Origin of the sequence: Streptomyces sp. AJS327, from assembly GCF_013450295.1 — a bacterium.
Lineage (GTDB): Bacteria > Actinomycetota > Actinomycetes > Streptomycetales > Streptomycetaceae > Streptomyces.
The window spans coordinates 459,716-517,386 of sequence record NZ_SKBR01000002.1 but is presented as its reverse complement, the minus strand read 5'-3'; the positions used below and the strand labels follow the sequence as shown (position 1 = coordinate 517,386).

General features: G+C 72.8%; 48 protein-coding genes, 1 tRNA gene and 1 pseudogene (1 of these 50 cut by a window edge). 20 read left to right on the top strand and 30 right to left on the bottom strand.

The window, feature by feature from the left end; all coding sequences use genetic code 11:
* Positions 1–505 precede the first annotated feature (505 nt).
* From E0L36_RS12040 to E0L36_RS12025, 4 genes are all read left to right on the top strand, one after another.
* Positions 506–751, top strand: coding sequence for a DUF5708 family protein (locus E0L36_RS12040; RefSeq protein WP_180929012.1), 246 nt, complete (start codon positions 506–508; stop codon positions 749–751).
* Between the two features lie 4 nt (positions 752–755).
* Complete coding sequence (locus E0L36_RS12035; protein ID WP_308416737.1) at positions 756–2,477, top strand: histidine kinase; 1,722 nt, start codon at positions 756–758, stop codon at positions 2,475–2,477.
* A gap of 158 nt (positions 2,478–2,635) precedes the next feature.
* Positions 2,636–3,325, top strand: a complete 690-nt coding sequence (locus E0L36_RS12030; RefSeq protein ID WP_308416736.1) for a response regulator transcription factor — start codon at positions 2,636–2,638, stop codon at positions 3,323–3,325.
* 521 nt (positions 3,326–3,846) lie between these two features.
* Positions 3,847–4,767: an AEC family transporter gene (locus E0L36_RS12025; RefSeq protein ID WP_180929955.1), complete on the top strand. Its 921-nt coding sequence runs from the start codon at positions 3,847–3,849 to the stop codon at positions 4,765–4,767.
* A 90-nt stretch (positions 4,768–4,857) separates the two neighbouring features.
* Here E0L36_RS12025 and E0L36_RS12020 read toward each other — a convergent pair whose 3' ends face one another.
* The 24 genes from E0L36_RS12020 to E0L36_RS11905 all read right to left on the bottom strand — a co-directional run bounded on the left by E0L36_RS12020 (position 4,858) and on the right by E0L36_RS11905 (position 30,920).
* Positions 4,858–5,310, bottom strand: a complete 453-nt coding sequence (locus tag E0L36_RS12020) for a DUF2550 domain-containing protein (RefSeq protein WP_180929011.1) — start codon at positions 5,308–5,310, stop codon at positions 4,858–4,860.
* Positions 5,311–5,462: 152 nt separating this feature from the next.
* Complete coding sequence (locus tag E0L36_RS12015; RefSeq protein WP_180929010.1) at positions 5,463–5,846, bottom strand: F0F1 ATP synthase subunit epsilon; 384 nt, start codon at positions 5,844–5,846, stop codon at positions 5,463–5,465.
* Between the two features lie 136 nt (positions 5,847–5,982).
* A complete protein-coding gene (gene atpD, locus E0L36_RS12010) occupies positions 5,983–7,437 on the bottom strand; it encodes a F0F1 ATP synthase subunit beta (RefSeq protein WP_180929009.1) in 1,455 nt (484 codons plus the stop codon).
* 2 nt (positions 7,438–7,439) lie between these two features.
* The gene (locus E0L36_RS12005) at positions 7,440–8,372 is read right to left on the bottom strand and encodes a F0F1 ATP synthase subunit gamma (RefSeq protein ID WP_180929008.1); all 933 of its coding nucleotides are present in this window, start codon (positions 8,370–8,372) and stop codon (positions 7,440–7,442) included.
* A gap of 2 nt (positions 8,373–8,374) precedes the next feature.
* Positions 8,375–9,946, bottom strand: a complete 1,572-nt coding sequence (gene atpA / locus E0L36_RS12000; protein WP_180929007.1) for a F0F1 ATP synthase subunit alpha — start codon at positions 9,944–9,946, stop codon at positions 8,375–8,377.
* A 153-nt stretch (positions 9,947–10,099) separates the two neighbouring features.
* Positions 10,100–10,915 carry a F0F1 ATP synthase subunit delta gene (locus tag E0L36_RS11995; RefSeq protein WP_180929006.1) on the bottom strand — a complete coding sequence of 272 codons (816 nt, stop codon included), beginning with the start codon at positions 10,913–10,915 and terminating at the stop codon, positions 10,100–10,102.
* Positions 10,912–11,484: a F0F1 ATP synthase subunit B gene (locus E0L36_RS11990; RefSeq protein ID WP_180929005.1), complete on the bottom strand. Its 573-nt coding sequence runs from the start codon at positions 11,482–11,484 to the stop codon at positions 10,912–10,914. Before E0L36_RS11990 ends, E0L36_RS11995 begins: the two co-directional genes overlap by 4 nt.
* A 43-nt stretch (positions 11,485–11,527) precedes the next feature.
* A complete protein-coding gene (gene atpE / locus E0L36_RS11985) occupies positions 11,528–11,770 on the bottom strand; it encodes an ATP synthase F0 subunit C (protein WP_180929004.1) in 243 nt (80 codons plus the stop codon).
* A gap of 74 nt (positions 11,771–11,844) precedes the next feature.
* Complete coding sequence (gene atpB, locus E0L36_RS11980; RefSeq protein WP_180929954.1) at positions 11,845–12,639, bottom strand: F0F1 ATP synthase subunit A; 795 nt, start codon at positions 12,637–12,639, stop codon at positions 11,845–11,847.
* A gap of 261 nt (positions 12,640–12,900) precedes the next feature.
* Positions 12,901–13,344: a hypothetical protein gene (locus E0L36_RS11975; protein ID WP_180929003.1), complete on the bottom strand. Its 444-nt coding sequence runs from the start codon at positions 13,342–13,344 to the stop codon at positions 12,901–12,903.
* 963 nt (positions 13,345–14,307) lie between these two features.
* Entirely contained in the window at positions 14,308–15,705 is a 1,398-nt protein-coding gene (locus E0L36_RS11970) for an MraY family glycosyltransferase (RefSeq protein WP_180929002.1), read from the bottom strand.
* An 80-nt stretch (positions 15,706–15,785) separates the two neighbouring features.
* Positions 15,786–16,460 (bottom strand): protein-tyrosine-phosphatase, encoded by a 675-nt coding sequence (locus tag E0L36_RS11965; protein WP_219636539.1) that lies wholly within the window; start codon positions 16,458–16,460, stop codon positions 15,786–15,788.
* Positions 16,457–17,104 carry an L-threonylcarbamoyladenylate synthase gene (locus tag E0L36_RS11960; protein WP_180929001.1) on the bottom strand — a complete coding sequence of 216 codons (648 nt, stop codon included), beginning with the start codon at positions 17,102–17,104 and terminating at the stop codon, positions 16,457–16,459. The genes E0L36_RS11965 and E0L36_RS11960 overlap by 4 nt, the downstream gene beginning before the upstream one ends.
* Positions 17,104–17,961, bottom strand: a complete 858-nt coding sequence (gene prmC, locus E0L36_RS11955) for a peptide chain release factor N(5)-glutamine methyltransferase (protein ID WP_180929000.1) — start codon at positions 17,959–17,961, stop codon at positions 17,104–17,106. Before prmC ends, E0L36_RS11960 begins: the two co-directional genes overlap by 1 nt.
* 142 nt (positions 17,962–18,103) lie before the next feature.
* Positions 18,104–19,174, bottom strand: coding sequence for a peptide chain release factor 1 (prfA, locus tag E0L36_RS11950; RefSeq protein ID WP_180928999.1), 1,071 nt, complete (start codon positions 19,172–19,174; stop codon positions 18,104–18,106).
* Positions 19,175–19,318: 144 nt separating this feature from the next.
* Positions 19,319–19,543 (bottom strand): 50S ribosomal protein L31, encoded by a 225-nt coding sequence (rpmE, locus tag E0L36_RS11945; RefSeq protein ID WP_180928998.1) that lies wholly within the window; start codon positions 19,541–19,543, stop codon positions 19,319–19,321.
* Positions 19,544–19,732: 189 nt separating this feature from the next.
* Positions 19,733–20,890: an LCP family protein gene (locus E0L36_RS11940; RefSeq protein WP_180928997.1), complete on the bottom strand. Its 1,158-nt coding sequence runs from the start codon at positions 20,888–20,890 to the stop codon at positions 19,733–19,735.
* A 375-nt stretch (positions 20,891–21,265) separates the two neighbouring features.
* Positions 21,266–23,260, bottom strand: coding sequence for a transcription termination factor Rho (rho, locus tag E0L36_RS11935; RefSeq protein ID WP_180928996.1), 1,995 nt, complete (start codon positions 23,258–23,260; stop codon positions 21,266–21,268).
* A 407-nt stretch (positions 23,261–23,667) separates the two neighbouring features.
* Positions 23,668–24,594 (bottom strand): homoserine kinase, encoded by a 927-nt coding sequence (gene thrB / locus E0L36_RS11930; RefSeq protein WP_180928995.1) that lies wholly within the window; start codon positions 24,592–24,594, stop codon positions 23,668–23,670.
* A 229-nt stretch (positions 24,595–24,823) separates the two neighbouring features.
* On the bottom strand, positions 24,824–25,954 hold the full coding sequence (thrC, locus tag E0L36_RS11925) for a threonine synthase (protein ID WP_180928994.1): 1,131 nt from the start codon (positions 25,952–25,954) through the stop codon (positions 24,824–24,826).
* A 13-nt stretch (positions 25,955–25,967) separates the two neighbouring features.
* Positions 25,968–27,266, bottom strand: a complete 1,299-nt coding sequence (locus tag E0L36_RS11920) for a homoserine dehydrogenase (protein ID WP_180929952.1) — start codon at positions 27,264–27,266, stop codon at positions 25,968–25,970.
* Between the two features lie 131 nt (positions 27,267–27,397).
* A complete protein-coding gene (lysA, locus tag E0L36_RS11915) occupies positions 27,398–28,795 on the bottom strand; it encodes a diaminopimelate decarboxylase (RefSeq protein WP_180928993.1) in 1,398 nt (465 codons plus the stop codon).
* Between the two features lie 523 nt (positions 28,796–29,318).
* Entirely contained in the window at positions 29,319–30,332 is a 1,014-nt protein-coding gene (locus tag E0L36_RS11910; protein WP_180928992.1) for a DALR anticodon-binding domain-containing protein, read from the bottom strand.
* Positions 30,333–30,473: 141 nt separating this feature from the next.
* Complete coding sequence (locus tag E0L36_RS11905) at positions 30,474–30,920, bottom strand: response regulator (protein ID WP_180929951.1); 447 nt, start codon at positions 30,918–30,920, stop codon at positions 30,474–30,476.
* Positions 30,921–31,249: 329 nt separating this feature from the next.
* Between E0L36_RS11905 and E0L36_RS11900 the strand changes: the two genes are divergently transcribed.
* The 5 genes from E0L36_RS11900 (at position 31,250) to E0L36_RS11880 (ending at position 39,010) form a co-directional block, all read left to right on the top strand.
* Positions 31,250–31,321, top strand: a tRNA-Arg gene (locus E0L36_RS11900).
* A 2,708-nt stretch (positions 31,322–34,029) separates the two neighbouring features.
* The gene (locus E0L36_RS11895; protein WP_308416735.1) at positions 34,030–34,938 is read left to right on the top strand and encodes a hypothetical protein; all 909 of its coding nucleotides are present in this window, start codon (positions 34,030–34,032) and stop codon (positions 34,936–34,938) included.
* On the top strand, positions 34,935–36,047 hold the full coding sequence (locus E0L36_RS11890) for an FAD-binding oxidoreductase (RefSeq protein WP_180928990.1): 1,113 nt from the start codon (positions 34,935–34,937) through the stop codon (positions 36,045–36,047). The genes E0L36_RS11895 and E0L36_RS11890 overlap by 4 nt, the downstream gene beginning before the upstream one ends.
* Positions 36,048–36,590: 543 nt before the next feature.
* A complete protein-coding gene (locus tag E0L36_RS11885; protein ID WP_180928989.1) occupies positions 36,591–37,649 on the top strand; it encodes an AMP-binding protein in 1,059 nt (352 codons plus the stop codon).
* Positions 37,649–39,010, top strand: a complete 1,362-nt coding sequence (locus E0L36_RS11880; protein WP_180928988.1) for an aldehyde dehydrogenase family protein — start codon at positions 37,649–37,651, stop codon at positions 39,008–39,010. Before E0L36_RS11885 ends, E0L36_RS11880 begins: the two co-directional genes overlap by 1 nt.
* A gap of 54 nt (positions 39,011–39,064) precedes the next feature.
* On the opposite strand, the pseudogene E0L36_RS11875 reads toward E0L36_RS11880, so the two are convergent.
* Positions 39,065–39,685, bottom strand: a pseudogene (locus E0L36_RS11875) (histidine phosphatase family protein); the annotation flags it as partial.
* A gap of 137 nt (positions 39,686–39,822) precedes the next feature.
* Positions 39,823–40,707 carry an LLM class F420-dependent oxidoreductase gene (locus tag E0L36_RS11870; RefSeq protein ID WP_180928986.1) on the bottom strand — a complete coding sequence of 295 codons (885 nt, stop codon included), beginning with the start codon at positions 40,705–40,707 and terminating at the stop codon, positions 39,823–39,825.
* A 1,036-nt stretch (positions 40,708–41,743) separates the two neighbouring features.
* Between E0L36_RS11870 and E0L36_RS27625 the strand changes: the two genes are divergently transcribed.
* The 4 genes from E0L36_RS27625 to E0L36_RS11860 all read left to right on the top strand — a co-directional run bounded on the left by E0L36_RS27625 (position 41,744) and on the right by E0L36_RS11860 (position 44,333).
* Entirely contained in the window at positions 41,744–41,875 is a 132-nt protein-coding gene (locus E0L36_RS27625; protein ID WP_258016147.1) for a hypothetical protein, read from the top strand.
* A 97-nt stretch (positions 41,876–41,972) separates the two neighbouring features.
* On the top strand, positions 41,973–42,158 hold the full coding sequence (locus E0L36_RS28505; protein ID WP_374705527.1) for a LuxR C-terminal-related transcriptional regulator: 186 nt from the start codon (positions 41,973–41,975) through the stop codon (positions 42,156–42,158).
* A complete protein-coding gene (locus E0L36_RS27620; protein ID WP_258016146.1) occupies positions 42,155–42,298 on the top strand; it encodes a hypothetical protein in 144 nt (47 codons plus the stop codon). The genes E0L36_RS28505 and E0L36_RS27620 overlap by 4 nt, the downstream gene beginning before the upstream one ends.
* A gap of 238 nt (positions 42,299–42,536) precedes the next feature.
* Positions 42,537–44,333, top strand: coding sequence for a sugar-binding protein (locus E0L36_RS11860; protein WP_180928985.1), 1,797 nt, complete (start codon positions 42,537–42,539; stop codon positions 44,331–44,333).
* 115 nt (positions 44,334–44,448) lie between these two features.
* Here the strand turns inward: E0L36_RS11860 and E0L36_RS11855 are convergent, their stop codons facing one another.
* Together E0L36_RS11855 and E0L36_RS11850 are read right to left on the bottom strand one after the other, a co-directional pair.
* Positions 44,449–45,543, bottom strand: a complete 1,095-nt coding sequence (locus tag E0L36_RS11855) for an N-acetylmuramoyl-L-alanine amidase (protein ID WP_180928984.1) — start codon at positions 45,541–45,543, stop codon at positions 44,449–44,451.
* A 103-nt stretch (positions 45,544–45,646) separates the two neighbouring features.
* Positions 45,647–46,189 carry a M23 family metallopeptidase gene (locus E0L36_RS11850; protein WP_180928983.1) on the bottom strand — a complete coding sequence of 181 codons (543 nt, stop codon included), beginning with the start codon at positions 46,187–46,189 and terminating at the stop codon, positions 45,647–45,649.
* A gap of 429 nt (positions 46,190–46,618) precedes the next feature.
* Here E0L36_RS11850 and E0L36_RS11845 point away from each other — a divergent pair, with 429 nt between their 5' ends.
* The 4 genes from E0L36_RS11845 to E0L36_RS11830 all read left to right on the top strand — a co-directional run bounded on the left by E0L36_RS11845 (position 46,619) and on the right by E0L36_RS11830 (position 49,544).
* Positions 46,619–47,575, top strand: a complete 957-nt coding sequence (locus tag E0L36_RS11845; protein ID WP_180928982.1) for a diiron oxygenase — start codon at positions 46,619–46,621, stop codon at positions 47,573–47,575.
* Positions 47,576–47,852: 277 nt separating this feature from the next.
* Positions 47,853–48,635, top strand: coding sequence for a TetR/AcrR family transcriptional regulator (locus E0L36_RS11840; protein ID WP_180928981.1), 783 nt, complete (start codon positions 47,853–47,855; stop codon positions 48,633–48,635).
* Between the two features lie 146 nt (positions 48,636–48,781).
* Complete coding sequence (soxR, locus tag E0L36_RS11835; protein ID WP_180928980.1) at positions 48,782–49,258, top strand: redox-sensitive transcriptional activator SoxR; 477 nt, start codon at positions 48,782–48,784, stop codon at positions 49,256–49,258.
* A 4-nt stretch (positions 49,259–49,262) separates the two neighbouring features.
* Positions 49,263–49,544 carry a hypothetical protein gene (locus E0L36_RS11830; protein ID WP_180928979.1) on the top strand — a complete coding sequence of 94 codons (282 nt, stop codon included), beginning with the start codon at positions 49,263–49,265 and terminating at the stop codon, positions 49,542–49,544.
* On the opposite strand, the gene E0L36_RS11825 is transcribed toward E0L36_RS11830, so the two are convergent.
* Positions 49,498–50,226 carry a 2'-5' RNA ligase family protein gene (locus tag E0L36_RS11825; RefSeq protein ID WP_180928978.1) on the bottom strand — a complete coding sequence of 243 codons (729 nt, stop codon included), beginning with the start codon at positions 50,224–50,226 and terminating at the stop codon, positions 49,498–49,500. The two genes, E0L36_RS11830 and E0L36_RS11825, sit on opposite strands and share 47 nt — an antisense overlap.
* Before the next feature lie 867 nt (positions 50,227–51,093).
* On the opposite strand from E0L36_RS11825, the gene E0L36_RS11820 reads away from it, so the two are divergent.
* Together E0L36_RS11820 and E0L36_RS11815 are read left to right on the top strand one after the other, a co-directional pair.
* Positions 51,094–52,560, top strand: a complete 1,467-nt coding sequence (locus E0L36_RS11820; RefSeq protein ID WP_180928977.1) for a hypothetical protein — start codon at positions 51,094–51,096, stop codon at positions 52,558–52,560.
* Positions 52,561–52,981: 421 nt separating this feature from the next.
* A complete protein-coding gene (locus tag E0L36_RS11815; RefSeq protein WP_180928976.1) occupies positions 52,982–54,421 on the top strand; it encodes a hypothetical protein in 1,440 nt (479 codons plus the stop codon).
* A gap of 100 nt (positions 54,422–54,521) precedes the next feature.
* Here the strand turns inward: E0L36_RS11815 and E0L36_RS11810 are convergent, their stop codons facing one another.
* The gene (locus E0L36_RS11810) at positions 54,522–55,358 is read right to left on the bottom strand and encodes a protein phosphatase 2C domain-containing protein (protein WP_180928975.1); all 837 of its coding nucleotides are present in this window, start codon (positions 55,356–55,358) and stop codon (positions 54,522–54,524) included.
* A gap of 884 nt (positions 55,359–56,242) precedes the next feature.
* Here E0L36_RS11810 and E0L36_RS11805 point away from each other — a divergent pair.
* On the top strand, positions 56,243–57,671 hold the start of the coding sequence (locus E0L36_RS11805; protein WP_180928974.1) for a nitrate- and nitrite sensing domain-containing protein. The gene runs 1,733 nt beyond the window's last position; the window shows 1,429 of its 3,162 coding nt (coding positions 1–1,429); its start codon is at positions 56,243–56,245; its stop codon lies off the right edge, out of view.

Here is a 57,671-nt window from a genome sequence, read left to right as displayed (position 1 = left end):
CAAACGCGGAGCAGGAGGGGAACCAGGCGGGTGGGGCTGGCACGGGCACGGGCCCGACCAGCGCGGGCACCGGCACGGGCACGGGCCCGCCAGCGCGGGCACCGGCACGGGTACACGCACCGGCCGCAACGTCCGCGTGGGCCGCGGCAGCCGCACGGACCCGCAGCGTCCGCGTGGACCGACGGGCGGGATCGAACCCACGGGAGGACGTCGCACCGCCGGTCCGGGGTGTCGCGTGCGCCCCTCACGGCTGTGCGCCCACGTCCCTGCGTCTCGGTGCTTCCGGGTGCTTCCGGGCCCGGTGCCCGGGTCGGCGCCTCTCGCTGCTGCCGGTGTCCCCGGAGTCGCGGGGGTGCGGGCGGCCGCGTGGGCGTCGGAAGGGGACCGGTCGGTAACCGGTTGAGGTGAGATCGGTGACCGCTGTCGCCTGAGGTACTTTCGGAACGGATCGAGCCGGGCTGGAGGAGCACGGCCGAGCATCCACGAGCAGGACGAGGAGAACGCAGTGGCACGGAACGGCGGAAGCGGCCCGGTGGGCGTGATGGGGCTCCCGAAGTCGACCAGGAACATCGCCGAGGGCGTGCTGCTCCTCGTCGTCGGGCTCGTGCTGCGGCAGTTCCTGGCGGGCGCGGAGGTGCCCGTCATCGAACCGCGCGTGGTGGGGACGGTGCTGATCGTCATGGGCGTACTGGAAGTGGGCTGGGGCCTGTTCCAGAAGTTCGGCCCCCGGCGGCCGGTCGGGGAACGGTGAGCGGGTGTCGGGGCACACGCCCCCCGGCCCACACCGCGATGGACGGTCCGGTGAGCCGGGGCTGATCGCTCGCGGGGTGTGGGCGCTGGGGGACCTGCCGATCCGGCTGGACCGGTCCGGCCAGTCGGGGGCCGCCGCCGCGCGGCTGCCCGGCGGGACGGTGCTGCCCCTTCCGCACCGGCACGACGTGGTACTCGCGGTGGGCGTGCTGGCGGCGGGGGTGCTGCTGTGGCGGCTGGGGCTGGTCAGCAGACCGCCGGTGGGCGAGTCGTACGGGGCGCTGGTGCTGCTGCCGCTCGGGATGATGTGCCTGGCGGCGCTGGGGCGGCGGGTGGCGCAGCCGTGGGCGCTGTTCCTGGCGGTCGTCGCGCTGGTGGGGGACGCGTTCGCCGGTTCGCTGCTGTCGACGGTGGTGCTGTTCACGGACATCGTCTACGCGGCCGTGCTGTACGGGCCGGCGCGGGTGTCGCGCGCGGTGATCCCGGCGAGTATGGGGCTGTCGGTGGCGGTCACGGTGGGTCTGCTGGCGGGGCTGCGGACGCCGGAGGCGGTGATGTTGAGCGCCGTGTGCTGGGGGGTCACGCTGGCGCCCGCGTCGACCGGGGCGGTCGTCCGGAACTACCGGAACACGGCGGCGGCGGAACGGCTGCGGGCCGAACAGACCGCGCTGCTCGCGGAGATGGACCGGACGCAGGCGGTGCACAGCGAACGGGCGCGGATGGCCCGCGAACTGCACGACGTGGTCGCGAACCACCTCTCGGCGATCGCCATCCACTCGACGGCGGTGCTCTCCGCGGCGCCGGGTGCCCGGTCCGCCCCCGGACCGTACGCGGGGCACGGGACCCCCGGAGCGCACGGTGGGCCCGGCGAGCGGGAGAGCCACGGCTCGTACGGGGGGCGCGGGACGGTGGACGGGACGCCGGGGGGCGCGGCCGACGCGACGGCGGCGATGACCTGGGAGGCGCTCGGCGTGATCAGGGAGAACAGCGTGCGGGGACTGGCGGAGATGCGGCGGCTGATCGGTCTGCTGCGCGCTCCGGGGGACGAGGAGGAGCTGACGGCGACGCCGACGCTGGACGCGGTGGACCTGCTGCTGGACCGGGCGGCCGCGGCCAGTGCCTGCGGGGCGTGGACGGTGGGCGGCACGGGGGCCGGGGACACCGCCGCCGCGCTGGACGACGCCGTCGCGGACCGGGCGGAGGCCACGTCATCCGGCGGGGGGCGGGGCTCCGAACCCCAGGAGCGCGGGACCGGGCTCCAGGAGCACGGCACCGGGCTCCGTTTCCGGCTGTGCGACGAGCGGACTCCGGGGGCGCAGCTCCCGGCCCCGGTGGATCTGGCGGCCTACCGGATCGTGCAGGAGGCGGTGACCAACGCACTGAAGCACGCCGCCCCCGGGCCGGTCACCATACGGCTGGTGGACGATCCGGCGGGCCGGGAACCGCTCTCCGTCCGGGTCACCAGCCCGTTGCCGCCCGGGTGGGCGGACGGTGGGGGCTCGGCGGCGAACGACGCGGGCGAGGACGCGGCGTACGGCTCGGCTCCGGGGTGGACGTCGCGGGCGCCGGGGGCGGGCGCCGGTCTGATCGGGATGCGGGAGCGCGTCGAACTGCTCGGTGGCCAGCTGTGGACGGGGCCGTCCACGGGTGCCGACGGCGCCCCGGTGTGGCGGGTGGAGGCCGCGCTGCCGGTGCGGGAGCCCGCGGCGGAACGGAGGATCGCGTGAGCGCCACGGCCCGGCCCGAACCGGATCCGGCCCCGGGGCCACTTCCCGGTCCGGAGCCCGCCGCGAAGCCGGAGCCGAAGCCGGATCGGCCGTCCGGTGCTCCCGGTGGTCTCGGTAGTCCCGGGGTTCCCGGTGGTCCCAGCGATTCCGGTGGTGGTGTGCCGGGGCCGTGCGGGCCGGAGGCGCGGGGGCGGGTGCGGGTGCTGATCGCGGAGGATCAGCGGGCGGTGCGCGCGGGTCTGGTGCTGATCCTGCGGGGGGCGCCGGGGGTCGAGGTCGTCGGGGAGGCGGGCGACGGTGCCGAAGCCGTACGGCTGGCCCGGGAGTTGCGGCCCGACGTGGTGCTGATGGACGTACGGATGCCACGGCTGGACGGGATCTCCGCGACGCGGCTGATCACGGGCGAGCGGGTGGCTGACGTGCTGGTGCTGACCACCTTCGACCTCGACGAGTACGTCTTCGGGGCGCTGCGTGCCGGTGCGGCTGGCTTCCTGCTGAAGGACAGCGAGGCGCCGCAGGTGGTGGAGGCGGTGCGGACGGTGGCCCGGGGCGAGGGCATGGTGGCGCCGTCGGTGACGAGGCGGCTGATCGCCGAGTTCGCCGAGCGCGGCCCCCAGTCCCCCGGTGCGGCCCATCTCCCCCCGGGACTGGCGGAGTTGACGCCCCGCGAACGACAGGTGCTGCGCTGCCTCGGTCAGGGGCTGTCGAACGCGGAGGTGGCCGCGCGGCTGTCCATGGCGGAGGGCACGGTGAAGACCCACGTCAGCCGGCTACTGGGCAAGCTGGACCTGCGGAGCCGCACCCAGGCCGCCGTGCTGGCGCGCGAGGTGGACGCCTCCGGCTGGTAGCCCCAACCCACGGCCAGGCGACCGGGGTTCCGACCTCCAGCCCGCCACCCACCGCCAGGCGAGCGGGTGTTCCGGTCAGGGGGCCGCCAGGGGTTCCACGCGGGCGGTGCCGAGCAGGAGTTCCCGTGGGTGCTGCCGGGGCTCGGCCGGTCCACGGTGCCGCACCGCGCCCGTACGGGACGCTCCTTCACGCCGATCGGGCCACCAGCGGCGCGACGCTCCCCGCGACGCCCTTGCCCGTACGGGACGCCCCTCCCCCACTCCCGGCTCCACCACACTCCCCGCCCCCGCCCCGCCTTCGGTACGCCTCGCGCAGGCACGCCCCGTGCCGCGTGTGCCGCACGGGCCCCGCGTGTGCCGCCGGTGACGCCGCCGCCGCTCGCCCTGTCTCACCGTCCCGGGCGTCGGTGGTTCCCATTCCGGGCGTCGGTGGTTACCGCCCCCGCCGCCCCGTGCCGGACGGGCGTTCGGAGAATGGTCCGGTGTGCGGAAGGGTGGCGGTGCAGCCGGAGGGAGCGGCTTTGGGCGGGGTGGTCAGCGGGTTCGTGGCCATAGCGAGCGTCATCGGCGCGGGGTACGTCCTCGGGCGGCGCCGGCTGCTGGGGGGCGGCGGACGGGAGGTACTGACCCGGCTGGCGTTCCATGTGGCCAGTCCGGCGCTGCTGTTCGAGACCCTGGCGGGTACCGATCTGTCCGCCCTGTTGTCCGGGCATCTGCTGGTCACGGCGGCGAGCACGCTCGCCGTGGCGGGGGTGTTCGCCGGGGTGGCGGCGGTGCGGCGCTGGTCCACCGGATACTCCACGGTCGGGACGCTGTGCGCGGGTTACGTCAACGCGGGCAACCTCGGCATCCCCGTCGCGGCGTACGTGCTGGGCGACGCCTCGCTCATGGCACCGGTGCTGCTGCTCCAGCTCCTGGTGTTCACGCCGGTGTTCCTGGCGGTGCTCGACTCGACGACGAGCCGGGTGGGGGCGGCGCCACTGCGTCGTCTGACCAGCCCGTTCCGCAATCCGATCGTGGTGGGTTCGCTGGCGGGCGCGGCGGTCTCGGCCTCCGGGTGGACGCCGCCGGAGGCGGTGCTGGAGCCGTTCCGGCTGCTGGGCGCGATGGCGATACCGGCGGTGCTGCTGGCGTTCGGGATCTCGCTGCGGGGGTCGGCGGTGCTGTCGGCCGGTGCCGACCGGGGGCCGGTGCTGCTGGCGGTGGCGTTGAAGGGGGTGGCGCATCCGCTGGTGGCGTGGGCGCTGGGCGCGGGGGTGTTCGGGCTGTCCGGGGCGGTGCTGTGCACGGTGGTGGTGACGGCGGCGCTGCCGTCGGCGCAGAACGTCTTCACCTACGCCACGCACTACGACGTGGGGGTGGGTCTGGCGCGGGAGGCGGTGTTGCTGTCGACCGTGGTGTCGGTGCCGGTGCTGCTGACGGTGGCGGCACTGCTCGGCTGATCCGCCGGCGCCCCGCGGGCCGGGCGGAGGCGGGTCCGGGGGCGGAGTGCGGGGCAGGGTGGGCGGCGCTGGGGCGAGGGCGCGGGAGGGTCAGGCGACGTTGACGCGCTGTCCGGGTGGGGCGGCCTCCAGCCAGGCGAGGAAGCCGGTGAGCGCGTCCTCGCTCATGGCGAGTTCCACGCGGGTGCCGTGCAGGGAGCAGGCGAGGACCACGGCGTCGGACAGGAGCGCCAGTTCCTCCTCGCCCTCCGGGAGCCGCCGGTGCAGCACCTCGATGCCGTCTCGCGCCAGCGTCCGCCGGGGGCGCGGGGCGTAGGAGAAGACCCGGAACCACTCGATCTGGTCACCGTTGTAGCGCGCTATGCCGTATGCCCAGCCCTTGCCCTTGGCCGCGGCGGCGTCCGTCTCGGGCAGCGCCCAGCGCAGGTTGCAGTCGAAGGTGCCGCCGGAGCGCTGGATGAGCCGGCGGCGTACGGCGAAGGCGAACAGACCCGCCGTCACCAGCAGCAGGGCCGCGCCGCACAGCAGCAGAGCGAGGACCATCCGTACCGACCTCCTCGCTCTCGCAGAACCTGGACTGGCGGGACCGGCTGGCTGTCCGGACCCGCTTCAGTATGTTGACAGCCGCGGACGGGTCTGGAGAAATTCCAGTCCGTCCGCGGCTGAGTGTTGTACCCGGCCGTGACCCGAGGCGCTCAGCGCGCGGCGGTCACCGCGCGCAGCCGCACGTCCGCGCGGCGCTCGGCCGCCGCGTCCGCGTCGGACTTGGCGCGTTCCAGCGCGCGCTCGGCGCGCTGGACATCGATCTCGTCGACGAGTTCCGCGACCTCGGCGAGCAGGGAGAGCTGGTTGTCCGCGAAGGAGATGAAGCCGCCGTGTACGGCGGCGACAACGGTGCCCTCCCGGCCCTCCTCGGTGCTGCGGATGGTGACGGGGCCGGACTCCAGCACACCGAGCAGCGGCTGGTGGCCGGGCATGACGCCGATATCACCGGACGAGGTGCGCGCGACGACCAGGCTGGCCTCGCCCGACCAGACCTTGCGGTCCGCGGCGACCAGCTCGACGTGCAGCTCAGCCACAGTGGCTCCTTCGTTGGGGTGCCCAGGTGCCCCGGGAGGGGCGCCTCCCGGAACACCGTGCTGGGGTTGGGGATCGGGGGTGGCGGCGGGAGGGGGTGGGCGGTGCCCTTCCCCACCCCGCCGCCGGAGCGGGGCGTCAGGAGACGCCGAGCTCCTTGGCCTTGGCCTTGAGGTCGTCCAGGCCGCCGCACATGAAGAACGCCTGCTCCGGGTAGTGGTCGAAGTCGCCGTCCGCGATCGCGTTGAACGCGGCGATGGACTCGTCCAGCGGAACGTCGGAGCCGTCCAGGCCGGTGAACTGCTTCGCCGCGTGGGTGTTCTGCGACAGGAAGCGCTCGATCCGGCGGGCGCGGCTGACGGTGAGCTTGTCCTCTTCGCTCAGCTCGTCGATGCCCAGAATCGAGATGATGTCCTGGAGGTCCTTGTACTTCTGGAGGATCCCCTTGACCCGCGAGGCGCAGTCGTAGTGGTCCTGCGAGATGTAGCGGGGGTCCAGGATCCGGGAGGTCGAGTCCAGCGGGTCGACCGCCGGGTAGATGCCCTTCTCGGAGATGGGACGCGAGAGCACCGTGGTGGCGTCCAGGTGCGCGAACGTCGTCGCCGGGGCGGGGTCGGTGAGGTCGTCCGCGGGGACGTAGATCGCCTGCATGGAGGTGATCGAGTGGCCGCGGGTCGAGGTGATGCGCTCCTGGAGCACACCCATCTCGTCCGCCAGGTTCGGCTGGTAGCCGACCGCCGAGGGCATCCGGCCCAGCAGGGTGGAGACCTCGGAACCGGCCTGGGTGAAGCGGAAGATGTTGTCGATGAAGAACAGCACGTCCTGCTTCTGCACGTCGCGGAAGTACTCCGCCATGGTCAGACCGGCCAGCGCGACCCGGAGGCGGGTGCCCGGCGGCTCGTCCATCTGCCCGAAGACCAGCGCGGTCTGCGGGAGCACCCCGGACTCGGCCATCTCCTCGATGAGGTCGTTGCCCTCACGGGTACGCTCGCCGACGCCGGCGAACACGGAAACGCCCTCGTGCAGCTTGGCCACACGCATGATCATTTCCTGGATGAGGACGGTCTTGCCGACACCGGCGCCACCGAAGAGGCCGATCTTGCCGCCCTTGACGTACGGGGTCAGCAGGTCGACGACCTTCAGGCCGGTCTCGAACATCTCGGTCTTCGACTCAAGCTGGTCGAAGGCGGGGGCCTTGCGGTGGATGGCCCACCGCTCGGTGACCTCGGACTCGGCCTCCGGCTCGTTCAGGATCTGGCCCAGGGTGTTGAACACCCGGCCCTTGGTCACGTCGCCGACGGGCACCGTGATGCCGTCGCCGGTGTCGGTGACCGGGGCCTGACGGACCAGGCCGTCGGTGGGCTCCATGCCGATCGCGCGCACGAGGCCCTCGCCGAGGTGCTGCGCGACCTCAAGGGTGAGGACCTTCTTCTTGCCGTCCTCGGCGGGGTCGGCGATCTCGACGGTCAGCGCGTTGTAGATATCCGGCATCGCGTCGACGGGGAACTCCACGTCGACGACCGGGCCGATGACCCGCGCGACGCGGCCGGTGGCCACGCCAGCCTCCGGGGCCGTCTCAACTGTGGTGGTCATGGTTAGCGGTCACTCCCCGAAGAAGCGTCAGCCAGCGCGCTCGCGCCACCGACGATCTCGCTGATTTCCTGGGTGATGTCGGCCTGGCGGGCCGCGTTGGCAAGCCGGGTGTACGACTTGATGAGGTCTTCCGCGTTGTCCGTCGCCGACTTCATCGCACGCCGCGTCGCCGCGTGCTTGGAGGCGGCCGCCTGGAGCAGCGCGTTGTAGATGCGGCTCTCGATGTACCGCGGCAGGAGGGCGTCGAGAACGTCCTCGGCCGAGGGCTCGAAGTCGAAGAGCGGCATGATCTGCGTGCCGCGCTTGAGGACCTCGGCGGACTCCTCAGCGCTCTTCTCGAAGCTGAGCGGAAGCATCCGCTCGTCCTTGGCCGTCTGCGTCATCATGGAGACGAACTCGGTGTAGACGATGTGCAGTTCGTCCACGCCGCCCTTCGCCGCCGTGTCCGCCTGGACCGCTTCGAGCAGCGGTTCGGCGACGGCCTTGGCGTCGGCGTAGGTCGGGCTGTCGGTGAAGCCCGTCCAGGACTGTTCGACCTGCCGCTCGCGGAAGCGGTAGTACGCGACGCCCTTGGAGCCGACGATGAAGTTGACGACCTCCTTGCCCTCACCGATCAGCCGGTTCGACAGCTGCTCGGCGGCCTTGATGGCGTTGGCGTTGTACCCGCCCGCGAGGCCGCGGTCGCTGGTGATCAGCAGGACCGCGGCGCGCGTGGGGCGCTCCACCTCGGTGGTCAGCCAGTGCTGGACGTTCGATCCGTACGCGACGGAGGTCACCGCGCGGGTGAGTTCGGTCGCGTACGGCTCGGAGGCCGCCACCCTGCGCTGCGCCTTGACGATGCGCGAGGCGGCGATCATCTCCATCGCCTTGGTGATCTTCTTGGTCGCCGTGACGGACTTGATCCGCCGCTTGTAGACCCTGACCTGGGCGCCCACGGTCAGTCCTCGCCCAGCAGCTGGCCGTCCGAGGTCTCGAACTGCTTCTTGAACGAGTCCACCGCGTCACCGAGGACCTGGAGGGTGTCCTTGGACATCTTCCCGCCCTCGACGATGCTGTTCAGCAGCCCGGAGTGCTCCCGGTGCATGTAGTCGAGCAGTTCCCGCTCGAAGCGCCGCACGTCCGCGACGGGAACGTTGTCCATCTTGCCGTTGGTGCCGGACCAGACCGAGACGACCTGCTCCGCGGTGGAGAAGGGGCTGAACTCGGCCTGCTTCAGCAGCTCGACCATCCGCTGGCCACGGGCCAGGCCCGCCTTCGAGGCGTCGTCCAGGTCGGAGCCGAAGGCGGCGAACGCCTCCAGCTCGCGGAACTGGGCGAGGTCGACGCGGAGCGAACCGGTGATCTGCTTGATCGCCGGGTGCTGCGCCGAGCCACCGACTCGGGAGACGGAGATACCGACGTTCAGCGCGGGCCGCTGCCCGGCGTTGAACAGGTCGGACTCCAGGAAGCACTGGCCGTCGGTGATGGAGATGACGTTGGTCGGGATGAACGCCGACACGTCGTTCGCCTTGGTCTCCACGATGGGCAGGCCGGTCATCGACCCCTTGCCCATGTCGTCGGAGAGCTTGGCGCACCGCTCCAGCAGCCGCGAGTGCAGGTAGAACACGTCGCCCGGGTAGGCCTCACGGCCCGGCGGGCGGCGCAGCAGCAGGGACACGGCGCGGTAGGCGTCGGCCTGCTTGGACAGGTCGTCGAAGACGACGAGGACGTGCTTGCCCTGGTACATCCAGTGCTGGCCGATGGCGCTGCCGGTGTAGGGGGCGATGTACTTGAAGCCCGCGGGGTCGGAGGCCGGGGCGGCGACGATGGTGGTGTACTCCAGCGCGCCGTTCTCCTCCAGCGCCGCCCGCACGGAGGCGATGGTGGAGCCCTTCTGGCCGACGGCGACGTAGATGCAGCGGACCTGCTTGTCCGGGTCGCCGGAGCGCCAGTTCTCCCGCTGGTTGATGATCGTGTCGACGCACAGCGCGGTCTTGCCGGTCTGCCGGTCGCCGATGACCAGCTGCCGCTGGCCGCGGCCGACGGGGGTCATGGTGTCGACGGCCTTGTAGCCCGTCTCCATCGGCTCGTGCACGGACTTGCGCTGCATCACCGTGGGGGCCTGGAGCTCCAGGGCGCGGCGGCCCTCGGTCTCCATCTCGCCAAGGCCGTCGATCGGGGTGCCCAGCGGGTCCACGACGCGGCCGAGGTAGCCGTCGCCGACGGGGACCGACAGCACCTCTCCGGTGCGGTGGACCTGCTGGCCCTCCTCGATGCCGCTGAACTCACCGAGGACGACCGCTCCGACCTCGCGCTCCTCAAGGTTGAGGGCGAGGCCGAGGGTGCCGTCCTCGAACTTCAGCAGTTCGTTCGCCATGGCCGAGGGCAGGCCCTCGACCTTCGCGATGCCGTCACCGGCAACGCTGACCGTCCCGACCTCTTCGCGCGAGGCCGCGTCCGGCGTGTACGACTGGACAAAGTTCTCCAGCGCGTCCCGGATCTCATCCGGCCGGATCGTGAGCTCCGCCATCTGGGTTCCCTGCTCTCCTTGTTGGGCCCGTAGGTCACTTCGGGGGGCCTGGGGGTCGTCCCCCAGAAGATTCCGATTACGGCCCAACGCGGGCCGCTGTCATGCTTGTTGAGTTGACTGGGCGCCCGGGGCGCCCCGCGCGGGTGTCGCCGGTCAGGCGGCCATGCGCCGTTCCGCCTCGTCGAGACGGTCCGCGATGGAACCGTTGATCACCTCGTCGCCGACGCGGACGGTGATCCCTCCGAGGATCTCCGGGTCCACGTCCAGGTTGAGGTGCACCTGGCGTCCGTACAGCTTCGCCAGGGCGGCGCCGAGGCGCTCCCGCTGCCGGTCACTGAGCGGCACCGCGGAGGTGACGACCGCCACCGACCGGTTACGCCGCTCCGCCGCCAGCTTGGAGAGGTTCTCCAGCCCACCTTCCAGGCTACGTCCCCGCGGCTGGGTCACCAGGCGCGTCACCAGCCGCTCGCTGGTGGGCTGGGCCCGCCCGCTGAGCAGGGTGCGCACCAGTTCCGCCTTGGCCGAGGCGGTGGCCGTGCCGCTGGTCAGCGCGGAGCGCAGCGGCGCCGAGGAGGAGACGGTGCGGGCGAACCGGAACAGTTCGTCCTCCACGTCGTCCAGTGTGCCGGACCGTTCCGCGGCGACGAGGTCGGCGATGTCCGCCAGCTCCTCGACCGCGTCGACCAGGTGGCGCGGGGACGACCAGCGGGACCGGACCATGCCGGACACGAGGTCGGTGGCCTGCCCGCCGAGCTGCTCACCGAGCAGCTGGCTGACGAGTCCGGCCTTGGCCTCGCCGGTCCGCGCCGGGTCGGTGAGGACCCGGCGCAGCGAGACCTCGCGGTCGAGGAGCGCGGTCACGGCGGCGAGCTCGTCGGCGAGGGCCGCCGCGTCGGCGGAGGTGCTGTCCGTCAGTGCGGTCAGCGCCTCACGCGCGGCGGTCTGCGCCTCGCGGCTCGCCCCACTCATCGGGCTGCCTCGGCGGAGTTCGAGGAGGGCGCGTTCTCGGCCTGCTCCTCCAGCTCGTCGAGGAAGCGGTCGATGGTGCGGCTCTGCCGCGCGTGGTCCTCCAGGGACTCACCGACCAGCTTTCCGGCCAGCTCGGTGGCGAGCTTGCCGACGTCCTGCCGCAGCGTCTGGGTGGCCTGCTTGCGGTCCGCCTCGATCTGGGCGTGACCGGCAGCGATGATCTCCTCACGCTGCCGCTGGCCCTCGGCCCGCATCTCGTTGATCAGCGTGGCCCCCTGCTCCTGCGCCTCGGAGCGCAGCCGGGCCGCCTCGTGGCGGGCGTCGGCGAGCTGCTCCTTGTACTGCTGGAGGGTCTCCGCGGCTTCCTGCTGGGCCGCCTCGGCCCGCTCGATGCCGCCTTCGATGGCATCGCGCCGCTCATCCAGAACCTTGTTGATGTTCGGGAGGAGCTTCTTCCAGAGGAAGAAGAGAACGATGGCGAAGGCGAGGGAGCCGATGACGAGCTCTGGGATCGGCGGGACGAGAGGATTCTGCTCCTCCTCGGCCGCCAGCTGTACCAGGGCGTTCACATCAGTGCCTTCCGTCGAATGATGGGTCGATACGTTCGGCGGATCAGCTCCGGAAGACGAAGCCCATAACAATGCCGATGAGGGCCAGCGCCTCACAGAAGGCGAAGCCGAGGATCTGGTTCTGCCGGATCAGGCCGGCCGCCTCGGGCTGGCGGGCGAGGGCCTGGGTGCCGTTACCGAAGACGATGCCGACGCCGATGCCGGGGCCGATGGCGGCGAGACCGTAGCCGATGGAGCCGAGGTTGCCGGTGACACCTTCGGCCAGGAACGTCTGCGCAGCGGACATGCTGTTTCTTCCTTCTGTTTACTGGACCGGCGGGGGTTGGCCACCGGACGGCTGTGAGCGGGGAATAGAGCGGCTCAGTGTTCCTCGGCGAGCGCGCCCTGGATGTAGGTGCAGGTCAGCAGGACGAAGACGTACGCCTGCACAGCTTGGATGAACAGCTCGAACGCCACCATCACGATGGTCATCAGGAACGACACGCTCGCGTAGGCGATACCGATGCCGTTCAACAGGTACCAGCTCGCGATGGTGAACATCACGAGCAGCATGTGGCCCGCGAACATGTTGGCGAAGAGCCGTACGGCGTGGGTGAAGGGGCGGATCAGCAGGTTCGAGAAGAACTCGATGACCATGACCAGCGGGAGCACCGGACCGAGCGACTTGTCGTAGCCGGTGAAGTTCTTGAAGGCGCCGACGAACCCGTGCCGTTTGAAGGTGAGCGAGACCCAGGTGATGTAGACGATCAGCGCGAGTCCGAGCGGAATGGCGAAGATCGAGGTGACCGGGAACTGGGCGAGGGGGATCACCGACCAGAGGTTCATCACCCAGACGAAGAAGAACAGGGCGACGGCCAGGGGGACGTACTTCTCGCCCTCCTTCTTGCCGATGGTCTGGTAGACGATGCCGGTGCGCACGAAGTCGTATCCGGCCTCACCGATCATCTGGAGCTTGCCGGGCACCAGCTTGGGCTTGCTGAAGGCGGCCGAGAAGAACCAGACGATGGCGGCGGTACCCACGATCGCCAGCAGCATGGTCTTGTTGAACTCGAAGCCACCGATGGTGAACATCGGTTTGAAGAGGAACGAGTGGAGCCCTGGGGCCGGGAAGCCGCAACCGTCGAAGATGTGGCAATCGGTCTCGAAGGCGAGCATCTGGTCACTACTCACCGCGAGCTCCTTCTGCTTGGCGCATGAATACGGCTACCTCGGTGTGTCGGCGCGGCGCGCGGCCACGGAGCGGCACTGGACTGGACTTGCGGATGTGGGGGCGGCGGCTGACCGGAAAGCGGGGCTGTCCGTGCCGTCCCGGGGAACGCACTGGACCGGCCGCCCGCACCTGCTGCGCCGCAGTTGGCACCGGACCATAGCAGCCGCTCGAACGGGCTCTTATCCCGGCCCTACGTGTCGCTGTACTCACGAACGCGTCCCGGTGGCGGCGGACTTAGCGGCTTCACCGCCAGAGGGTTCGGGGTCGACGTACATGATCTTCGCCTTCATGTGGGCGACCGCCTGCGAGATGACCCACACGATGGCCGCCGCGAGCAGCGCGAGCCCGAAGGCGGTGGTGTCGAACAGGGTGGTGTCCTGGAATACGGCCAGCACCACGAAGAGCAGCAACAGCTGGGTGACGTACAGCAGTAGCCCCATCGCCTGGAAGAGCTGCGGATGCGACCGCGAGACCCACTGGAGTACGGCGAGGCCCATCCCCATGAAGAGGATCACCACGAGCGCCCCGCTCGCCGCGCCCACCGCGCCCTTGCCTCCGGCCAGTACACCGCTGATCGCCGCGGCTACGGCGCCGGCGAGGGCGGTCGGTACGGCGCACTGCAGCAGCATGCGGGCGTCGTTCGACTGCATGGAGTTGCTCCGGGGGAATCGGGGACTTTCTGTCGTCAGCGACGAGCGTATCCCGGGCATTGAGGACATACCTACCGCCGGAGAACCGTCATAGTGGCGTCCTTCGGCTGGTCACCGGGTTCGTGAACGGTATCACAAACTATTTGATGAGGTCTTTACCATGCAGTGTGCACCGGGTCACACGTGAGCGTCATTCCGCTCGAACAAGCGCCTGACGGCGGTGATTTACGCGGTGCTTTCCTTTTTCTGGTAATTCCCGCGACCGGAACAGCCGTTCCGGGTCAGCCGCTTATACCCGTTTTCACCTGAACTCGGTGTAGCCGGAGTGAAACCACATTGTCACCCCTTGGAAATCACTTCGTGCCCCACGTCACCCCGGCCTCTCCCCCGGCCACCCGTTCCACTGCCGGTCGAGGGCCACGGCAGCCCCGTGCCGCACCCCGCGCCCCGGCCGTCCCGCCGTCCCCACGCGCCCTCGCCATACCGTCATCGCGTGCGTCCCCGCCATGCCGGCCGGTGCCCGGCCGCGGAACTCCCGGGCCACGCCCCACACTTCCCCTCCCGCCGGGCCCGCACAAGCCGCCGGGCCCGGTACCGGCACCACGCCACGGGGTTCTTGGAACGGGCCGGCGGCACCAGCCCGTCCTGGGCGGGGTACCGCCGGGGTGGTCCGTCGCCGCCGCACCGCGCCGGGACCGGCGCGCTCCCGCACGCTCTCCGGCACGCGTGCGCGACGGCCCGGTGGCGCGCGCCGAAGCGCGGCGAGGTGAGCCGGCGCGGGGCGGACCGGACCGAGGCGGCACGGGACAGGACGGGGCAGGGCAGGGGCTGGAACGGCGGGGCGGTGCGGGCCAGCGCGCGGCCGCACGGCCCCACACGGCGACAGGTGTCCCCCCGGGCCCCGGTGCCGCACGTGAGCGATCTTCGCGGGATGTGGGGACTCCACCGCCGGGAGCGCGGGCGCTAGCTCGGGTCGTCGTCCGTCTCCCGGTTCGGTACCAGCCGCTGCCGATCCCCCACGGCGGACGCCCCGTTGGCGCCTCGGGCGACCGGCCCCCGCTCGCCCCGCCCCGTGGCGCCCGCGCCCGGGGCGACGGGCTCCTCCGTCCGGCGGGGCTCCTCGGGCGTGCCCCCGGGGCCCGGCCCCGCGGGCTCGGCGCCGTCCTGCCCGCCAGGGGCGGCGGCCGCTGTGGGCTGCCGCCGGTAGCGCGGCGGAACGACGGCCTGCGCCCAGGCCGGGACGCGCGGTGTGAAGCGCGGCAGCAGCAGGATGACCAGCCCCGCGGCGCTCAGCAGCACGATCGCCAGCACGATCACGAGACTGGTCGACTTCACGGAGAAGGCGACGGCGCCGAAGGCGATCAGCGCGGCCCAGAAGTACATGATGAGGACGGCGCGGCTGTGCGAGTGCCCGATCTCCAGCAGCCGGTGGTGCAGGTGACCCCGGTCGGCGGCGAACGGCGAGCGGCCGTGCCAGGTGCGCCGCACGATCGCCAGTACCAGGTCCGCCACCGGCACCGCGATGATGGTCAGCGGCAGCAGCAGCGGTACGTACAGCGGGATGTTCATGTGCACGGCGGAGCGGACGGAACCGGCGTGCTCCACCATCAGGTCCGGGTCCACCTGACCCGTGATGGACACCGCTCCGGCGGCCAGCACCAGGCCGATCAGCATCGACCCGGAGTCGCCCATGAAGATCCGGGCCGGATGCATGTTGTGCGCGAGGAAGCCGACGCACATCCCCATCAGCACGGCGGCGAAGAGGGTCGCCGGGGCGGCGGCCTCGATGCCGTAGCCGTACCACATGCGGTAGGCGTACATGAAGAACGCGCAGGCGGCGATGGAGACCATTCCGGCGGCGAGGCCGTCGAGACCGTCGACGAAGTTGACCGCGTTGATGGTGATCACCACCAGCGCGACGGTGAGCAGGGTGCCCTGGAAGGGGGTGAGCGCCACGTTGCCGACGCCGGGGATGGGCAGCCAGAGGATCGTGAGGCCCTGGAGCACCATGACACCGGCGGCGATCATCTGCCCGCCCAGTTTGACCAGCGCGTCCACGCCCCACTTGTCGTCCAGCACGCCGATCAGCCAGATCAGCCCGGCGCCGGAGAGGAGCGCTCTGGGCTCGTCGGAGTGGGTGAACAGGGCGCCGATGTTGGTGAGTTGGGACGCCACCAGCAGCCCGGCGCAGAGGCCGCCGAACATCGCGATGCCGCCGAGCCGGGGGGTCGGCTCACGGTGCACGTCCCGCGCGCGGATCTCCGGCATGGCACCCGCCGCGATGGCGAACTTCCGCACTGGCCCGGTCAGGAGGTAGGTGACGGCAGCCGTGACGCACAGCGTCAGCAGGTATTCACGCACGGGCTCCCCAGAGATATCGCGTGGCTTTCAGCCCCACACCTTAGGACACCGCTCCAGGCAGAACGGTTTCGCTGCGCCAGTCAGCGCCCGGCGGGCACTCCCGTCAAAGCCGTCACAACCGGCTCCAGCGCGTGCTGGATCTCCTCGCCGACGGTGCGGAAGTACGGGATGGGGGCCCCGTACGGATCGTGGATCTCGTCGGCGTCCGCGCTGGGCGCCAGCAGCCAGCCGCGCAGCGCCGCCGCGGCCCGGACGAGCGCCCGCGCGCGCTCCGCCACACCGCCCGGATCCCGGGGAGCGGGCAAGGTGGCCGGATCTATCGCCCGCACCAGCCGGGTGAACTCCTTGAGGGTGAAGGTACGCAGCCCCGCGGAGTGGCCCATGGAGATGACCTGGGCGCGGTGGTCCCGAGTCGCGGTGAGCACCAGACCGGCGCGGATGACGTGCTCGTCGAGCAGTTCACGGCCACGGAACCCCTCCGGGTCGGCGCCGTGTTCCAGCAGGACCTGGGAGGCGTGCTCCTCCATGGGCGCGCCCTCGTGTCCCCAGGTACCGGCGCTCTCCACCACGAGGCCGCCCAGCGCGCCGTCGCCGAGCCGGGCGGACAGCGCGTGCCGGGTCAGCCGCTCGCTGATCGGGGAGCGGCAGACGTTGCCGGTGGAGACGAGGAGGATGTGGAAGGCGGAAACCGCCTGGCTCGCTGACGCTTCGATCTCCGGTCCCGGTATGCCACGCCCCTCGGGCGCGGCCGTCAACTGCTCACCTCAAGGTCTGGGACGACCTCGCGCAGCTCTTCCGCGCTGAGCGCGCCGGCGCGCAGCAACACCGGTGTGGTGCCGGTGACATCGACGATGGAGGAGGCGACCGCCGCCGGAGTGGGGCCGCCGTCGAGGTAGACGGCGACGGAGTCGCCGAGCATGTTCTGCGCGGCGTCGCAGTCCTGCGGGGCGGGGTGGCCGGTCAGGTTGGCGGAGGAGACGGCCATCGGGCCGAACTCGGTGAGGAGTTCGATGGCGACGGGGTGCAGCGGCACCCGCACGGCCACGGTGCCGCCGGTCTCGCCCAGGTCCCAGGTGAGCGACGGCTGGTGGCGGGCGACCAGCGTCAACGCGCCCGGCCAGAAGGCGTCGACGAGTTCCCAGGCCAGCTCGGAGAAGTCGGTGACCAGGCCGTGCAGGGTGTTCGGGGAGCCGACGAGCACCGGTGACGGCACACCGCGGCCGCGGCCCTTGGCCTCCAGCAGATCGCCCACGGCGTCGCCGTCGAAGGCGTCGGCGCCGACGCCGTAGACGGTGTCGGTGGGCAGCACGACCAGCTCTCCCCGGCGGACGGCCGAGGCGGCCTCGCGCAGACCGGTCTTGCGGTCACTGGCGTCCGTGCAGTCGTATCGGCGTGCCATCACGGCACCTCCCTGCGGGCTGTGGCGAATCGGGGCCGGTTGTTGAGGTCGGGGTGGTCCGCCGCGTCCGCCCAGCCGCGGTCCTCGGCGAAGACCCACGGCACCTGGCCCCCCTGGGTGTCGGCGTGCTCGACGACCACGACGCCGCCGGGGCGGAGCAGCCGGTGGGCCGCCCGTTCCAGTCCGCGGATGGTGTCGAGTCCGTCCTCACCCGAGAACAACGCGAGCCCGGGGTCGTGGTCGCGGGCCTCCGGTGCCACGTACTCCCATTCCGTGAGCGGGATGTACGGGGGGTTGGCGACGACCAGGTCGACCTGCCCGTTGAGTTCGGTGAGGGCGGTCAGCGCGTCCCCCTGGTGCAGGCTGACGCGGCTGCCCTCGGGGACGGCCGCGATGTTCTCGCGGGCCCAGCGCAGCGCGCCCTCGTCGAGCTCGACGGCGTGGACGCGGGAGCGGGGCACCTCCTGGGCGAGGGCGAGCGCGATGGCGGCGGAGCCGGTACACAGGTCGACGACGACGGGCTCGGCGACGTCCATGGCACGCACCGCGTCTATCGCCCATCCGGCGACCGACTCGGTCTCCGGCCGGGGGATGAACACCCCGGGCCCGACGCGTAGTTCGAGGTAGCGGAAGAAGGCGCGGCCGGTGATGTGCTGGAGCGGTTCGCGGGCCTCGCGGCGGGCGACGGCCTCCCAGTAACGGGCGTCGAAGTCGGCGTCGGCCACCCGGTGCAGCTCGCCCCGGCCGACGCCGTGCACGAAGGAGGCCAGCTCCTCGGCGTCGAAGCGCGGTGAGGGCACCCCGGCGTCGGCCAACCGCCGGGTGGCCTGGGCCACCTCCGTCAGCAGCAGATTCACGAGGTCACTCTCACAGGTGTCGCGGTGGTCGGGCGGCCGGGGGTGGCCGGGCGGTGGCGTACCGGCGCGCTCCCGGGCAGGCGCGGGGCAGCCTCTCGGGTGGCCCGGGCGGCGCTCGCGCGGCGGGGTGCGCCGGGGCCGGTCACTGCGCCGCGGCCAGTCGGGCGGCGGAGTCGGCGTCGACGCACGCCTGGATCACCGGGTCCAGCTCGCCGGCGAGGACCTGGTCCAGGTTGTACGCCTTGAAGCCGACGCGGTGGTCGGAGATCCGGTTCTCCGGGAAGTTGTAGGTCCGTACCCGCTCCGAGCGGTCCACGGTGCGGACCTGGCTGCGCCGGGCGTCGGAGGCCTCCCGTTCGGCCTCCTCCTGCGCGGCGGCTAGCAGCCGGGCCCGGAGGATCCGCATCGCCTGCTCCTTGTTCTGGAGTTGGCTCTTCTCGTTCTGGCAGGAGACGACGATGCCCGAGGGTTCGTGCGTGATCCGGACGGCGGAGTCGGTGGTGTTGACGGACTGGCCACCGGGTCCGGAGGAGCGGTAGACGTCGACGCGCAGGTCGTTCGGCGCGATCTCGACGTCGATGTCCTCGGCCTCGGGGAGTACCAGCACCCCGGCGGCGGAGGTGTGGATCCGGCCCTGTGACTCGGTGGCCGGGACCCGCTGCACCCGGTGCACGCCGCCCTCGTACTTGAGCCGGGCCCAGACTCCCTGGCCGGGTTCGGCGTCCCCCCGGGACTTCACCGCGACCTGGACGTCCTTGTAGCCGCCGAGGTCGGACTCGGTGCTGGAGATCAGCTCGGTGCGCCAGCCGTTGCGCTCCGCGTACCGCAGGTACATGCGCAGCAGGTCGCCGGCGAACAGCGCGGACTCGTCGCCGCCCTCCCCGGCCTTGACCTCCAGGATGACGTCCTTGTCGTCGCTGGGGTCGCGGGGGACGAGCAGCAGCCGGAGCCGCTCGGTCAGCTCCTCGCGGCGCACCTCCAGCTCCTTGACCTCGTCGAAGAAGCCGGGATCCTCGGCGGCCAGCTCGCGGGCGGTCTCGATGTCCTCGCCGGTCCGCTTCCACTCGCGGTAGGCGCTCACGACGGGGGTGAGTTCCGCGTACCGCTTGTTGAGTCGGCGGGCCGCCGCCTGGTCGGCGTGGATCGCCGGGTCCGCGAGCTGTCTTTCGAGGTCGGCGTGTTCGCCGATGAGTTCCTCGACCGCCTCGAACATCGGATGTCCTTGTCTGGAGTGCCGGGGGAAGCCGGAAGAAGAGGGAGGCCCCGAACGAGGGACCAGGGGACGCGGGCGTCCGGACGCGACAGCGCCGGGCCTCGCCGCCGGGAGGGGCGGCCGAGGACCGGCGCTGTGCGGTCGCTACTTCTTCGCGGCGCTGGCGCTCTTGCCGAAGCGGGCCTCGAAGCGGGCCACGCGGCCACCGGTGTCGAGGATCTTCTGCTTACCGGTGTAGAAGGGGTGGCACGCGGAGCAGATGTCGGCGCGGACAACGCCTTCCGTCATCGTGCTGCGGGTGGTGAAGGAGTTGCCACAGGTGCAGCTGACCTGGGTCTCGACGTACTCCGGGTGGATATCGCGCTTCACGGTGTCTCCTAGGTTCGGGAGGGTGCCGGGTCGCGTGGACGGTGTGTCCTCGCGTGAACCGGGACCGACGGTCCAGTTTGCCACTACTGGCCGCACCCCCCAAAACCGGGGCGGGGGCCGGGGTATTCCCGGCCCCCGCGACCCGGGGCCCGCCCCCGGCTGGCGTCCGGCGCCGGGTGGGGGCGGTGGTCACCGTACGACGCCGTCTATGTCGGTCTGGTCACCAGCGGTGTCCTTGTTGGCCTCGGCGGGCACCGGCTTGTCCGCCTTGAGCGCCTTCCAGACCAGCGCGGTGTTGCGCTCCACGGGGATGACGCGGTTGGGGTCGGCCGGGTCGTAGCGGACCGGCAGCGTGGTCATCTGGATGTCGTCGGACTTGACCGCCTTCATCGTCTTGGCGAGGTCGGCCAGCTTCCCGACGGAGTCCAGCTCCGAGTCGGTGGTGATGGTCGAGGTGGCGGTGTCCGCGAGGTCGTACAGCTTCTTCGGACTGCTGAACAGGCCGACACTGTTGACCTGGTCCAGCAGGGCCTTGATGAACGCCTGCTGGAGCTGGATGCGGCCGAGGTCGCTGCCGTCGCCGACGCCGTGCCGGGTGCGGACCAGCCCGAGCGCCTGCTCGCCGTTGAGCGTGTGGGTACCGGCGCTGAGGTCGAGCTGGCTGTCCTTGTCCTGGATGGCCTTCCGGGTGGTGATCTCCACCCCGCCGAGGGTGTTAATCAGCTTCTTGAAGCCGGAGAAGTCCACCTCGACGTAGTGGTCCATCCGCACGCCGGAGATCGACTCGACGGTCTTCACCGCGCAGGCCGGGCCGCCCACCTCGTAGGCGCTGTTGAACATGGCGCGCTGGGCCGGGACGACCTGTCCCTCGGCGGTGTCGTCGCCCCGCACGTCGGCCTGGGCGCCACCCTTCACGCAGCTGGGGCGCCGCACGATGGTGTCCCGGGGGATGGAGACCACGCTGGCGCGGCTGTGGTCCTCGTTGATGTGCACGATCATCGCGGTGTCGGAGCGGGCGCCGCCGCCGTCCGAGCCGTAGCGCGCGTTCGGGCCGGAACGCGAGTCGGAGCCCAGGACGAGGATGTCCATGGAGCCGTTGCTGGAGTCCTTCGGCCGGTCGGTACCGAGGGCCGCGTTGATGTCGACGCCGGAGATGTTCCCGTTGAGCTTGAAGTAGACGAAGCCGAGGGTGGTGCCCCCCAGCGCCACGGCCCCGGCGAGGGCCCACGCGCCGATCCGCAGCGCCCGCTGGCGCCCGGTACGGGGCTTGCGGCGACGACCGGTGGCCCGCCCCCTCCGGGTGCGCCGCTCCGCCGGTTGTTCACCGTCCTTGCTGTCGCCCGCCATGCTCACTTCCCTCTGTCCCGCCGTCGACTGCGCGTCGGCCGGGCTGGACGAAAGTCAGCCGGGCCTCGCGGCAGCGTCGCACAGTGCGACTTTCGACCACATCCGCCGCAGGCCGGTGGACGGTGCGCTCTCCCGGTTCCTTTCCCCGCTTCCACCTGCGACGACGCGTCCCGGGCCGGGATGTCACCCCCGTACGGGCCGGATCGGTGCTGTGGGCAAGCTCTCAGCGGGGAGGCGGCCCGGCGGACGGCGAGGGCCGCCCCACCGGTGTGGTGGGGCGGCCCTCACGGTTCCGCACTGACCAGGTGACGTGGCGTCCGTCCACCCGGGTGAGCCACCGCGGGCGGCTCGGGCCGGGAGACGGACCCGTCCGGGTCAGTCCGCGCCGTTGCCCGGCGCCGGGGTGGTCTTCTGGATCTGGAGCAGGAACTCCGCGTTGGACTTGGTCTGCTTCATCTTGTCCAGCAGCAGCTCGATGGCCTGCTGCTGGTCCAGCGCGTGCAGCACCCGGCGCAGCTTCCAGACGATCTGGAGTTCGTCGCTGCCCATGAGGATCTCCTCCTTACGGGTGCCGGACGCGTCCACGTCCACCGCGGGGAAGATCCGCTTGTCCGAGAGCTTCCGCTCCAGCTTCAGCTCCATGTTGCCGGTGCCCTTGAACTCCTCGAAGATCACCTCGTCCATGCGGGAGCCGGTCTCCACCATGGCCGTGGCGACGATCGTCAGGGAGCCGCCGTCCTCGATGTTCCGCGCGGCGCCGAAGAACTTCTTCGGCGGGTACAGCGCGGTCGAGTCGACACCACCGGACAGGATGCGGCCGGAGGCCGGGGCCGCCAGGTTGTAGGCGCGGCCGAGGCGGGTGATCGAGTCGAGCAGCACCACCACGTCGTGGCCCAGCTCGACGAGCCGCTTGGCCCGCTCGATGGCGAGTTCCGCGACGGTCGTGTGGTCCTCGGCGGGCCGGTCGAAGGTCGAGGAGATGACCTCGCCCTTGACCGAGCGCTGCATGTCGGTGACCTCTTCGGGCCGCTCATCGACGAGGACGACCATCAGGTGGCACTCGGGGTTGTTGTGCGTGATGGCGTTGGCGATCGCCTGCATGATCATGGTCTTGCCGGTCTTCGGCGGGGCCACGATCAGCCCTCGCTGGCCCTTGCCGATCGGCGTGACCAGGTCGATGATGCGCGTCGTCAGGGCGCTGGGCTCGGTCTCCAGCCGCAGCCGCTCCTGCGGGTAGAGCGGCGTCAGCTTGGTGAACTCCGGCCGGGACTTGCCCCCTTCGGGCGCCATGCCGTTGACGGAGTCGAGGCGGACGAGGGCGTTGAACTTCTCGCGCCGCTCCCCGTCGCGCGGCTGCCGCACCGCGCCCGTGACGTGGTCGCCCTTCCGCAGCCCGTTCTTGCGGACCTGCGCGAGGGAGACGTACACGTCGTTCGGGCCCGGCAGGTAGCCGGAGGTGCGCACGAAGGCGTAGTTGTCGAGGATGTCGAGGATGCCGGCGACCGGGATCAGCACGTCGTCGTCAGCGATCTGCGGCTCGAACTCGTCCCGGCCGCGACGGCCCCGGCGGTCCCGGTAGCGGCCACGACGCCCACGGCGCCCGCCGTCGAACTCGTCCTCGTCCCGGCGGTTCCCGCCGCCCTGGCCACCCTGGCCCTGGCCGCCCTGCTGGCCACCGCCCTCGTGCTTGCCGCCGCGGCTACGGTCCCGATCGCGGTCACGGTCGCGCTGCCGGTCCCGCTTCGAGCGGTCCTGCTGCTGCTTGCCGCCGTCGCCGCCACCCTTGGTCTCGCCGCCCTTGGCGCCGTCCCCCTTGGTGTCCTGCTGCCGCCCGCCGGTCTTGCCCTCGGCGGTGTCGGCGGCGGCCTCGGCCCGCTCGTCGTTCCGCCCGCGGCGGGTCTCCCGCTCGCCCGACGGCTGCTCGCCCTCGGGCTGCCCCGGGATGTCGATCTGGCTCTCCGTCTGCTGCTCCCCGGTGCGGGCACGGGAGGTCGCGCGGCGCTTGGGCTTGGCCTCCGCCTCTCCCTGAGTGGCCTTGCCGGGCTTGGCCGCGGCCTTGCCTCCCTTGGCCTCGCCGGCGGGCGACGTCCCGGCGGACTCCGCCGAACTCCCGCTGGCCTGCCTCTCCTTGATGACTTCGATCAGCTGGCTCTTGCGCATCCGCGCGGTGCCCTTGATGCCAAGGGTCGAAGCGATCTGCTGCAGCTCGGCCAGGACCATGCCCTCAAGCCCGGTGCCGGTGCGCCGACGCTTGGGCGCGGCACCGGACGCGGGCGCGGTTGAAGCATCTGTGGCAGGCGCGGCGGCATCGTCAGCGGGGCTGCCGGCGGAGTCGGCGTTCACGCCCATCAGATCGGTGGTGTCGCTCACGAAGGGTCCTTCCCTGGAGCGGACGTCGGCCTGTCTGGCTCGGCGACCGGTTGTGCTGTCCGGCCAGGGTTCCGCGTGGTCACGGGCCTGTCCGGGGCGGTGGTCCCGCCTGGATGTACAGCGGGGAGATCAGTTCACGGTGCGGCGTAAACATCGACATGGGGGTCCTTTACGCCAAACTCCGGAGCGTGCTCGGCACTGTCAGGCAATAGCTCTAACGGTGCGGGAGACTCCTGGGAGAAGAGGTGGCCCCTCCTGGCTGTACTACCAGGGGAACACACGAACACCGCACTCTGCGGGCCGTCACTGTATCGTGCGTGAGACCCGCCTGACTGCGAGTGCAGACTTGAGGTTAACACTACCGGACCCAACAAACATTCCCCCTCTCCTAGGCCCGCAATCGGGTGTCACTCCGGCGAGCTGAGCGGCAGCACACTGGCTCCCGAGGTGTCGAAACCGAGCCGGTTGGCCGTCCAGTGCTCCCCCGCGAGGTGGGCCACCTTCTCGGCCGCCCCGCCGTCGGCGGGCAGCGCCAGGACGGTCGGACCGGCGCCGGAGATCACGGCGGGTACGCCGTCCGCGCGGAGCCGGGCGACGAGGTCGGCGCTCTCGGTCATCGCGGGCGCCCGGTACTCCTGGTGCAGCCGGTCCTCGGTGGCCGCGAGCAGCAGCTCGGGCCGCCTGGTCAGCGCCTCCACCAGGAGCGCGGCGCGGCCCGCGTTGAAGGCGGCGTCGACGTGCGGCACGGTGCGCGGCAGCAGGTCCCGGGCGGTGTTGGTGAGCAGCGGACGGGCGGGGACGAACACCACCGGCTGGATCGAGGCGGCGGGCGCCATCCGGATGGCGCGGCCGACGCCGCCCTCCGTCCAGGCCAGGGTGAAGCCGCCGAGGAGGCAGGCGGCGACGTTGTCCGGGTGGCCCTCCAGCTCGGTGGCCAGCTCCAGCAGCGCCGTGTCGTCGAGCCGGGCCTCGCCGCCGGTGGTCACCGCGCGGGCCGCCATCAGTCCGGCGCAGATGGCGGACGAGGAGGAGCCGAGGCCGCGGCCGTGCGGGATGCGGTTGGCGCAGACGACCTCCAGGCCGCGTGGCTGCCCGCCGAGCAGGTCGAAGGCGCTGCGGAGGGAGCGGACGAGCAGGTGGTCCTCGTCCCGGGGGAGGTTGTCGGCTCCCTCGCCCGCGATGTCGACGTGCAGCCCGGAGTCCGCGACGCGGACCACCACGTCGTCGTAGAGCCCCAGGGCCAGACCGAGGGTGTCGAACCCGGGGCCGAGGTTGGCGCTGGTAGCTGGGGTGCGCACCCGGACGGCGGCGGCGCGGAACGCGGGACCGGCCATCTTTCGATGACTCTCCTTGGCTCTGGTTGTGCGGCATTCCCCCGGTGGACCGCGGCGCGTGCCGGACCGGTCACGACCCCGCGCTCCCCGGTGGGAAGCGGACATGGGATCGGGGTGAATAACACCCTATCGAAGGATGGTTCGGTGGCGACATAGGGCGCACGGGAGGCGCACGATGCGTGTCGTCATGCCCTCCCGCGCTCCTCTTCGTCGCCGGGTGTGGGGTCGGTCAGCCGAGGCCGAGCCGCTCCGCCGCGGCGTCCGCGTCGATGGGGACGACCACCGGCTGCGGCGCCCCGGCCACCGCCCAGTCCGGGTCCTTGAGCCCGTTGCCGGTCACGGTGCAGACCACGCGCTGGCCGGGGTCGACCTCACCCCGCTCGGTGGCCTGAAGGAGACCGGCGACCGAGGCGGCCGAGGCGGGCTCCACGAAGACGCCCTCCCGCGCGGCCAACAGCCGGTAGGCGCGCAGGATCTGACGGTCGGTCACCGAGTCGATGAGGCCGCCGGACTCGTCCCGCGCCTGCTCGGCGAGGGCCCAGGAGGCGGGGTTGCCGATGCGGATCGCGGTGGCGATGGTGCTCGGGTCCTTGACCGCCTCACCCCGCACCAGCGGCGCGGCACCGGCGGCCTGGAAGCCCCACATCCGCGGGGTGCGGGTGGCGGGGCCGGGCAGCGGCTCCCCGCCGGCCTCCGGCACGGCGGCGGGCGTCGCGCGGGAGTACTCGCGGTAGCCCTTCCAGTACGCGGAGATGTTGCCGGCGTTGCCGACGGGAAGGACGTGCAGGTCGGGTGCGTCCCCGAGCATGTCGACGACCTCGAAGGCGGCCGTCTTCTGGCCCTCCAGGCGGAACGGGTTGACGGAGTTCACCAGCGCGACCGGGTACTTCTCCGAGAGGCCCCGGGCGAGCTTGAGGCAGTCGTCGAAGTTGCCGTCCACCTGGAGGATCTTCGCGCCGTGCACCAGCGCCTGGCCCATCTTGCCCAGCGCGATCTTGCCCTGCGGGACCAGGACGGCGCAGACCATCCCGGCGCGCACCGCGTAGGCGGCGGCCGAGGCGGAGGTGTTGCCGGTGGAGGCGCAGATGACCGCCTGGGCACCCTCCTGTTTCGCCTTCGTGATCGCCACCGTCATGCCGCGGTCCTTGAAGGAGCCGGTGGGGTTGGCGCCCTCGACCTTGAGGTGCACCTCGCAGCCGGTCAGCTCGGAGAGCACCTGCGCGGGCACGAGCGGGGTGCCGCCCTCGCGCAGCGTGACGGGGGGAACGGTCGCGCCGAGCGGCAGCCGGTCGCGGTACTCCTCGATGATGCCGCGCCACTGGTGCTGCCCGGTGGCTCCCTGGGTGGGACGGTCCGTCATGGTCACTGTTCCTTTACTCCCCTTCGACCCGCATGATGCTCGCGACGCCGCGTACGGTATCCAGTTTGCGCAGAGCCTCGACGGTCGCGCTGAGCGCGGCGTCGGGAGCGCGGTGTGTGACGACGACGAGCCAGGCGTCGCCGTAGGAGCCCTCCTTGCCCTGCTGCCGCACGGTGTCGATGGAGACGCCGTGCTCGGCGAAGACCGTGGCGACCTGGGCGAGGACGCCCGGCCGGTCGGCCACGTCGAGGCTGATGTGGTAGCGGGTGACCACCTCGCCCATCGGGGAGACCGGCAGCTGGGTGTAGGCGGACTCGCCGGGGCCCCGCGCCCCGTTCAGCTTGTTCCGGCCCGCGGCGACCAGGTCGCCCAGAACCGCGGAGGCGGTGGGCGCGCCACCGGCCCCCGGGCCGTAGAACATCAGCTGGCCCGCGGCCTCCGACTCGACGAAGACCGCGTTGTACGCCTCGCGGACGCTGGCCAGCGGGTGGCTGCGCGGGATCATCGCCGGGTGCACCCGCGCGGTCACCGACCGCCCGTCGGCAGCCCGCTCGCAGATGGCGAGCAGCTTGACGGTGCAGCCCATCCGGGTGGCGGAGGCGATGTCGGCGGCGGTGACCTCGGTCAGGCCCTCCCGGTGGACGTCGTCGAGACGCACCCGGGTGTGGAAGGCGATCCCGGCGAGGATCGCGGCCTTCGCGGCCGCGTCGAACCCCTCCACGTCGGCGGTGGGGTCGGCCTCCGCGTATCCCAGGGCGGTCGCCTCGTCCAGCGCCTCGCTGTATCCGGCGCCACTGGAGTCCATCCGGTCGAGGATGAAGTTGGTCGTGCCGTTGACGATGCCCAGCACCCGGTTGACGGTGTCCCCGGCCAGCGACTCGCGCAGCGGGCGCACCAGCGGGATGGCGGCGGCGACGGCGGCCTCGTAGAAGAGGTCGGCGCCGTGTTTCTCGGCGACGGCGTGCAGGGTGGGGCCGTCCTCGGCGAGCAGCGCCTTGTTCGCCGTCACCACGCTGGCGCCGTGCTCGACGGCGGTGGTGATCAGCGAGCGGGCCGGTTCGATACCGCCGATGACCTCGACGGCGATGTCGATGTCGCCGCGCGCGGCGAGGGCCCGGGCGTCGGTGGTGACCAGCGCGGGGTCGACGCCCTCGCGGACGCGGTCGGGGCGGCGCACGGCCACCCCGGCCAGCTCCAGCGGGGCGCCGATGCGCTGGGCGAGGTCGTCCGCGTGCGTCGTCATGATGTGCGCCACCTCTGAGCCGACCGTCCCACAGCCCAGCAGCGCCACCTTCAGCGGACGCGTACGCATCATCTGACCTCGTCTCTCAGTTTCTCGTCACGGCTCGTCCGGGCTCTCCGCCCCAGGGCACAGCCCTCTCAAGTCTCACGTACGGGTACGGAGATTCCCCGCTGATTCCACTATGTGGGACACATATCTCGTTAACCGACATCGAGACGGAGGAGGTCCTCCTCCGTCTCCCGGCGGACGATCACCCGCCCCCGGCCGTCCCGCACCGCGACCACCGGCGGACGCAGCGCGTGGTTGTAGTTGCTCGCCATCGACCGGCAGTACGCGCCGGTGGCGGGCACCGCGATCAGGTCGCCCGGCGCCAGGTCCGCGGGGAGGAAGGCGTCCCGCACCACGATGTCACCACTCTCGCAGTGCTTGCCGACCACCCGGCTCAGCATCGGCTCGGCCGAGGAGGAGCGGGAGACCAGCGCCACGGTGTACTCGGCGTCGTACAGCGCGGTGCGGATGTTGTCCGACATCCCGCCGTCCACGCTGACGTACGTCCGCAGGCCCTCCAGCTCCTTGACGGTACCGACCTCGTACAGCGTCACCGCCGTCGGGCCGACGATCGCGCGGCCCGGCTCGACCGAGAGCCGCGGTACCGCCAGCCCCGCCGCCTCGCACTCGCGGGCGACGATCTCGCGCAGCGCCTTCGCGATGTCCGCGGGGGCCCGCGGATCGTCGTCGGGGGTGTAGGCGATGCCGAGCCCGCCGCCCAGGTCGATCTCCGGCAGTTCGACGCCGTGCTCGTCGCGGATCTCGCGGAGCAGCCCGACGACGCGGCGCGCGGAGACCTCGAACCCGGCCAGGTCGAAGATCTGCGAGCCGATGTGCGAGTGGATGCCGAGCAGCTCCAGGCTGTCCAGTCCGAGCACCCGGCGCACCGCCTCCGCGGCCTGCCCGTCGCTGAGCGCCAGGCCGAACTTCTGGTCCTCGTGCGCCGTGGCGATGAACTCGTGGGTGTGCGCCTCGACGCCGACGGTGGCGCGGATCTGCACGGGCTGCCGCACGCCGAGCCGTGCCGCCACGTCGGCCACCCGGACGATCTCCTGGAAGGAGTCGAGCACGATGCGGCCCACCCCCGCCCGTACCGCCCGCTCGATCTCCGCGCCGGACTTGTTGTTGCCGTGCAGCGCCACGCGCTCGGCCGGCATACCGGCGTCCAGCGCGGTGGCCAGTTCCCCGGCCGAGCACACGTCGAGGTTCAGCCCCTCCTCGCGGAGCCAGCGGACCACCGCGCGGCTGAGGAACGCCTTGCCCGCGTAGAAGACGTCCGCGTCCGGGCCGAACGCCTCCCGCCAGGCCCGGCAGCGGGCGCGGAAGTCCTCCTCGTCCAGGACGTAGGCGGGGGTGCCGAACTCCTCGGCGAACCGGCGCAGGTCGAGCCCGCCGAGCCGGACGGCGCCGTCCTCGGCGCGGTGCGCGGTGCGCGGCCAGACCCGGGGGTCCAGCGTGTTGAGGTCGCCGGGCGGCACAGAGCCCCCGGGGCGCCCCTCGGGGAGCACATCGGCGTGACGGGGACCTGCGGGGTGCGCTGAACGGCTCATGGGCTTCGCGTTCCTTGCTCTGCTGACGGGTCTTCGCTGGTGCTGACGGTTCTCGGTGGTGCTGACGGGTCTTCGGTGGTGCTGACGGTCTCGGTGGTTCGGGGTGCCGGTGGCCGACGGACTCCCGGTGGCGGGCGTCCCGGCGGGGTGGGCCACGTGGGACGGCGCCGGGCCCGGCCACGGGGAGCCGGTGACCGGCCGGACGGTTCCCCGCTCCGCCGGAAGCGACGGATTGCGGTCCGTCCGGGACGGCGGCCGAGGCACACGGCCCCGGGTCCGAGGGCCCGGGGTTCGGGTGCTCCGGCGGCCACGGAGCTGTGGAGTTGTGCGGCGGACCGGGAGCCGTGCCGGGGCTCGGGACCGTGTCGCCGGATCGCGGGACCGTGGCGGACCGCGGTCCCCCTGGCGAATCCGACGGTCCCGACGACCCGGGGATTCGGCGATCCGGGCGGATCCGGTGTTCCGGGGGAACGGCTCCGGTCCGGCCCTCGTCGCCGTCCGCTCCGGTCTCGGTCGCCGGTGGTCAGATCCGCGCGGGCGCGGACACACCCAGCCGGTACAGGCCGTCCCCCAGCGCCGTGGCCGTCGCCTCGGTGAGCGCCAGCCGGACGCGGTGGACGGCCCCGGGTTTCTCGTCGCCTCGGGGCAGCGGATGGCAGCCGTCCTGAAACCGGAGGAACGCCTCCGCGACCGCCTCCAGGTGCCGGGCCGTCCGGCTCGCCACCGCCGCCTCCACCACCCGGCGATGGTCCGCCAGCAGCGCGAGCACCCGCACGAACTCCGGGGCCGCGCCGCCATCCCGCCCGCCGCGCGCTTCCGGGGCGGCCCCGGCACGCGGCCTCCCGGAGATCTCCGCTCCCCCGGCGCCCTCCATTCCGCCGTCCGCCCGGATCCCGGCGTCGACGCGGGCCGGTACGCCCATCGTGCGGCCGCCCCGCAGCAGGGTTCGCGCTCTGGAGTGGGCGTACTGCACACGAAAGAGCGAGCTGGAGCCCTCGGTGCGAACCGCCAGAGCCGCCGGATCATCGCCGGTCGCCGCCGCCCACCGCGCGATGTCCGCTCCGGGGCGGTCCGCCGCGCCGTACGTCGCGAAGCGCCCGTCGACGGGCCCGCTCCCGGAAGCTCGGGGCTGGAGGTCGTCCGCGCGGCCGGCGGACGGCGCCGCCTCGGCGGGGGCGCCAGACTCGGCGTCCGGGCCCGCCGGGGCCGTCCGCAGTTCGTCCAGCAGCGCGGCGCGCGCCGTCACCGCCAGGGTGACGTTCAGGAAACCGCCGCCGGACACCTCGGCCTCCGCGACCGCGGGCTCCGCCAGCAGCAGCCGGGCCAGCAGCGCGGCGAGCTCCCCCGGCGGGCGCCCGGTGACCTGAGCCAGCTGGAAGGCGACACCCGTTCCGTAGTCGCCCGGGCCCCGGCGCGGTGGCGACTCGACGACGACCCGCTCCGGCAGCCTCGCGTGCTCCCGCAGCCGCAGTTCGCCGGTCGTCACGGCGTGCCGGAGCGACCGCAGCACGGTGCGCGAAAGCTGGGCGGGTGTCACGGGTCAAGCGTATGGGAGCGGCGCCCAGCACCGGACTCCGGGCCGCCGACCGGCCACGCTCATCCACCGGCGGTCAGGACATCGGTACCGGTGACGTCGCGATCCGCTCGCCACGGCCGACGCGGGTACGGCACACGGCGGCTACGGCATGAAGGGGAGCGCCCCGTCCACCTCGCCCGGACCGGAGTTCCCCGGAACGTCCGCCCCCCGGGGGTTCGGCGCGTGCGCCGTGAGGCGGCGCACCATCCGCACCAACTCGACCGGTTCGAAGGGCTTCGCGAGGAAGGCGTCCAGCCGCGCCTCCGCGCCGCCCGCCCCCATCTCCGCCAGCGAACAGGCGCTGACCATAGCCAGGGGGATGTCCCGCGTCCGTGGATCCGCCCGCAGGCGCTCGGCCGTCCGCAGCCCGTCGAGCCGGGGCATCACGCTGTCCAGCGTGATCACATCGGGCCGCACGCCGTGCACGACCTCCAGGCACTCGGCGCCGTCCACGGCGGTCGAGACCTCGAAGCCCTCAAGCTCAAGGTTCACCCTGATCAACTGCCGGATGACCTCGCTGTCGTCGACGACAAGGACCCGGCCGGACATACCTGGCACACCACACAGCCTAGGTGGGCCCCTCCTGCCGCGTCCGGGTTTTGCCCATTTCCCCCGGCCCCTGTTCCCCCACCCCCCACCCTGCGGTCCCCCCACCCCCACCCCGCGGTCCCCCACCCCGCTGCGGTCCCCCGCCCTTCGTCCCGCGGTCCCCTACCCCCCACCCGCCCCGGGACCCGCCCCCGTCCCGGGTTCCACCACCGTTCGGCCATGCTCCACCGCCTCCCACCGCGCGGCCGTTCGCCTCCCAGGAATCGGTTCCGGAGCACCGCCCGAGTGCTGGTAGTGTTTTCCTCGTCGCCGCCGCAGAGCAGCGACAAGCCCCCGTAGCTCAGGGGATAGAGCAACGGCCTCCGGAGCCGTGTGCGCAGGTTCGAATCCTGCCGGGGGTACTCCGCGACCAGCTGGGCTTTCGCCCGCTGACCAGCGCGAGTACCAGGAACGAAGGGCCGGACACAGGGAGACCGTGTCCGGCCCTTCGTCGTGGTCACGGGCTCGTGCGCCACGTCATCGCGGTCACGTCCACGCCGCCGTCATCGCCGCCACGTCTTCGCGGTCGGGCGCCGGTCGCGAGGAGCGCGAGGAGTGTGGCGCGTGAGCACCCCCGAGCCGGGTCCGCTGACCGCTGTGCCCCACGAGGGGAACGTGCGGGGAGCGGCGGGGGCCACGGACGCGTCGACCGCCGGCGCCGTGCGGCCGCCGGTCCGGGGTGGCTCGCGTGGGAGCCGGAGGCGCGGGCCATCCGGTCTCGGCGGATCCGTGCGGGACGAGGGGTGCGGTGCGCTAGGTCGGCCCGTCACGTTCCCCGGGCGGAAGGAGCGCGGTTCCCTCACTCCCTCAACTCATCACCCGCGGAATTCGGATTCCGGTTATCCGGTCTCCGGTTTTCCGCGAGCGTTACGGTCGCGACGCTCCGTGCCTTTCCGCGCCCCGCCGCCCTCCACCGAAGTGATACGGAGTCCTCCGTCCGGGGCGGATGGACATTTCCAGAAGCGCACATCGGCCGGGCACCCGGTTGGCCCGCTCCGTCCGGACGCGGGGGGTCTCCGCCGCCGACCGGATTCCCCGCGTGGTCGCCACCGTCGTCGAGCCGACCGCGCGGGCGGTCAGCCGTCGGTCCACCCCGCGCCCGGGCCGCGACGGGTCCGGGGCCGCGCCCCGGTTGCCCGAGGGGGGCGTCGGCCAACTGCCCGCCCGTGGGGGTCTGTTGCCCGGCCGGGCGGACACGCCGGGGCGGCCGCGGTCGTCGCGGGGTGGTCCCGTCGCGGGGGTGTGCCGGGTCTCCGGCATCGGCCCACCGGGCGGCTTCCGGGCGTCCACACGGCACCGCCTGGGTAGATCGATCAGATCCGATGCGAAGGGTTGACCACTTAGTCCTGGCATGATTGTCTAATTGAGACACGGCAGCGTTTAGGAAGACCTCGGTAGACCCCGGAGGAATCCTTGTTAGACCGGTTCGTTTGGCAGCTTCACATGAGCGATCCAGTTTCTGTCAGTGGACATATCTATAACGAGGTCGACCTTTACGAAGCACACGGTTTCACCGGGAATTTCACCCACGGCCGTGTCGCTGTTGATTTTCCTTCTCCCCCCTCTGCCCACCGGAGGGGGTATCGCGCGGAGACATTCCAAGGAAATCCGGAGTACGGGTATGTCGACGTGGCGCGTGAATCCGGCGCAGGTGACGCTGCTCCCGGGAACCCCGCCAGGAAGCACGCGGGTCGTCGCCCACGCGTGATCAGAGACCTGCACGCCCCTTCCCGAGCGGCGTAAATGACTGATGAGGCGTGTCGAAGACAGCCGCTGTCCCTCCGGGTGCCCGAGCGCGTCTCGCCGTTCCTGGTCCGGATGAGAGCGGGACCCCTCACACTCCGAAGCCCCTCGACGTCCCGTGGACCGTCAATCACCGTGCGTCCCAGGGAGCTTCGGCGGTCGCCCACCGCGCCACACCCCCCACCCACCACCCCGGTGCCCTGACGAGAGAACCTGACCGCCCGAAGGACTGACGCGGGCGGCGTCTGCCGAGCCCTGGCTCCGTCGGCCGGGCGCTCGCGCCGCCGGTTCTCCTCGCCCGGGGCACCACCGTGAACCGCTCGGACGCCGCCTTCGGACCGTGTCGAGCGCCCCCACCCTCACCCCCACCGTCACCTCCCCGAGGGCCGCGCCACCCTCCCCCCTGCTGACCCCGGTCCGGCCGACGCCCCGGCCGCCCCGGGAGGAGCGGCACCACCGCTGGACGGCGCCCCGATGTCCGTCCGGCGCGGCGCCAGCCTGGCCACCGCGGCCACCCCCGACCCGTCCCACCAGGCCCTTCGTCCCGAACACGCCATGTACGCACGGGCGTTGACCCCCGCCTGGGAGGAGCCGCTCCTCCCTGTCGAGGCCCGACGCGCCCCCGTACGCCCAAGCGCCTCCCGCGCCGGGTGGCGTCACCGAGTCCACCACCGTCAGGACGCCGTGACCACCACGGGGTCCGGCTCCTCCCGTGCCAGCGGCACCCGTCCACCCCCGATCCCCCAGCGCCCGAGGGCGACACCCGCCGGCCACGTGCGGGCCAGTGCCGTCCTCGGCACGTCCGCGAGCCCTCGCGGAACGGCCGTTCACGCGGTCCAGCCCGGGCGCGCGCCCCTGTGGTCCGGCTCAGCCCGCCGGTTCACCGCCCTGCCGCGCGCGCTCCTCACCGTCAACCAGCACCAGTGCTCCCTCGCGAGGACGTAGATGAGATCTGCCCACTGACCCCCGGGTTATCCGAACCCCTGTCATCGCTGGCGGCCCGTGACGCGGCGCTCTCGCGGCCGTGTGGCGCGGCGGGCGAGGCCGTGCGCGGCGGCGAGCGAACTCCCCGTGCCCGGCCGCGTGTTCGTGACGCGTGTTCGTGTGTCGTGCCCCCGCGCGCCGGACAACCGGGGAACCGCGCGGAACACCGTGGGTGTGCCGAGGTCAGCGCCGGCCGTCACCACGACGACGGGGAATCCGACTTCTTCCGTGACTCCTTCGCCGAGAACAGCCGCGGCGATATCTCCGAACGAAAGGGAAAGCCTTGACTGACACGTCTTCCGGTCGGCGTCTCGAAATTTCCTGGCCCGACCTGGGAATCACCGTGACCGCGGAGCTCGACGGCCGCAACTCCGAACTCGCCGACGCCCTGTGGGAGTCGCTTCCCTACCGGAGTCTCCAGGGTCACGCACTGGTGGCGGGGGAGCACCTGTACCACGCGGCGCCGATTCCGTCGCTGCTGCACCTGCCCGCCTCGGAGCGGATTCCGGATCGACGCGACGCGCCCAACGGCACGATATTCTGCTCCGCCCTCCAGCATCTGGGCATCAAGTACGGCACGTTGACGGAGCCGATGCCGGCGACCCCGATCGGCCAGATCGTGGAGGAGGACATGCCCGGACTGCTGGAGGCCGGGCGGGCGATCTGGGATTCGGTCTACTCGACGAAGAAGCCGATTCTCGCGGAGGTGCGCCGGGCGGGCTCCGAGGGCGGTCACCGTATTCCGCTGCTGGCCGCCACGGACCCCGAGGCACGGCGGCTCATCCACGACGTGCACAGCGCGACCGAACGGGACTGGCTGTCCGGACCGCAGGAACTCGCTGATCTCCACGCGGGGGTGATCCCCTCCGGGGCGGGGAGCTTCGACACGGTCCTGCCCACGCTCCTGTTCGTCAACGGTGAGACCCGCCCGCTGGGGTACGCCACCTACGGCGGGCTGGTCCGGGCGACGGTCCAGGGCATGCCGCTGGAGTCGCTGCGGCACATGGCGCGGCTGATGGTCGGTCTTCCGGCGGAGTTCCTGGGCTACTGCGGCCTGGAGCGGCTCTGGGAGTTCACCCAGCGCTTCCTGGGCTGCCTCGACCAGCTCGACCGCGAGGACTTCCTGAGCGTGGTGAGCCAACTCGCCCTCTACGTCAACTGCCTGGGCGGCTGGAACTTGCATCTGTATCCGTGGGACTCCGGGGACCACCTGCGGCAGCTGCGCCCCGACGAGGCGGTCAGCCAGCCGTGAGTCGGCTCCCGGAACGCGCGGACGCCGTCGTCATCGGCGGGGGCGTCATCGGTACCTCGATCGCGTGTCAGCTCGCCGAGGCGGGTGTCGGTACCGTCCTGCTGGAGCGCGGGGCGCTCGGCTCGGGGTCCTCCGGGACGACCGCGGGCGTGGTGCGTACCTACTTTCCCGGCAACGCGCTGATCAGCGGTCTGGCCGTCCGGAGCCTGGCGGCGTACCAGGCGTTCACCGAACGGACCGGAATCGACCTCGGGTTGCGGCGGATCGGTCTCCTCGTGCTGTTCACCGACGAGGAGCAGGTGCGGGAGTTCCGGCGGACCGAGGCCGCTCAGCGGGCGGCGGGGGTGGACGTGGAACTCGTCGGCCCCGCGGAGGCGGCGCGGCTCAACCCGCTGGTCGACGAGAGCGCCGTTCTGGGGGCGGCCTGGGCCCCCGAGACCTACACCTGCGATCCGGCGGGGATCGTGCGGGGCTACGCCGCGGCCGCCCGGCGGGCGGGCGCCGTGCTGCGCACGGAGACCCCCGTCACCGGCATCGGTCCGGAGGGGCGGGTCGACACCCCGGCGGGCGGTGTCCACGCCGGGACCGTCGTCTGCGCGGCGGGGCCCTGGGCGGAGGCGGTCGCCGCCCTGGCCGACGTGCGGGTCCCCGTGACGCCCCATCCGGTCGACATGCTGCTGGCCGACGCCCCGGGCGGCGCCCCGCGCGACGCGCTGCCGATGACCATGCACCCGTCCAGTCTGCGCATCCGCAGCTGGGGAGACCGCGTCCTGGTCGGGATGGGCCGCCCCGCTCCGGGTGAGACGCGGCAGGACTGGCGGAAACGGGTCTCCCACCACCTCGGTACGACGTTCCCGGCGCTCGCCGGGAGCACCCTCGACCACGGGTGGAGCGGGAACCTGGACGTCACTCCGGACGGGATGGCGTTCATCGGCCACGATCGCTCCCGCCGGTTCCTCTACGCGGCGGGGTTCTCCGGTCAGGGGCTGTGCCAGGCACCGGCCGCCGGGGAGATCATCCGGAACCTCGTGCTCGGCGAGGAGTCCTGGACCGACACGACGGCGCTCTCCACAGCCCGACATCTCGGTGACCCGGCCGGGACCGGATAGCGGGAAGCGGCGGCGAGGACGGCGGAGCGACACCGGAGAGCAGCGTGGAGGGGGGTTCACCATGGCCGTGGCGCGTGCGCGGTGTCCGCCACACCGTCGAACGGGCGTGACCGCTCAGCGAGTCGCGGACGCGTGAGCGGTGGATGACCGGGGGCTTCCGGTGCGGGGGCCGCCGTGCGCCTCGTGGTGGCGGAAGGGCTCCACGAGGCCGTGGACGAAGCACGGAGCGTCGCGCCGCCGGGTGGCCGGGTCCACCCGGCGGCGGACGTGCCGGAACCCGGCGCCGCCACGACGGGCGGTGGAAACGGCGGGCCTCCGGGACCCGTTCGGCGCGGCTGGAGACCGCCCGCCCGTGGTGCCCCGTGAGGGCGGCGAACCGGGAGGTACGCGGAGACCGGGAAGAACGCGAGCGGGGAGGTACGCGGAGGGCGGGGAGATTCGACGGGGGCGGGGAGAGCGGGAGGTGCGCCTCCGGGGTGCCGTTCGCCGCGTCAACACAGCAGTCACCAGGCGTGAGTTCAGTTCTGTCGAGAGGGAGATTCCATGGTCGAGCACGCTGACGGGGAGTTCGTACGGGAGATGATGCGCTGGCACTTCAGCCCGGAGACCGGGTCGTCGTTCTGGCTGAAACGGGCCGAGAGTCTCGACTTCGACCCGCTGACCGATGTCCGTGGCTTCGACGACCTCGGCCTCTTTCCCAACGTGGTGGACGAGCTGCGCGATGTCGGCGTCCGTGAGCTGATCCCCCGGGGTTTCGGGGACGAGCACGGGGCGACCGTCTACGAGAGCGGCGGGACCACGGGGCAGCCCAAGCGCGTGATGTACACCACGGAGTGGCACCGGCACAGCGTCGAGTGGTTCAGCGAGCGGCTGGACGCGCACGGCGTACCGCGCGACGTGGACTGGCTCAGCGCGGTTCCCAGCGGGCCGCACAACGTGGGCGCCATGGCGGTGGACACCGCGATGCTGCGGGGTGGGCTGAACTTCAGCATCGACCTGGATCCGCGGTGGGTGAAGAAGCTGATCGCGCGCGGCCAGATGGACGTGGTCGGGGCCTACACCGAGCACCTCGTCGAACAGGTCGGTCACATCCTGGCCAGTCAGGACGTGGGCGTCCTCTTCGCCACCCCGCCGATGCTGGAACGCCTCGCGCAGGACGACGAGTTGGTCGAGCTGGTGAACCGGAAGGTCCGCGCGATCATCTGGGGCGGTACCAGTCTGGACGCGGACACCCGGGACCTGCTGCGGGACGAGGTGTTCGGCAGCGCCACCATGGTCGGCGGCTACGGCGGCACGATGATGCTGGGGACCTCGGTGGAGCGCCCCGGTCTCGGTGACGACGAGCCGTGCGTGTTCGACTCGTTCGCCCCGTACACCACCTTCCGGGTGGTCGACCCGGAGACCGGTCAGGTCGTGCCGTACGGCGAGCGCGGGCAGATCGTGCTGCACCACATGAGCCGGAGCGCCCTGCTGGTCAACAACGTCGAGCGGGACCACGCGACCCGGATCGCGCCGGTGGACGGCGGGTTCGGTGACGCGGTCGCGGACGTGACGCCCGTGGCGTCCTTCAGCGACACCCCCGTGGTGGAGGGTGTGTACTGATGGTGCCGCTGGACGTGCTCGGCCCCGGCGGCCCCTACCGGTCCCGGCGCCGGGAGACCATCGAGGACCTCGCCGGAAACCCGGTCGCGTCGCTGAGTCTCGCGCCCTCGCTCTACGTCACCCGCGCGATGAGGGGCCTGCGCCGGGCGCCGACGCTGCCCGTCGACGCGCGGATCGCGGCGTTCGCGCGGGCGGCCAGGGCCTTCGCCACCGAGCCGGTCGCGGGTATGACGCCGGAGGAGTACCAGCGCACCGTCACCGAGGTGACCGGGATACCCATCACGGTGGTGCGCGAGGCCACCGGGGACCTCGCGCGGGCCGCCGAGCGGATCCACCAGAGCGTGGAGAACGCGCGGCCGGAGGGCGCGGTCACCTCGTGGCGCGATCCACGGGTCCGGGATGGTGCGGCGGTGTGGACCCGACGGGGTTCGGTGTTCGCCGTCCAGGCGGCCGGGAACCATCCGGCGGTGCACCAGGGGTGGTTCGACGCCCTCGCGCTCGGCTACCGGGTCGCGGTGCGTCCGTCCCGCCGGGAGCCGTTCACCCCGCATCGGCTGGTCACCGCCCTGCGCGAGGCCGGTTTCGGGAATGAGGGCGTCGCCCTGCTGCCCACCGACCACGACGTGGCCGACGACGTCCTCCGCCACGCCGACCTGGGCATGGTGTACGGCGGCGCGGACGTCGTGGCCAAGTACGCGGACGACGCGCGGGTGCTGCCGCAGGGGCCCGGCCGATCCAAGATCCTCATCACCGCGGAGACCGACTGGGAGCCGCTCGTCGACACCCTCGTGGAGTCGATCAGCGGTGGTGGGGGCGCCGGTTGCGTCAACGCCACCGCCGTCCTGGTCGAGGGCGACCCCGCCCCGGTGGCCGCGGCCATCACCGAGCGCCTCGCCGCGCTGCCGAGCCTGCCCGCGACGGACGACCGCGCGGTGCTGCCGGTGCAGCCCCTCGAACTCGCCCGGTGGTGGGACGGGTATCTGCGGCAGCGGGCGGCGGGCACCAAGGCGTGGCTCGGCGGCGACGGCGTCGTCGACGATCTCGGGGACGGTTCCGCGGTGCTCCGGCCCGCGGTGCACCAGCTCGACAGCCCCTTCGCCGAACAGCTCGGAATGGAGATGCGGTTCCCCTGCGCGTGGGTCGCGCCGTGGGACCGCGAGGCCGGACTGCGCCCGCTGCGCGACACCCTCGTCCTGACGGCCGTCACCACCGACGCGGACCTGATCGACACGCTGGTGGCCGAGCCGAGCATCTCCAACGTCTACGTCGGGAACCACCCGACGCCGTGGATGGACTACGGGCTGCCGCACGACGGCTACCTCGCGGAGTTCCTCATGCGCACCAAGACGGTTCGCCACTGAGGGACCCGTGGAGGCGCGAACGTCGCGCCGGCCACCGCCCCCGGTCCGCCGGGGTCAGCGGTGGCCGGCCAGGTGCGCCACGTCGTTGAGCGAGCGCAGCGACGCGTTGCCGTCCGCGTAGTAGTCGACGGTCGACAGCGAGGCCGCGGCCAGCTCCATCCGGAACAGCGAGGCGGGCGGCGCGCCCAGCGCCAGCCGCACCAGCGTCCGCAGCACCCCGACATGGGAGACGACCAGCACCGTCCGCCCCCGGTACCGGGTGAGGAGCCGGTCCCGGGCGTGCCTGGTCCGGCGCGCGACCGCGGTGAACGTCTCCCCCGTCCGGCCCGGCGCGGCCGCCGGGGAGGCGCGCCACGCGGCGAGTTCGTCCGGGTAGCGCTCGCGGACCTCGGCGAAGGTCAGTCCCTCCCAGGCCCCGAAGTCCGCCTCGGTGAGCCCCTCGTCGACGTCGACGTCCAGGCCCAGTCCCCGGGCCGCCGCCTCGGCCGTCTGCCGGGCCCGGCACAGCGGTGAGGAGACGACGGCGTGTATCCCGCCGCGCTCCGCGAGCGCCCGCCCGGCGGCCTCGGCCTGGTGCCGTCCGGTCTCCGACAGGACCGGATCGTCGCCGCCGCTGCCGGACAGCCGCTTCTGCGGAGTCAGCGCCGTCTCGCCGTGGCGCAGCAGCAACAGGGTGGTGGGGCTTGACTGGCTGGCGGACGTGGGGGGCACGCTGGCCGTACCACCGCCGGAGTCGGAGCCGTTGCGCATCGGAGAGCACCCCTCCCGGTCACGGCCGCCGTGGTCGGCGGCGGCGTGGCGACGTGTGTGGTTCAGCGAAGCGCGGCGATGACCGGCGCGAAGTTCTCCATGTTGTACTCCATCACCGTGAAGTAGGTGAAGCCGTAGCGCTCGCGGCGTTCTTCGAGTTGGCGGGCCATCTCGGTGGGGGTTCCGACCAGCACGCTGGGCAGGTCCTCGGGGGCGTCCGCGGCGTCGTCCGGCATGTGCGGATCGAACCTGTCGGGCATCGTGGCGCGTTCGGCGGGTGGAATCACCTGCTGCACCATGATGTTCAGCTCGACGGCGTCGGCCCGGTCGCCGAGGAGGCCGCGCACGTAGGAGATCCGCTCTTCCATCCGCGCGACTCCGGCGACGTGGATCTCCTCACCGGTGGCGCTGGCCCAGCCGCCGGGGAAGGCGATGATGTCGGCGTGCGCGGCGGCCAGGCGCATGAGCCGGTCGCCCCAGCCCGCGATCAGCAGGGGCGGTCCGGAGGGCTGTGCCGGGCGTGGCTGGTAGTCGGGATCGTCGAAGTAGCCGCGCAGTGCGGTGACGGTCCGCTCCAGCTGTTCGACCCGCTGCCCACCGCTGGGGAACGGTATCCCCGCGGTGTCGTACTCGGCTTTCACGTACCCCGCGCCGAGCCCGAGTTCCATACGTCCGTCGACGAACTGGTCGGTGCTCGCCACATCCCGTGCGAGAAGGGCCGGATTGTAGAACGGTGTATTCAACACGAAGGTTGTCAGCCGCACACGTTCGGTCTTTTCGGCCGCGAGTACCATCGCGGGAAACGGTGCGGAGAACTCCAGGTGGTCGGCTACTCCGACAACGTCGAAACCGAGTTCCTCGGCTCTCCGGCATTTCGCGCTCCACTCACGTCGCGAACCGGGGACGAACATGTTGACACCGAAACGGAAGGGGCGCTGCGAAGGCATTCTGAATGTATACCAGACGCCGTCTCCCGCGTCATCCCGTGGGGAGGGACGACTTCCTCTCCGGCGGTAATCCACACGGACTTCTGACGGGTCTTCTCGGTGCGTTGTCCGGGGACTTGACGGAGGCTTGACGGGGGGGCGCTCGGGGTTTGGCGGTGGGTTGCCCGCGGCCCGGGCGGCGGTTGCCGGGCGGCCGGGTGGCGGATTCGCGCGGCCCCTGAGCGTGGGCTCCCGGTGGCTTCTCGCGGCGGGTTCGCGACGTACCGGCATCGCCCCAACTCGCCTGAGGCGGCGGCCTCGTGGGGCCGCCCCTCCACCGCCGCCCGCACGGGGCGCCACCGGGTCCCGGGTCACCGCGCGGGACGGGGGGCCGCCTCCACCACCCGGCACGGACGGCCCTGGTGACGTTCCCAACAGCCCCCGTTTCTCCGGGCGTTCTGGCGGCCCCGGATACCCAGGGGCCACCCCGACGGGCCCAACCGGCTCTGCTCGTGGGGGTGTTCGCGCGTACCGGTACCGGTTCGCGCACCCCGGCCGAGTCGCCCGGGACAGCCGAACTCCCCTCACCACAGGGGAGATTCGACGCTCCGGTCCGCCGGTGAGCGGGGGCGGACCGCCGAGCTGGGCGTGGTGGGAACGGCTTGGTGGTCCGGCTGTTCCGGCGGAGCGCGGGGGCGCCGGTCGCCCCGGACTTGGCCGGCGTCCCGGCCAACTCGCCTCCTGTGGCCGGATCTTGGGCGTGCGGCCAGCCACGCCCCGGAGCGCCGGGAGACGCGCGGCCGTGGACGGGTCCGACCGTCGCGGTGGGGTGGGGCGTCCGCCCACCGGGGGGAGACACGTCCGCCGGCGGACGAGCCCGGACGCGTTCGGGGCGGAGGGGCGCGGGAGGCGCCGCCCCGCGGTGGGGGAAGCCCGAATTCCCCGGCGGAGAATGCGGCGTGACCAGGGTCGGTGTAATGCGCGGCGACCTTATGGGCCTAGCGACCTATGGTTGTCCGGCTCCCACGCCAGCAGAATTGTCCACGTCGCCGAAGTCGTGGGTATAGCCCACTGGCATACCTGGCCGATCTCGTTCCTTGACGAAAGGAGGTGCGTGGACATGGCGATCGAGATTCGCGAGACCCGCTACGAGGACGAACTGCCGCCGCTGCCCGCGGTGGCCCAGTAATCGCTCTCGGTTCAGAAATCCGGTAACCGCCGCGCGCGTCACCGGATTCCGGCGGGACGTCCCCGACGCTTTCGCCGCGTGGCCGGGGCGGCGGCGCGTGCCGCCCCGGCCCGGGGCCCGGCCCGGAACGCGGTGCGAGGAGGCCGCGCTCGCCGAGTACGGGGATCTCACGCCCCGGGAGGCCGTGGTGCTGCGGCTCGTCGCGGAGGGTCTGACCAATCGCGGGGTGTCCCGGCGACTCGGCATCTCGGAGAAGAACTCGACATCTCGGAGAAGACCGTGAAGAACCATCCGCGGGCCATCTACGGGAAGATCGGGGTGACCGACCGCACCCAGGCGGCGCTCTACGCCTGGCGGAACCAGCGGTGGGCCGATGCGGGCCGGTGCCCCGGGGCGAGCGGCGACGAGGCCCCCGGACGGTGAGCGGCGGGAGTCAACTCCCCGACGAGGGACGGATGTTGGAGCGGGCGGCGGACGGGCGGCGCGGGTGCGGACACCGGAGCCGAAGACGGCACCGGCGGCCGTGGGGCGGATGACGGGTGAGAACCGGGCGCCGGATGGGGAGGGATGACATCCGGCCGAGGAGGCGCGCCGGGCGGCCGTCCCGCCCCACGCCCCGCCGAGCCAGCCCACGACCCCGGCAGACGGAGGAGAACCGCGGATGGCCTCAGTGACAGCGATCCGGAGAGCGGCCACGGTCGGTCTGACGGCCGTGGCCCTCGCGGCGGGGGCGCTGCTGCCCGCGCACCCGGCCACCGCCCGGGAGAGACCCAATCCGGCCCACAACGACGTGCTGTTCGTCGGGGCGCATCCGGACGACGAGTCCGGTGCACTGTCCACCCTCGGCCAGTGGGGGGAGAGTTCGGGCCGCAGCGCCGGTGTCGTCACCATCACCCGGGGCGAGGGCGGCGGCAACGCGGCGGGCACCGAGGAGGGCGCCCCGCTGGGCCTGATCCGGGAGCGCGAGGAGCGGGCGGCGGTCGGGATCGCCGGTGTCCGGAACGTCTTCGCGCTGGACAAGGCGGACTTCTGGTACACGCTCTCGGCCCCGCTGACCGCCGGGGTCTGGGACGACGCCGACTCCACCGACACCCTGGAGCGGCTGGTCCGCCTCATCCGCGCGACCACCCCGGACACGGTGGTCACCATGGACCCCCGCCCCTTCGACCAGCACGGCGGGCACCAGCTGTCCGCGCGGCTGACGGCGGAGGCGTTCCAACTGGCGGGCGATCCCTCGGCGTTCCCGGGCCAGCTGTCCGAGGAGGGGTACGAGGCCTGGCGGCCGGACACGCTGCTCGCGCAGAACTGGGGCTTCGACGGCCCGGCCGGGCGAGAGTGCGCCCGGGAGAAGGCCACCGACCCGGCCACCGGGCTGCCGGTGCGCGGGTACTGGGAGGGCACCTGGTCGAAGCGGCACGGCAGCACCTGGGCACAGGCCGAACGGGACGCCCAACGCAAGTACGTCACGCAGGGTTTCGACGCCCAGCCGGAGAAAATCACCACGCCGCGCGAGAAGTTGGGCTGTGACTGGTTCACGGTGCTGGCCGAGGACGGTGAGCCCGTACCCTCCGAGGCGCGGAGCCAGTCCGGACTGCGCCCGGTCTACGCGGAGTTCCGGGACTGGGCCCACCGGGTGGAGATGCCGTGGCTGGCCAACGAGGCCCAGCCGGACTACCCGGAGCCGCCCTCCACCACGGTGCCGGAGGTCAACACCGCGCCCACCGTGGACGGTTCGGGGTCGGCGGACGAGTACCCGGGCGAGGAGCTGGAGTTGGGGCACTGGCAGGGCGAGTCCTGCGAGTCGTCCGCGGACTGCTCGGCGAGCGCGAAGCTCGCCCGGCACGGGCACGACCTCTACGCGCTGGTCCGGGTGGAGGACGAACAGCGGGGCGCCGCCCTGGACTCGGGGGACTGCAAACGCCACTGGCGCACCGACGCGGTGGAGTTGGCCCTCGATCCGAGGGGCGACGCCGACTCCACGGCGCCCACGTACAAGATCGGCGTCCTGCCCCTCACGTCGGACGGGGACGGCGGCCCCTGCGTGACCCGCGACGCGGACAACCACCAGGGCCCGGCGCCCGGGGTGGAGGTGGCCTCCCAGAGCGAGGACCCGTACTCCGGCTACACCGTCGAGGTGCGCGTCCCGCTGACGGAACTGCCCGCCGCCGCCGACCCGGAGCGGCTGAGCGCGAACGTCATGGTGTACGACTCGGACACCGGTGACCGGACCGGTCAGTCCCGGCTGGCCTGGTCGTCCTTCGGCAGCGCGCAGGCTGATCCGTACACCTGGGGGACGGCTCGGCTCAGCGGCTACCGTCCGCCGGAGGGGCAGCCGACGACGCCACGGGAGCCGGAGATTCCACGGGAGGCGGCCCGGAGCCGCGACTCGCTGCCGTCGATCCTCCAGAGCCTGCGCACCGGGGTTCCACTGGCCGGCGGCCCCCGGCTCCCCCGCTGAGCCGTCCGGCTCCGGCAGCGTGAGGGGGCGCACCCCGGCACCCGGGGTGCGCCCCCTCACCCGTCATCGCCCGGGACCGGCCAGGACGCGCGGCGGCCGGTCCCGGGGCGCGGCGTCAGGCCAGCAGCCGCTTCCAGTCACGCTCGGTCAGGTCACCCGCGGAGGTGGCGCGGGTGCCGCCCGCCTGGCGCAGGGTGCTGACCGCCTTGGCGACCTCGCTGTTCTCGCCCGGCTGGACGCGCGGGGCGATCAGCGGCCAGATGTCCGAGCCCAGGTAGCCGGTCTCGTCGGCCTTCTTGTGGTGCATCGCCGAGCAGGAGTGCTGCTCGATGCGGTGGTCGGCGGCGAGCGCGGCCACCGCCTCCTTGGTCGCCCCGCCGAACCGCCCGTCGGCGCGCAGCGAGGTGAAGCCCTTCGCCCGCAGCAGGTGCTGCGCGGCGCGGACCCGCGGCCCGGAGGCGCCGGGGCGCAGCAGCGGCCACGGCGTCGGCGCCTTGGACTTCGGGACGCCCATGGCTCCGGCGACGGCGTCGCGCAGCTCCTGGAGACGGCCGTACAGGACCTCTCCGGGGCACTCGGTGGAGTTGAAGTCGCGGTGCCCCATGATGTTCTCGACCGGCCGGTCGTACTGGGTGGCGATCCACGCGACGAGGTCGACCAGCGAGTCCCAGAGGTCCTGGGGAACGTCCACCTCGGTGTAGAGGCCCTCGTTCTCGATGCCGATGACCTCGCTGTTGTGCCCGCCGACGTTGGCGCCCTGCACGTGCTGGGTGCCACCGCGCACCACGTCGAGGCTCTGGTGGCGGCCTTCCAGGATGAAGCCGCCGCGGCTGTTGGTGAACTGCTGTCCGGTGTCACCCCAGCCCTGGCCGTCCATGTGGTAGTTCTGGATGTCCCGGCAGATCTGCATCGCGTGTTCGAGCGAGTAGTCCTCGCTGTTGCCGGGGTCCGCCGTGTGGTGGACCACGATGAAGGTCGGTACGTGGTCCAGCACGACGATCTCCCCGTCGGGCTGTCGCGCCTCCCATTCGGCGGTGGTGTAGATGCGCGGCTCCTCGGCCGCCGCGCGCCCGCCCCGGCTACCGGACGAGCCGGGGGACGCGATGGCCTGGGTGGCACTGAGTGTGCCGAGGCCCAGGGCTCCGACGGCGGTGGCGGAGAGTCCGCCCCGCAGCAGGGAGCGGCGGCCGAAACCTGGCTTCGCTGCCATGTCGATCTCCTAGTGGTGGGGGGTCAGGTTCTGGTGGAGCTGTCGCTCGTCGACCTGCGTGGAGTCGTGATCCCGGCACCCGCCGGGGTCGTTCCCCGGTGGGTCAGGGGACGCAGGGCAGGGAGACGCCCCGCTCGGACATGTAGGCGAGCGGGTCGTCCCCGAAGCCGTAACCGCCGTCCAGGTGCACCTCGAAGTGCAGGTGCGGCCCGGTCGACTGGCCCTCGTTGCCCATGGAGGCGATGTGCTGGCCGCCTTCCACTGTGTCCCCGACGGCCACGAACCGCTCGTACATGTGCCCGTATTCAGTGACGGAACCGTCAGGGTGGCGGATGCGCACCCACTGTCCGTAACCGTTGGCGGGGCCGGACTCGGTCACCTCTCCGGGGCCCGCGGCGTAGATCGGGGTACCCAGTTCGTTGGCGAGGTCGACGCCGTCGTGGCCCGAGTGGTAGCCCTGGCTGATCCGCGCGTCGGTCGGGCAGGACGCGGTGTACGCCGCGTCCTGCCCGGGAGCGGACTCCGCGGCGGTGGCCGGGAGCGCTCCCGCGGCGATGAGGCAGCCGCCGGAGAGCGCGAGGGTCAACGCGCGTAGGGGCCCGCGACGCCTCCCCGGAACACGGGACGACGCTGTGCTGTCGGGCATCGGTCCTCCTTCCGTGAGGTGCTGAGGACACGTCACGTCGGTTGACCGCGACGCGTCATGTACCGGTCAGTAAAAGGGCCACACATGTACGCGACAACCCCATCGCCGGAGCGGGACGGGGTTTCCGGTGGACTGAAGGAAAACGGGGGCCGCGAATCCCCCATAAGCCCGCGAAGGGGAACCCCGCTCCGCTGGTCCCACCAGTGAAGAAAACCCGCACGGAACGCCCACCGGCCCTCCGCCCCCGGACCCCGGCCCGGGCGCCCGCCGCCCCACCCACCCACGGCGAAACGGCCAGCGGCGTGGGGACGGCGGGAGCGAGGGATGGCCCCAACAAGCGGCGCCCAGGGGATTGACGGGCTTGCTGACACGCAGTCTCATAAGACCGACAGGGATTGTGACCGCCGGTAACCCACAAAGAGGTAGCCCATGACGACCGCGACAGCAGCCTCCGACACGGCCACGGCGGAGCACGAGATACTCCGTGACGCCCTCGGACTGCTCAAGGACCGGGAGAAGGTGGCCGAACGACTCCTGGAGTCCTCCAGGAAGCACTCCTTCGACCCGGACGCCGAACTCGACTGGGACCAGCCGTTCGACGACGCCAAGTGGTTCTGGCCCCCGGAGCTGGTCTCGCTCTACGACACCCCGCTGTGGAAGCGGATGCCCGAGGAGCAGCGCCACGAACTCGCCCGCCACGAGGCCGCGTCACTGGCCTCGCTCGGCATCTGGTTCGAGGTCATCCTGATGCAGCTGCTGGTGCGGCACATCTACGACAAGTCGCTGACCAGCAACCACGTCCGCTACGCCCTCACCGAGATCGAGGACGAGTGCCGGCACTCCAAGATGTTCGCGCGCATGATCACTACCGGCGGCGCGCCCTTCTACCCGGTCTCCCGGGTACACCACAACCTGGCGCGGCTACTCAAGACCGTGTCCACCACGCCCGGTTCGTTCACCGCGACGCTGCTCGGCGAGGAGATCCTGGACTGGATGCAGCGGCTGACCTTCCCCGACGAGCGGGTGCAGGACCTGGTGCGCGGCGTCACCCGGATCCACGTGATCGAGGAGGCGCGTCATGTCCGGTACGCGCGCGAGGAGTTGCGCCGCCAGATGGTCAGCTGCCCGCGCTGGGAGGCCGAGTTCACCCGGCTCAGCGCCGGTGAGGCGGCGCGCGTCTTCTCCGTCGCCTTCATCAACCCCGAGGTGTACACCAACGTCGGGCTGGACAAGCGGGAGGCCATGGCGCAGGTCCGGGAGAGCGGTCACCGCCGCGAGGTGATGCAGAGCGGCGCGCGGCGGCTCACCGACTTCCTGGACGAGATCGGCGTGCTGCGCGGCCTCGGCCGCAGGATGTGGGTCAGCTCCGGCCTGCTCGCCAAGTGACCGGCGCCTGAGGGGTGCTGGGTGCCACGCACGGGACGGGACCGGCTCGCGGGAGCGCCCGGTCCCGTTCCGCGGGCTCACGAACACCCCCGTGCGGGGCGGCCGGAGGACAGTCCGGGTGCCGCGTGACCGGGGTGAGCGTCGGGAGGGGGCCGGGGTGACCGGAACGGAGAACGGTGGCGGAGGCGAACCGGGAACGGTGGCACCGCGGGCCGCCGCTCCCCCGCCCGCCGGGGGCGGCGTCACCGCCCGGGGCGGCCCGGCTACGCTGCCTGCCATGGCCACCAGCGGAACCGCCCCCGCGTACCGCAGACTCAGCGTCGACCAGCGGCGCTCCCAACTCATCGACGTGGCGCTGGAACTGTTCGCCGGGCACCCTCCGGAGGAGGTGTCCCTGGACGGCGTGGCACTGGCGGCGGGCGTCTCACGGCCGCTGGTCTACCGCTACTTCCCCGGCGGCAAGCAGCAGTTGTACGAGGCCGCGCTGCGCTCGGCCGCCGACGAACTGGAGCGGTGCTTCACCGAGCCGGAGAACGGGCCCCTGGTCGAACGGCTCTCGCGGGTGCTCGACCGGTACCTCCTCTTCGTCTCGGAGCACGCCGCCGGGTTCACCGCCCTGCTCCAGGGCGGCAGCATGGTGGAGACCTCCCGCACCAGCGCGATCGTGGACGAGGTGCGGCGGCACGCCGCCCGGGAGGTCTTCCGCCACCTGGGGCTGGACGCCCCCGGGCCGAGGCTGCGGATGGCGGTGCGCACCTGGATCGCGGCCGTCGAGGCCGCCTCGCTGATCTGGCTGGACGAGGAACGCGAGCCGCCAGCCGGGGAGTTGCGGCGCTGGATGGTGCACCACTTCGTGGCGCTGCTCACCAGCACCGCCGCCTACGACGCGGAGTCGGCCGAGGTGCTGCGCCGGGCGCTGGCGCTGGAGCGCGCCGAGGGGCCCGTCGGTGAACTGGCCCGCCGCGTCCTGCCGTTGCTGGCCGACGGCGGCCACCTGCTGCTGGACCCGGAGGAGATCTCCCCGGTCGCCGAACCCCCGCGTCCGCACCCCGCCTCGTAGCCCGACCGGCCCCGGTCGCCCGGGAGTTGACGCGCGGCGCGAGGGGACGGGAGGCCTGGCCCGGGGTGGTCGGCGACCCGGAGAGCGGAACTGACCACGGGGACACAGACCTAAACTTCGCTTCAAGGGCGCGTTAGGCTGCGTCCATGTCCTCCAACCTGTCCTGGCAAGCCAAGGAAGCCACCGTCGGCGAACTCGCGGCGCGCGCCGGCGTGGCCCCCTCCGCGCTGCGGTTCTACGAGCGCGAGGGGCTGATCAGCAGCCGCCGCACCTCCGGCAACCAGCGCCGGTACAGCCGCGACACCCTCCGCCGGGTCTCGTTCATCCGGGCCTCCCAGCGGCTCGGGATCCCGCTCGCCGCCATCCGCGAGGCGCTGGCGCTGCTGCCCAACGGCCGCACCCCCACCCCGGAGGACTGGGCCCGCGTCTCCGAGCGCTGGCGCGACGACCTGAACCAGCGCATCGAGCTGATGCAGCAACTGCGGGACCACCTGACCGACTGCATCGGCTGCGGCTGCCTCTCCTTCTCCCAGTGCGCACTGGTCAACCCGTGCGACGCGCTCGGCGACGACGGGCCCGGCGCGCGGAACCTCTCGCAGCCCTGCTACCCCGTGGGGGACTGAACCGGTGCGAAGTGAGGAGACCGCCTTCGTCGGCGGACCGCTGGACGGCCGGGTGCTCCCGGTACTGCTCGGCCCGACCGGACGGCCCCCGAAGCACTACACGGTGCCGGTCCCGGGCGACGGGGAACCCGAGACGGTCCACGTCTACCGGCTGGAGCCCGCCCGGCTCAGCCCCCGGCTCGGGCTGCCGCGCGGCTGGAAGTACGTCTACGAGCCGGAGGGGCGCCAGCGCACCGGTCTCAAGTGGCCCTGGAGCCGCCCCGATCGGCCAGCCGGGGAGCGCTGACCCGCGCGTCCCTCCCCCGCTCCGGGTGCTCCGCCCATTCCGGGTGTTCCACGCCGCGGGGTCGCCTGGGCGCGGTCCCCGCGCGGGCGGCCGCGCGCGGGACCGGCGCGGCCGCGTCCCCGGGTTCCGGGGGCGCGCCGCCGAGCGGGAAGGTGAGCCACTCCCGCCACCGTTCGCCGTCGTGGACGGCGAGACTCAGCCCGGTGACCGGTGCGGTGATCGGCAGCCGGGGCGAGAGGTCGGCCTCAATCGCGGCGCGCACGGCGGCGCCACCGCTGTTCGCCACGGTGAGGTGCGGATCGAGCCCGTCCCCGAACAGCCCGCCGTAGGGCGGGTATTCGGGCCATTCCTCGGTGACGGTCTTCGTGAGGGCGCGCAGTGGATAGTCGGGAACGGGCTCCAGATACAGCACTCCGGGAAAGCGGGCGAAGGAGGGGAATTCCAGCACGAAGGGCGGGTGTTCGGCGCAGAGGCGCCGCAGCCTCCGTTGCTCGGCGGCACCGAATCGCGCCGCCGGAACGAACGGGAAAAGCACCGTGACATGAGCCGTGCCGCCGCCCTGGGCGGCGGTGTCGTACTGCCCACGCCAGCCGCGGACCACCGCGTCGACCTCGGGAACCGGCACGCTCAGCGCCGTACTGCCGGGCTCGACGGGCCATCCGGGGGTGTCCGCAGCGCTCATCGGTGGTGACCAGCCCTTCACACAGACGGACGGCCACCCTAACCGGCGAGCCTCCCCCCACCGTCGACGGGGCGGCGCCTCACCCCTCGCCCACACCACGCCCACGGCTCCCCGGAACCGGACGGGCCTGCCACCTGTCCCCCCGGGCAACCCGACTGGACTCCGGCCCGCGCCCCGACCGGCACCCGGCCTCCCGCGCCCGGCCCGGGAACATCCCCGCCGCGAGCGGGCCACCACCGGCCACCGCCGACAACCACCCCACCGTCGGCGCCCCGGGCGGCGCGGCGGCCGAGGCCGCGAGGACGACGGGGACGGACGACAGGGACGGCAGGGACGGCACCAGGGCACGGGGCGCACGACACGAGACGGTGCGACACGGCGCCGGACGGCACCGGGCGGACATCACGGAAGGCGCGGACGTCACGGGCGGGGCGGACGTCACGGACGGGGTGGCAACTCGCCCGCCACACCGGGGGATTGATCCGGCGACGGACCGGGAAGAAACCGTCCCAACACGCGCCCGCGGGACTGCGGTGACCAACTACCCCCATTCCGTTGGCACATGAAATTATCCCCGGTGCAACTCCACTGAACTACGGAACATCCAGAGCGGGTTGAAATTCCGGGACCCGAGAGGGAATGATCCTGGCCCGGCGGAGAAAACGCGGCACCCCACGGGTGAGTCCGCGCTCCCCCGGCCGTCACAGGCCCCCCGTCCATCCCGCGTCGAAGCGGTGGTGCGCGCTGTGCGGTCCGGTTCTCCGCCGCACGCGAGAGGTCCGGGTCAGCCGGCTCGTACGGCACGGCGCGGCGCACCACGCGGAGTCCGCGGCGGGCCCCTGACCGACACACCCCCAGGAGATCCCTATGTCACAACCACCCCCGCCCTCCTCGCCGCCGGGCGGTCCGGGAGCCGGACCCACCCCCTATCCGGACGGCGGCACGGGGATGCCCCCCGGCCCGCCCGCTCCCCCGAGCCCCGGTGGCTCGGGGTCGAAGACCGGCGTCATCATCGGGGTCGTCCTCGCCGTCGCGCTCGTGATCGGCGGTGGCGTCTGGTTCCTCGCCGGTGGTGACGGGGGTGACGACGGCGGGGAGACGGCGGCGTCCGAGGGGAAGATGCTGCACTCCGTCGCGATGCCGAAGGTCAACGACGAGATCGACGCGATGGGCATGTGGACGACGAGGAAGAACTTCGTCAAGACCGGCGACAAGGAGATCGTCGGATATCCGCTGAAGGGCGGGAAGCCCAGCTGGAAGATTCCGTTCAAGGGCGATATCTGCTGGACCTCGCCGCAGGTCACCAAGGCGGGCCTGGCCGCCGTCCTGTTCAAGAACGGCACCAGCGGCGACGCGGAGTGCACCCAGGTCGGCCTGGTCGACTTCGACAGCGGCAAGCTGCGCTGGCAGAAGCGGGTCGCCGACGAGTGGGGCGACGCGATGGACTTCTACGAGGTGACCATCGCCGGGAACACCGTCGCGGCCGGTGGCGTCAGCGGGGGCGCCGCGTGGTCGGTCGAGGGCAGGCAGCTGTGGAAGCCCACCGGTGACGAGAAGTGCGAGGACCGCGGGTACGCGGGCGACGAGAAGACCCTCATCGCGGTGCAGCGCTGCGGGGACGGCGACCCGCCCGTCCACCGGGTGCAGACGCTGGACCCGTCGAACCGGCAGGTGAAGTCGAGCTTCATCGCCCCCAGGGGGACCGAGTACGTGCACGTCGCCTCCGTCTCCCCGCTGCTCATCGCGGTGGACTCCGGGGACGCCGAGGCCGGCTCCGGGGTGACCGACTTCCTCTCCATCGACGACAGCGGACCGCGCGGCAAGGTCCAGGGCAGGGTCGACGTGCTGGAGAAGGGCTACGAGACCGACTGCCCCTCGACCAACGTGGACGGCTGCACCCAGTTCGCGTACGGGAAGAAGAGCCAGACGCTCTACCTCAGCACCGACAAGACCGCCGAGGGCCAGACCAACATCGGCAGCCGGGTCGTCGCCATCGACATGAGGACCGGCAAGAAGAAGGGCCAGACCGAACTCGTCGAGGGCATCGCGCTGATTCCGTTCGGGGTGGACGAGAAGGAGAACCCGCTCGCCTACCAGCAGCCGACCTACGAGGAACCGGGATCGCTCTGGCAGGTCGACGCGGGGTCGTTCAAGAAGAAGAAGCTGCTCCAGAACCCGGCATCCAGCCACCAGGCGGAGTACTCCATGGATGGCGACCGCCGGATCAACTACACCGGTAAGCGCCTCTACCTGGGCGACGACAAGGTGCGCCGGGTCTCCTCGGAGAGCGGCGGCACGGCACGCCCGCTCGCGATGGTCTTCGGCGAGGGCTGAGGCCACACCCCCGGCCGCGCCCCGTCGCGAGACCGGCGCACCGGGACTGATCGCGCCCCGGCGGCCCCCGCCGCCGGGGCGGCCAAGCCGCGCCGCCCGTGTTGGGGAGCACGGGCGGCGCGCCAGACGCCGGGCGGCCCCGCCACGGGGGAGCGGAGCCGCCCGGCCATCGTCCCTCCGGCCCCACGTCCGGCCCATCGCCCGACGTGGGGCCGACCCACCCCCGCACCGCCCGCCGCCGCCCCTGCCCGTCCCGTTGCCGGACCCACCCATGACGGCCGGTCGGCGCGGCGCGGGCCAATGCCCGTTCGGGTGGCCCGGTGACGGCGTTCGCACCGCTCCGGCGCGCGGCCCCGGAGCACCCCGTGCCACGCTCGCCACAGCCGCCCGATCCGGCGGCGGCCGAAAGCGAGGTGGCCAGGTGACGCCGTCCGAGCCCCGATCCCCGACCCCCAGCCGCCCCTACCCCGGCCCCCACGGCGACCGGTCCGAGAGCCCAACCGGGCCCGCCCGCCGGGGTGTTCCCGGCCTGCGTCTCGGCGCTCTCGCCGCGCTGACGGCGCTCGCGCTCACCGCGCAGCCCGCGGCGGCCGACCCCCCGGAGCCACCGCCGCCCGGCCCGCCCGCCTCCGGCGCGGCGGACCCCGCCGAGCCCCGGGTCAGCGAGTTGCTGAACGAGCTGCGCGGGCTGTACGCGCGGGCGCGGCGGGCGGCGGCGGACCACCGCGGCACCGCCGCCCGGCTCACCCGCCAGCGCGCCCGGGCCGCCCGCGCGGACGCCGCGCTGCACCGGGCCCGCTCGGCCCTCGGCACCGGTCGTGACACCGCCGGACGGCTGGCCCGCGCGCAGTACCGGAGCGGCGGCAGCGTCCTGCCGCCCTCCCTGGAGCTGCTGTTCGCGGAGGACCCGCGGCAGGCGCTGGATCGGCGGCACGTGCTGGAACTGGTCGCCAGGGGCCAGGCGGTGGCGGTACGGCGCCTGCGTGACGCGGAACAGCGCACCCGGGTGCTCAACGCCGTCGTGCACACCGAACTGGCCCGCGAGCGGCGGCTGGCGAAGCGCAAGCGCACCCAGCGGACGGTCGCGCGCCGGAACCTGGGCCGGGTGGAGGCGCGGCTGGCCGGGCTCGGCGACGGTCAGCTGACCGCGCTGCGGGCGCTGGAGACGGCGCGCGCCAGGCAGGGGCGCTCCGAGCCGCTCACCACGGCGCTGCTGAACGCCACCCGGCCGCCCTCCGCGCCGCCCCCGTCACCCTCGCTCACCGACTCCCCGCCCGGAGCCACCGCCCCCTGTCCCCCGAACCTCCGGGGAACTCCGGCCACTCCGCCCTTCCCGCACGACCGCGCGGCGTACGCCGGGGAGGGCGCGCGCGCCGGATACGGATGGTGGTGGCCGGTCCCCGGCCGCTGGACGGCCGGAGGACCGTGGCCACCGTCCGGATGGCCGAGCCCACCCGGGGCGCCGGCCTCGCGGGAGTCGCCAAGCCCGTCGGGAGCGCCGAGTCGGTCGGGAGCGCGGGGCCCGGTGGGGGGCGCCCATCTCGCCCTTCCGCCCCCCGTGTTGGTGGCGTGGGTCCCGTGGGCGCCCCGGGTCACGCCGCCGCCGGACGCCCGGGGCCCGGGCGGCCCGCGCGCGACCCCTGGGAACGCGGTGGCCGAATCCCCCGGACGGGCGGAGGCCGGGAACGCGTCGGGGGCGTCGCCGGGGCCGGGTGCCCCTCCGTCGGCCGGTACGCGGTGCGCGGCCGGTACCGGGGCGGCGCCGCGCGCCTCCGGGCGCCCCTCCCCGGGCCCCACACCACCCGGCGCGAGCCAGCGCGCGGCCCCGGCCCCTCCCGGGACGGGGACCCCGGCGGAGTGAGGCGCGCGGCGCGGAACCCGCGCCCCGTACGCCTTGCCGCTCCCTGACGCGCCGCGCGGTCCGGTGACCACCCGTCAGCCACGGGTGGGACGGCCCGTCGTCAGCGGGCGCCGCCGGGGCGGGAGTCGAACTCCACCAGGACGGCGGTCGCGTCGTCGTGGCGCTTCCCGCGCCGGGGCCCGTCCTGTGGCGGCTCGCTCTCCGCGTGCCGCACCCGGGAGACGAGGCCCGCCGGGCCCTCGGCGTGGACCAGCGCGAACAGCTCGGCCCAGCCCCCGAGCCGGAAGGTCTCGGTCCAGCGGGCGGCGCCGTCGGTCAGCCCGAGCAGCGCCCTGACCGACGCGCGCTCCCGGCCGCCGGTCACCGCGTGCTCGGCGACCTCCGGGTCGGCGGCCGCCGTGTAGAAGCCCTCGCCGCCGGGCGCGTTGCGCAGCGCCTCCACGGCCCGCGCGTACCCGGCCTGGTCCCCGCGCTCCCGCAGGGCGCGGACGGCGTCGGGGAGGGTGCTGAGCCGGGGGTCGAGCACCGCCTCGACGGTGCCGTCCACCGTCTCGACCAGCAGGGCGGAGTCGGAGAGCACCAGGTGGTCAACCGTGTCGGCGTCCCAGCGCGCGAGGACGACCGTCGCCTGTGGCGTCCGAACATGAGAAAGGTCACACTCTCCGCGATGGGCCTCGGCCGTCCGTGCGATGGCCCGGGAAAGGCACTGTCGCAGGGTCAGTTCCCGGTGTGATCCGGCCAGTTCGAGCAGGGCGCCGCCCAGTCGGGCGGTGAACCAGGGAACCCCGTGCACGCATCCGTCGTCCCCGCGAGGCGGGGTCACCCCGTCCAGCACCACGAGCACCCCACCGGTTCCGAGGGCCGGGACGGCGACGGAGGCGTGGTCCTCGTTGGGTCGTCCGGGGTCACCCGGCTCACTCGTCAACTCGATGCGCATGGGACCAGTGTGCGGCGTGGGGCGGAGCCGGGCGACGGCACCGGCACGGCGTGCGCCGGACGGGCTCCCACGCGCCGGACCGGCCGGTTCTCCGGCGAGCCCCGCCCCGGCGGGCGTCCACCAGCCGCGCTTCCGGGCGGCCGGGCGCTTCCGGGAGACCCGTATCGGCTCCGCTGGACGGGACGGGGTCACCGATTACCGGTGCCGCACCCCCGGCGAGGCGGGGGGCCGGGTTCCCCCGTCCGGGCGGGCGGCCCCGTAGGGCGCGGCCGTGCGAGGGTGGGCGGTGCGCCTCCGGTACCGCTCCGGCCGCCGAACGGGCGGTGCTCCGGGACGCGTTGGCAGGAAGGCGGCGGCCGGGAAACCGGCGGCGCCGCGTGTGGGGGTTGCGGAGGGCCGGTGGAGAGCGCGCGGGGTTTCTAGGGCGGACCGGTGCGCGAACGGCGGGCGAATCGGGGGCGTCCGTTCCGGCCAACGGCGGCGGGCGGCGGCGAAACCGGCCGCGTGTCCGGAAAACCCGGCATAGGCCCCCGTCACACGCGCGGACCGGACGGCCGGAACCCGGCCGGATTCGGCTGGATCCGACCGGAAGCGGGCGCTCCGAGCCCTGAGGGGGCGTCAGGGGCGGGGCATCTTCCCAGGGGAAGGCCCGATTGCCAAGCCGCGCACCCCGGTCGCACCATTGACGTGTACACGGAAGTTGTTCGCCAACTCCCTCGTGCGGTTCACTCCTTCAGGTGGCCCGGCGAGGTTCCACACCGCGGCGCCGAGCCCCGCTGGAAGGGTCGAACGGCACAGCGGGCGGACGCCGCCTCCTGCCGGACACATTGGACTGTGCCGCCCCGACGTCCACCGGGGCAGGCGGGACGAGATTGCGAGCAGGGGTGCGGAAGAAGCAACGTCAGTCACCGGGCGTTTCCCAGACCACAACCCCGGCGACCCCATCTTCCACATCTCCCGCGCGAACCACCCCGGTTGAGGACACCTCCCATCCCGAGGGCGCCGACGGCGCCCCGGACCCGGCCACCCCACGCGCGTCCCGCCGGAGCACCGGCGGGGGCCCGTCCGGCGACGGCCCCACCGAGGACCCGGGGACCGCCCGGGGCCCCGAGCCCCCGGCGCCGCGCGCCGCCCCCGACTCCGACACCAACTCCGACACGGAAACGGACGGCCCGGCGGACACCGTCGCGGACGCGGCGGCCGCCATCGAGCCGGGCGGCGGCGCCGAACCGGAGCCGATGGCCGCCACCGCGCCGGATACCGCCGCCCCTCCGGAGCCCGCCACCGGCCCCGCCGTGCCCACCTCCCGGCGGGCCCGCGTGCGGAACCGGCTGCTGGTCAGCGTGGTGCTGTGCGCGGCGGCGGTCCTCGCCGCCGGCGCCCCGGCCGTGCTGGACGCCACGCGGAACCTGGCGGAGTCCCAGGAGCTGGTGCGCGACGCGGAGTTGACCCAGCGGGCGAGCACCCTCTCGCACTCCCTCGCCGACGAGCGGGACGCGATGGTGGAGTTCATCGCCGGTGGGCGGATCAGTGGCCGCGCCTCCGGTGCGACCGAGAGCCAGCGCTCCCGGGTCGACCGGCAGGCGGAGGAGATCCGCGAGGGGGCCCCCGAATCCGTCCGGCGGGTGCTGCGCACCGTCCCGAAGCTGCGCCAGCGGGCGCTGTCGGGTACCGGTGGCGCGCTCGACACCTACCAGGAGTACACCCGGGCCGTGGAGGTCCTGCACCGTCTCACCGACCGTGCCGCGCGGAAGCTGCCGAGCCGGGCGGGCGACGTGACGGAGGCACCGGTCGACGCCACGACCGCGCGCGCCCTGCCGGACCTCGCCCGGGCCGTCGACGGGGCCGCCGCCTCGCGCGGGCTGCTGCGCGGCGCGCTCGCCGGTCCGGGCTCCCAGTCCCCGCTCATGGAGCGGGCCCAGCGGGAGCGCGTACGGGAACAGGCCGCGATCGCCGACTTCGAGGGCGTGGCGGGCCGCGCCGCCCGGGAGGCCTACCGCTCGACGGTGAACGGCACCGACGTGTCCCTCGCCGAGCGGTACCTGCGCCGCCTCACCGACCGTCCGGCGCTGGACGCCGGGGACCGCGGCCTCAGCGCCGAACGGGTCGACACCACCCTGCTGGCCCGGGTGGACCGGATGCGGGGCGTGCAGTCGTCCTTCGCCACCGCCGAGGTGCGCCGGCTGGAGGGGCTGCGGGACGCGGACGTCACCACGCTGGAACTGCGCCTCGCGCTGGTCGGCGGCGCCCTGCTGATCGCGGTCGGCGTCAGCGTGCACACCGCCCGCTCGGTGGCACGGCCGCTGTCGGTCC

What these genes read in the sequence shown, in the direction of transcription:
- E0L36_RS12020 (WP_180929011.1), bottom strand. Translation starts at nt 5,310, where the DNA reads ATGGTCCTCGCTCTGCTGCTGTGCGGCGCGGCCCTGCTGCTGGTGACG.
- atpD (WP_180929009.1), bottom strand. Translation starts at nt 7,437, where the DNA reads ATGACCACCACAGTTGAGACGGCCCCGGAGGCTGGCGTGGCCACCGGC.
- atpA (WP_180929007.1), bottom strand. Translation starts at nt 9,946, where the DNA reads ATGGCGGAGCTCACGATCCGGCCGGATGAGATCCGGGACGCGCTGGAG.
- E0L36_RS11995 (WP_180929006.1), bottom strand. Translation starts at nt 10,915, where the DNA reads ATGAGTGGGGCGAGCCGCGAGGCGCAGACCGCCGCGCGTGAGGCGCTG.
- atpE (WP_180929004.1), bottom strand. Translation starts at nt 11,770, where the DNA reads ATGTCCGCTGCGCAGACGTTCCTGGCCGAAGGTGTCACCGGCAACCTC.
- atpB (WP_180929954.1), bottom strand. Translation starts at nt 12,639, where the DNA reads ATGCTCGCCTTCGAGACCGATTGCCACATCTTCGACGGTTGCGGCTTC.
- E0L36_RS11975 (WP_180929003.1), bottom strand. Translation starts at nt 13,344, where the DNA reads ATGCAGTCGAACGACGCCCGCATGCTGCTGCAGTGCGCCGTACCGACC.
- E0L36_RS11960 (WP_180929001.1), bottom strand. Translation starts at nt 17,104, where the DNA reads ATGGCACGCCGATACGACTGCACGGACGCCAGTGACCGCAAGACCGGT.
- prfA (WP_180928999.1), bottom strand. Translation starts at nt 19,174, where the DNA reads ATGTTCGAGGCGGTCGAGGAACTCATCGGCGAACACGCCGACCTCGAA.
- E0L36_RS11940 (WP_180928997.1), bottom strand. Translation starts at nt 20,890, where the DNA reads ATGGCGGGCGACAGCAAGGACGGTGAACAACCGGCGGAGCGGCGCACC.
- thrB (WP_180928995.1), bottom strand. Translation starts at nt 24,594, where the DNA reads ATGGCCGGTCCCGCGTTCCGCGCCGCCGCCGTCCGGGTGCGCACCCCA.
- thrC (WP_180928994.1), bottom strand. Translation starts at nt 25,954, where the DNA reads ATGACGGACCGTCCCACCCAGGGAGCCACCGGGCAGCACCAGTGGCGC.
- E0L36_RS11920 (WP_180929952.1), bottom strand. Translation starts at nt 27,266, where the DNA reads ATGCGTACGCGTCCGCTGAAGGTGGCGCTGCTGGGCTGTGGGACGGTC.
- lysA (WP_180928993.1), bottom strand. Translation starts at nt 28,795, where the DNA reads ATGAGCCGTTCAGCGCACCCCGCAGGTCCCCGTCACGCCGATGTGCTC.
- E0L36_RS11905 (WP_180929951.1), bottom strand. Translation starts at nt 30,920, where the DNA reads ATGTCCGGCCGGGTCCTTGTCGTCGACGACAGCGAGGTCATCCGGCAG.
- E0L36_RS11885 (WP_180928989.1), top strand. Translation starts at nt 36,591, where the DNA reads ATGGTCGAGCACGCTGACGGGGAGTTCGTACGGGAGATGATGCGCTGG.
- E0L36_RS11880 (WP_180928988.1), top strand. Translation starts at nt 37,649, where the DNA reads ATGGTGCCGCTGGACGTGCTCGGCCCCGGCGGCCCCTACCGGTCCCGG.
- E0L36_RS11870 (WP_180928986.1), bottom strand. Translation starts at nt 40,707, where the DNA reads ATGCCTTCGCAGCGCCCCTTCCGTTTCGGTGTCAACATGTTCGTCCCC.
- E0L36_RS11860 (WP_180928985.1), top strand. Translation starts at nt 42,537, where the DNA reads ATGGCCTCAGTGACAGCGATCCGGAGAGCGGCCACGGTCGGTCTGACG.
- E0L36_RS11855 (WP_180928984.1), bottom strand. Translation starts at nt 45,543, where the DNA reads ATGGCAGCGAAGCCAGGTTTCGGCCGCCGCTCCCTGCTGCGGGGCGGA.
- E0L36_RS11850 (WP_180928983.1), bottom strand. Translation starts at nt 46,189, where the DNA reads ATGCCCGACAGCACAGCGTCGTCCCGTGTTCCGGGGAGGCGTCGCGGG.
- E0L36_RS11845 (WP_180928982.1), top strand. Translation starts at nt 46,619, where the DNA reads ATGACGACCGCGACAGCAGCCTCCGACACGGCCACGGCGGAGCACGAG.
- E0L36_RS11840 (WP_180928981.1), top strand. Translation starts at nt 47,853, where the DNA reads ATGGCCACCAGCGGAACCGCCCCCGCGTACCGCAGACTCAGCGTCGAC.
- soxR (WP_180928980.1), top strand. Translation starts at nt 48,782, where the DNA reads ATGTCCTCCAACCTGTCCTGGCAAGCCAAGGAAGCCACCGTCGGCGAA.
- E0L36_RS11825 (WP_180928978.1), bottom strand. Translation starts at nt 50,226, where the DNA reads ATGAGCGCTGCGGACACCCCCGGATGGCCCGTCGAGCCCGGCAGTACG.
- E0L36_RS11820 (WP_180928977.1), top strand. Translation starts at nt 51,094, where the DNA reads ATGTCACAACCACCCCCGCCCTCCTCGCCGCCGGGCGGTCCGGGAGCC.
- E0L36_RS11810 (WP_180928975.1), bottom strand. Translation starts at nt 55,358, where the DNA reads ATGCGCATCGAGTTGACGAGTGAGCCGGGTGACCCCGGACGACCCAAC.